We start from the raw sequence: 54,494 nt of genomic DNA on the forward strand, positions 1-54,494 counted from the left end.
CAGCGCAGCTTCGGCGCGCAACAGCAGGGCCAGGGCCAGGCGTTGTACGCGGCATTGTCCGGTACAGGTGGTGCGCTCGGTGCGCTGTACGCCGGCTACAGCTGGAATACACTGGGCGCTGGCTGGACATTTACAATCGCAAGCCTTGCAGCGTTGGCTGCTGCCATCCTGGCGGGTACAAAAATGAAAGAGGAGCACTCATGAGCAGCCTGTTTGTGTATCACCAGTCAATCCCCGAGCAACCCTACAAGGTATTGACCCACCTGGAGGACATCGCTTCTACGTTGGCCGAGCAGGGCGTGGGCTTCGAGCGTCTGCGGGCCGCTAGCCCCGTCAACGCCGACGCGAGCGAGGAAGAGCTACTCGACAGTTATCGCGTGCAAATCGATGCGCTCATGACCGAGCGCGGGTATGCGGTCGTCGATGTCGTACGTGCCAATGCTACTGACCCGGCGTTGCGTGAGAGCGCCCTTGCCGAGCACCATTGTTCTGAAGACGAAGTGCGGTTTTTCATTGCGGGCCGTGGGCTTTTTACACTGCATATCGACGAGTATGTTTATACGGTGCTGTGCGAAAAGAATGACGTGATTTCAGTACCCGCCGGTACTCGACGCTGGTTCGATATCGGCGAGAATCCACGTGTTGCAGCCCTGCGTTTTTTCAGGAATGCCCCAGGCGAGGTCATTTCTACCGGCGATACCCTTGCCGCCCGGTTCGCCCAGCTCGATGATTTGTAGGGGCGTGAGCATGCTCCAGGCGTCGGGCACTCTGCTCGTTTGTCGGTATTAACTAAATCCTGAGTGGGCCGTGTCCTCTGGAGAAGTAGGACGTTGCCTCATTGGATGTAAGGAATCACTGTTTGTTTCTTGCCTTGTTTTTAAACACTTTTATTCGTGTAGTTTCCTGAGCTTCCCATTTACGGCGCCGTCCTGAACACGATCTATAAACAGGCGCCGGGTTTGGACACAGGAGCAGACCCTATGGCAAGTACGGAAACCCTTAACCCCACCTCCGACTCCCTCGTGCAGCAAATGGTCAGCAGCATCGATGAGCTGGACAATGATCAAGCCATCGAAAATGCCCTTGGCTGGCTGTGCCGCGAATGCAGCTGCGAACGTGCGATGTTCTATCAGTTCAGAGGATCGATGTTGCTCACCCTGGTGACATTCAATGTCGAGAACAGCTGGGGCTCCGGCTACCGGCGGCTGCGTTTGTTCAGCCAGGACCCCGTCATCAAGTTTTACCGCGGGCAGCTTGGCTTCCTCGAGTGGAGCAAGGCGTTCGAGCTGCATCCGGCACCCGACAGCTATCGCCAGGTAGTGGACAATCATCAGCTCATGCCAGGCTGTTCTTACGGCTACACGAGCCAGGGCCGCAGCTTTCAGGGCGTGACGTCGATTTGTTCACTCAATGGATTACGCAGACCTCTTACCCATGGCGACCAATACTTATTGTCGAGCCTTGTGCCTGTATTGCATCTGGTCGGGCGTGGCACAAGCTTGCGATCCAAGGGCCTGAGCGATAAGGAACTGGAGATACTGGAGTGGGCACGGGACGGCAAAACCGCCTGGGAAATTGCCTCAATCCGCCAGATATCGGAGGCAACGGTCAAATACCACCTCAAGAGCATCTACAACAAGCTCGGTGTGTCCAATCGCGCGCAGGCCGTGGGTGAGGCGTTGTGTCTGGGTATTATCAAATGAACGGGTGGCGTTATTTGGGCCGTTGGACTGACTATTAGATTGGACTATCTTTTCGGCCGGAGTGCGATTGCCCGCGATAGTGAGGGTTCAGTTAAAAATATGCCTGATCCAAAGCTATCGCGGGCAAGCGCGCTCCTGTCGAGCATTTATTTGGCCTCTACATGCAGCGTTACTGAGCATGGGAAACCGCTTGAGTTATGTAGCCAGAAGGTCGTCAACTTGCTGGCGCTGGAGTTTGGTGCGGTTTTTTCGGGCTGATTGATATATAAAAACTACATTAAAAACTTATTTTGGACTGAAAAACGTTCGATTACCGGCGTCAATAATATTTCTCCAGTAAAGTCATGTGGTTACGTGTCCGGTGGGTATGTGTCGACGTAATATCAATAAATTGACACGTCGAGCATTGTTTGAAATTATCTCTTCGGCCTCCCCGCAGATGTTTCTCTCGCACGTGCAAGGTTTTTGCTGAAAGGCCCGTTTCCAAGGCCTCTGGTCCCACGTCATGGCCGTGTGAGACGAACTTCAGCCTTGCACGCTCCAGTCGGGATACGGCGTTTTAGTTAATGATGGGTTAAAAGCCAGATGAGACCGTCTTAAAGCGAACAGGCGGTAGCATTGCCTTTTATTTAGCGCCATACGTGCACGCCGTTTTTTATAAAACATCCCCCCTTATTTGCTCGTTAGTTGCCTGGCCTGTTCCTGGTCTGAGGCCGGTCTGAGCCTGTTTTATTGTTTGAGCTGAGCAGGAATCAACTTGCGTACTGAAAGGTATCCGGTTCCGTACATTAAGTTACGCAGCGCGGCAGAGTGCCTATCAACACCAGAATCATTAAAGGAGATCTGATTATGTTCGGAGACAATCTGGAAACCACTTGTGGGTGCGTTGTGGCCGGGGCAGGGCCTGCAGGTATGGGCTTGCTGTTCAACGCATTGAAGAGCGGCACGCTGCCTGACCTGGCGCGCGATGGGTTGATCATCGTCGATGCCAGCGCGAGCCCTGGCGTCGGTTGTCTGGGGGATTATCGGATAACCGCCAATTCGGTGGGGGACGTGTTTCTCGATTGCTTGCGAGATCCGGCACTGCGTGACGTTTTTCAGCCGCTGGAGCGCTCGCCAGCCTACTGGCGTATTCGCCGTCAGGCGCAAAGCGCGCCGCAGTTGTCTGACGTAGGCGAGCTACTGGCTGAGGCGTCCAGGCTGGTCCTTGAGTTCATCATTCAGCGTTACGGCGTCCAGCTGTGGCATAGCACCACGGTGACTGAGGTGGTCAAGGATGGGGATGAATATTGCGTCTGGGTGGAACACGAAGGGCGGACCCGGCGCATTCGTACTCGTGCGGTTGTGCTTAACCTGGGCGGGCAACAGGATCCCAGGCACTTGCATGAAGGGCTTGCCGAACATGGCTTGATGGTACCTGCGTCGGCGACTATTAGGTCCGCAGATCAATTGCTGCGCATGAACGCCGTACAGTTGCGTGAAACCTTCGCGCCGGCGCTTGCTTCCTCAGGACGGATCACTGTCGTTGGTGGTTCCCACAGCGCGTTCTCGGTACTGGAAAACCTTGCCGACGCCCTGGAGTTCGCCGGGCTGCAGGAGGTGACGTTGTTGCATCGCTCCGCTATCCGGCTGTTTTATGAAAGCGCCGCCCATGCCCATGCCGCTGGCTATGTTTTCGACCCCGTGAAGGATGTTTGCCCAGTGTCCGGCCGAATCAACCGTTCGGGGGGGCTACGTTACCGAGCTTTGGAAGTCGGGCGAGAAGTGTTGTCCTGTGGCTGGGTCGGAAAAACCGGGGTTAGGGCTCGCACATTTCGGATCCAGGGTGGATCGCAGCAGGATTATGAGCTGGCGGCCCAAGCGTTGCTCGAATCCAGCGTGGTGGTGCAGTGCACCGGTTATCAACCACGCTTGCCGATACTGAGCTTTCGGGATGGCAGCCCGATTGTGCTGCGTGAGGCCAAGGGTGGCCTGGACTCCGACGCTTCTGGTTGTCCGCTCGATAACGCTGGCCAGCGTTTGCATGGTCTGCACTTGTTTGGCATTGGCGCAGGGCTGGCTGCAGATACCAGCCTGGGCAGCGAGCCTTCATTTGATGGACGTATTTACGGGGTCTGGCAATTTCACAATGACGCCAGTCGAACGGTGATCGATGCGGTGGTGTTGCGTCTGCAACAACCAGTTCCGGAGATCGCTGTGCCCAGCCGCAGCCTGGTGCAAAGGCTGGAGCAAGGTATGCCGTATCTGTTTCCCGGTCTGGCGGGTGCTGCGGGTGCTGAAGGTTGATCAGTATCACGTCGGTCATGGAGACGGAGTCGGAGGTTATGACCGCGGCGAAAGCGGTATGCCTGACACACCGCCTTCGCGACCGTCGTAACCTCCGGTTGCTCCTACAGGTCCTGCGTTTTCAGAGACATCCGTGGCCACTTACCACTTGTAGCTGATGGAGCTGACTACGCTGCGTTCGTCTCCGTAGCGGCAAGAGTTGGCGCAGTAGATATAGCGTTCGTTAGTCAGGTTTTGTGCCCTGACAGCGACTTGCCAGTTCGCGTCCAGCTCGTAGGTCGCCCGTGCATCGAACAGCGTATAGGCTGGCATTTTTCGGTCACTGACGCTGGGCACCGTGTGCGTGGTGCCGTTATAGCGTGCGCCAGAGCCAATGGTCAGCTTGGGTAGACCCAGCAACGCCATTCGGTAATCCAGCCATATCGAGGCGCTGTGATAAGGCGTCCCTTCAATACGCGAGCCTTCGAGGACCTGATCGTTGTCGGCGACGATGTGGGCATCGGTGTAGGCGTAAGCTGCGTTGAGGGCCAGCATCGGAGTCAGCTGTGCTTTGGCTTCCAGCTCAAAGCCTTTGCTGCGCTCCTTACCAGTCTGTTCATCGAAGTCCGAGCCTGCGATGGAAGTGATGACGTTTTTCTGAGTGAGCTGGTAGACCGCTGCGCTAAGCATCAATTCCTGACCTTCGGGCTGGTAACGAATGCCCAGTTCATATTGCTCGCCTTCGGTGGGCAAGAATGCCTTGCCGTTAATGTCTGTACCCGCCGAAGGCAGAAACGACTGGCTGTAGCTGATGTAAGGAGCCAGGCCGTTGGCCGCCAGGTAAACAAAACCGATGCGTGTGGTGGTTTTGTTATCGCTGACTTTTGCGCGGCTTTGGTTGCTGTAAGTCAGCGTGTTGTTTTTGGCCCAGTCCTGGCGCACGCCGAACAGCGCGACCCAGTGATCGTCCAACTTGGCTTGCTCCTGTAGATAAAGCCCCAACTGTTCGCTGTGCAGATCCGAGCCGCGGTCGACGGCCTTATTGACCTGCGGCAGGTTGCCGTAGACAGGGTTTGCCAGATCCAGAGCCGGCGCACTCCCACTGAACCGGTGGCTGTCGTAAGTCTTGCGGTACAGATCGACCCCGCCCAGCAACGTGTGCTGCCAGCGGTCGCTATCGATATTCCATTGCACACTGGTGTCGCTGGTCCAGCCGGTCGAGAGGTCTTCGCGAGAGTTGTAAGTACGCGACAGACTGGACAGATTTGGCCCGCTGATACGGCTGCTGTTCAGCGCGATGTAGTCATAGTCAGCCCGGGATTCGTAGTAGCGCAGGGCATGGCGTAGCTGCATTCCGTCATTGATACGGCGCTCCAGCAGATAGCCAAAGGTTTGCAGCGTGCCGTCGTAGTCATCGTAGTCCGGTTCGCCAGCGAAGAGTCCGTAAGGGATTTTATAGCCAGGGGTCGCACTGAACGTCGTCAGGTTGTACTGCATCGGCGGGGTGAGGGTGGTTCGGGTTCGTTGATGGGTTGCGAGCAGCGTCAGACGGGTATCGTCGTCCATTTGCCAGGTCAGGGCAGGGGCGATGAATTGCTTGTCGTCGTCGATTTCATCGAATTGAGTGCCGCTGTCGCGTACCAGCCCTGTCAGGCGATAGCTGAAGCGTCCTTCGTCATCGAGCCGACCGCTGTGATCAGTGGAAATTTGCTTGCGGTTGTTATTGCCGTACTCCACGTTGATTTTGTGCAAAGGCTCAACGGTCGGCCGTTTGCTGGTGGTATTGATCATGCCGCCAGGCGCGAGCTGGCCGTAAAGCACCGAGGCCGCACCCTTGAGAACTTCCACGCGTTCAAGCCCGTAAGGTTCCTGGCCGCCCTCGAATTGCGTGCTCTGCATCTTCATGCCGTCGCGCAGCACGCTGCCCGTGCGCGGGCCTATGTCGAAACCCCGCAGCCGGTAATCGTCGGCCACTCTGCTGTATCCGTTGGGTTGACTGACCAGCCCGGCGGTGTAGTTCAGCACATCGGCGAGGCTGTCACTGGGCCGGGAGGTCAGCTCTTCCCGGGTGATGACCGATATCGACTGAGGGATCTCCCGAAGCGGCGTATCGGTTTTGCTCATGGTGGCGCTGCTGCTGGCGACTTTACTATTGGCTGGTCCCCAGGCGTCCTGACCGTGGCGCTGCCCACTGACATTGATGTCTGACAGTTCCAGCGCTCCGCCAGCGGTGATGGGCTCGATGCTCAACGTGCCGCTGGTCGTGGTGCTGAGACGTAGCGGCAAACCTTGCAGTACGTGGCTGAGCGCCTGTTCAGTACTGAATTGCCCATTGAGTGCCTGTGCGCTCAAGTCGCGGGTGAGCTGAGCGTTGAAAGCAATGCCCCGCCCGCTTTGCCGGGCAATGGCTGTCAGCGTTACGTCCAGAGGACCGGCCGGCAGCGAGAAGTCGATCAGTTGCTGGGCTGCCTGGTTTTGTGCCGCTTGGGCAACGCTCTGCCATCCGGATAACGTCAGGGGCAGAATAAGCGGCAGGATAAAAGCGTGGGGCGTCAAAGCGAAGCGTAGTGGGCGGTGCATGACAGCAATTTCCCCTGTGGGATAGTCGATGTCAGCTATGTGACGCGAGTGGGGTGGATATTAAGGGCTGAGCGCATTATTTTTTCAGCGCAGCTCCAGTTGCGTCCACCAGCCGAAGTATTGATCGATCTTCAGCGGCAATACTTCCTGAAGCGACCTTAACGCCTGATCGGTGTCGTCCATCGGGAACACGCCTGAAATCCGCAATCGCGAAGCCTCGGGACTGATGCGCAGCAGTCCGCGGCGGTAAGGGCGCAATGCCTCGATGATCTGCCCGAGCGGTTGATCATGAACCTCCAGCAGCCCGTCCTCCCACGTACCTTCACCCGCCTGACGCGGATCCAGCCGTCGCGAGCCAGTCCGGCCGAGCAGCGCGCCCTGGCCTGGCCCCAGCTCCAGGGTCGAACCGTCTGTGGCAGTGGCGATTACTCGCGACTCCTGAACCCAGACATGGGCACCTTCCTCACGCAGCGTAACGGTGAAGCGAGTACCCAGCGCACGAGCTTCGCCGAAGGTAGTGCGGACCACCAGTGCGCGTAGCGGGTCCGCTTTCACCTTGACGCTGATGGCACCCGCGTGCAGGAGCAGCGTGCGTTGCCTTGAATCCATAAGCAGATCGACCTGGCTCCGGGCGTTGAGCACCACCTCGCTACCGTCTTCCAGAATAAAAGGGCTGCGTTGTGCGAAACCGCTGTGCAGGTCGCTGTTGATTCGTGGCAGCGAGCCGGTGCTCTCCAGCCACCATCCCCCCAGACCCAGGCCTGTAAGACCCAGAGCTCCGCGCAGCAGGTGTCGGCGGCTTGTCCCTGCTTTGTTCAACACCTGGCGTGACACTGCAGGCACATCGACGAACACTCTGCCCAGCCGCAGCTGCAATCGTTGCCAGGCATCGCGATTGTCTTCACTGGTCTGCAACCATTGCTGGAAACGTTGACGATCTGTATCGCTCAATGTTCCTGACCGGTGCCGCGCGAGCCATTCGATGGCCTCTGCAACCTTCTCGGGCACGTCAATCCTGCTCATTCGTTTTCCAGTGCCAGATAACAGAGGCTCATTGCCTTGACGATGTATTGATGGACCCGAGGTGCAGATATGCCGAGGCGCTGACCGATTTCCACATAAGTCAGGTTGTCCAGTTGGCTGTACAGGAAAGCGCTGCGGCCTATCGGCGACAGGCCATCGAGCAGGGTGTCCAGCGCGGTAAGGGCTTGCAGCGCCAGTGCTTGCTCCTCAGCAGAGGGCTCATACGCAAAAGGTTGCTGCGCCAGCGTTTCCAGATAGGCCCGCTCCAGGTCGCGCCGCCGCCAACTGGCAAAGATCAGCCGTTTGGCAATGGTTGTCAGCAGCGCCCGCGGCTCATTGATGCGTTGCGGATCTTTAAGCGCTACCACCTGCGCGAAGGTTTCCGCTGCCATATCGGCAGCATCATGCTGGCAACCCAGACGCGCACGAAGCCGCGTCAGCAACCAGCCATGATGCTCGCCGAACAATTGATGGAGCACGCGGTTGCGAGCCTTGGGGCTTTGTGAGTCGAAGAAAACGGAAGGCATGGCAGCAGCAATAGTAATGACAATTATTATCAAATGATGACGATTCGCGAACCCTATTGCAACTGGCTCTGCTACTGGGGAGGGTGTAGTAGTGGAGGCCAGTTTTGAATTGTTGAGGCGTCGGGCAGCGTCTTCTACTCTGAAATACACATGAAAGCTGGCGAACCCATGGGAGATCGATATCAATGCGCATCTTGATCGTTGGTGCTGGAGCGATTGGTGGTTATTTCGGCGGACGCCTGCTGGAGGCCGGTCGCGATGTGACTTTTCTGGTGCGTCCTGGCCGGGCCGCTGAACTGCAGCGCGATGGGCTGATCGTGCGCAGCGCGCAGGGCAACATCCTTTATCCCTCGCCACCTGTGGTCATGTCCGAAATGCTGGGCGAGCCTTACGATCTGATTATCCTCAGTTGCAAAGCCTACGACCTGGACTCCGCCATGGACGCCTTTGCCCCGGCAGTGGGTCCGGACACCGCAATATTGCCCCTGCTCAATGGCATGGCCCATCTTGATCGGCTCGGTGCTCGTTTCGACATGGCCAATGTATTGGGCGGGCAATGCCTGATTTCACTGGACCGTGATGCGTCCGGTGCCATCCTGCACTTGGGCGAGGCCAATCAACTGACCTTTGGTGAATTGAGTGGGGCGTCTACCCGACGCATTCTGCGGGTGGCAGAAGCGCTCGCTGATGCCGGGTTCGAGGCCAGTTTCAGTCAGCACATCCTGCAGGATATGTGGGACAAATGGTGCTTTATCGCTACCGCTGCGGGCATCACCTGTTGCATGCGCGCCAGTCTGGGTGACGTGCTGAGCGCCGGAGGGCAGGCGCTACTGGTCAAGTTGTTCACCGAGTGCGCGAATATCGCCACGGCGGCGGGTTATCCGTTGGCTGAAGGGGGGCGCCAAAGGTTCTTGAAAGTTCTCACGACGCCTGGCTCGCCGATGACCGCATCGATGTTGCGTGATATCGAGCGAGGTGCGCCCATCGAAGCCGATCATGTATTGGGGGATCTTTTGCTGCGCCGCGATGCGGTAGGGGTGTCGGCTCCTGATATGACTGTTTTGGGATTTGCCTACACGCACCTGAAGGCGTATCAGCTCCGGCGGTTACGTGAGTCCCGTTAATGTGCTGTGAAAACCGCGAACCCTTGGGAGCGTCTATCCTCATACATTAAGTAACCATCACAGTCATGAAGAGAGGTGTCCCATGCCGGTCAAGCACGATTTGTACAAGGATCTGGGTCTGACAAAAGATCAGGTAAGTGAGCGTAGTCAAAAGGACAAGAAGCTCAATCAGTTGCTCAATGACTACGGTCAGATCGATACGGATGTGCTGGATGCAGAGTCTGGGGCGGCGGGCAGTATCAGTGATGATGAGCTGAAGAAGCTCAAGGAAAAAAGGTTGTTGATCAAAGACAAGATTGTTCAGCGACTTGAACAGCCCTGAAATAGGAATATGTGCAGGGCCCCGGGATATCGCGGGATCGTAAGAGCACGCTTGCCCGCGATGCGATTTTGAAGCCAGGCTATTAATTGCCTGTGCTGACGTCGTCGCGTGCAAGCGCGCTCCTACAGGGGATTAACGTCACTCAACCAAGGCCGGGCGTTGCATGTGGATTGAAAGCCGGCTGCGGGTTGCTGTTCGAAGGCTGGGCAGTGGTTTTCGCGTCGTCGACCAGCTCCTTGCCCATCTGCGAGACCTTCTCGTAGCCTTCACTCGCCAGGTTTTTCGCCTTGCTGGTCAGCTCATCGCTGGCTGGGCCCATCATTCGGTTTTCCCGTTCAGTGACCGGCAGTGCCGCACCCAGCGCGGCACCGAGGGCGATGCCAATGGCTGCCAAGGCCAGCGGTTGCTCCTTCAGCAAGTAGTCCAGCCCGGACTGGGCCTTGCGTGCCTGCTGATGCAAGGTGTCATTCATATCATGACTGCCCTGATGCAGATGCTGACCGGTCTCCGACAGTCGCGCGCTGACGTTTTCCTTCATTGCTCCCATCTTGTCGGTCATCTGCCCCGCCTGGTCTTTCATGCGCCTGGCGGTTTCTTCGATGCGGGTTTTAGCGTCGCTGAAACTGTCGGTGACGCTGTGCGCCATATCGCTGGCCCGCTCGCCGAGGTGGCCCAGGCTGGACGACCCCGAGGCTGTTGAAGGGCTGCGATTCTGGCCCATCATCAGCCATAACAACCCCACGGAGGTCAGGACAGTCGGCAGCGGATTATTTTTGATGGTGGTGCCCAGATTGTTGAGAAACTCACCGCCATTGCCTTTGGTATAGCTCAGCGCCTGATCGAGTAACTGGCCCGCCGAGAACTTGCTCTCGAGGGCATCGACGATGTTGCCGATACTGTTCCGTTGGGCGTCGATTTCGCGTTCCAGGGTTTCCGGGCTTTTTTCGGAATCGCTGGCAAAGCTTTCTTCGCTTTCGAAGCTGCTGTCAATGCTCATGAGACTTTCCTCTGGATAGCATCCTTGTCTTTTTGCAGGGAGTTGACGGTGCGTTCTGGCGTCAGGTTGGAGGCGTCGAATTGCTTCTTGCCCGACTGAATCATGATGAAACCCACGACCATGGCCACGACGCCCACGATCAAGGCTGCCAGCCAGGGCTGCATGATCGTGGCCAGCGCATACACAGCAGACAGCAGCACGATGATCAGCCCTGCCAGCATGACGATTGCGCCAACGCCGACCGCTGCGATACCTGCCTTAGCGGTTTCCACGGTCTGCTTGATTTCCGCTTTGGCCAAGGCCAGCTCTTTGCTCAATAGTGCTGGGACTTCGTGGGCCAGCTGGCGAATCAGGCCCAGTGCAGAGGTTTCGTTCTCCGGCGTTGGGTTAGAGGGAGTAGCCATCACACACCTCCTTTCGTCACGCGATCTTGTGCTTGCCTGTCCGATACGGACTGTCCAGAGCTATCCGGCTGGCTGCTGTCATCCTTGCTGTCGGGGTAAGTTGCCTCGGCCCCTGGCGGGTCAGTCGGGACAAAAGCACCTGCCGGACCTTGCCCCGGTGGTGCGTCCGGGATCCCGGGTCTGCCGCTGTGACGAACATCACCCACGTGCGGATGACTGATGGGAAACTCCTGATCGGCCTCCACAACGGCGCTCATTCCTGCTGGGGGACGGGTTGGGTATTGACCGGCCGGGTTGTCAGCGGAGGGGGACATGTCCGGGCTCGATGTCGACGCCGTGGTTGAACCTGAGTCGTGCGCAGAACCTGACGCCCGCAGGAAACGCGATAAACCAAACCCCAGCGCAACACTACCGGTGATAAACAGCGCGGGATTGTCCCGCGCCAGTTTGCCGGCTTGCTGAAGGAGTTCGTCAACGCTTTTGCCGCGCAGGTTACTCGCCAGGCTGGTCATATTTTCGGCGATGTCAGTGACGTAGTGCGAAAGCCCGAGAGTGTCGCTTCCCTGCATCTGTTCTGCGGCGGATTGAGCGCTTTGCGCCAGAGTCTCGATCTGCTCTGCGGCAGTGTCTCTGTACTGCTCGAATTGCGCAGAACCGTGTTGCCTGGCACTGGCAATTGCCGCTTGTGCGTCGTCTTGCAGGGTGTGCAGGTGATCTTCGGCTGCATTGGGCTGGTGTTCGGCATTGCTGCCAGGGCTTTGGGGCGTTGTGTTCATTGTCATTCACCTTGTTGCTACTCATCGAAATGAAGAGCGTGCTCGGCTCACAACTGACTACGGGCTTGGCATCGGTCCATGTGTTCACATGAGGTGGAGTGACAATTTTCGCGAGGAGTTCGAGGCGGCAGACAAATGGTCTTGGGGGGGGCTCGACCACGCTGCTAAAACGTGGAAGCGCTGCCTTGGGCTTGGGAGGAAAAACCAGGCATAAAAAACGGCGTCAAGTGACGCCGTACGACCTGGTTGCCGGAGCTTGCGGCAATCGGGTTTGAATGAGGGGTGTTCGTTATTTCATTGTGGGTCTTGGTTGGGAGCCAGCTCCGCCTGAATACGTTTGTAGATTTCTTCACGGTGCACAGAAACATTTTTCGGCGCGTTGATGCCCAGGCGTACCTGAAGGCCCTGAACGCCCAGAATCGTGACGGTAATTTCGTCACCAATGTTTATGCTTTCGCCAACTTTACGGGTGAGTATCAACATAATCTTTTCCTTGATGGCCTCTTGAAGCGCCTCTAGCAGGAGGCTGGCATTTGCCTTTGCGTGGTGATTGTTGCCGAGTACATCCAAATGCGTCCATCAATATGACGTTACAGGAGTGAATTTAATTCCCTCGGTACATTTTTCTGTCATCAAGCGCGGTTGCCAGCTCGATGAGCGCGCCAATTCTGCCTGTTTTTATTGGTAAAAGCCCGTATTTAGCGGAGCAGCCCACAAGGTTTTGTCCCAAGGCCCGAGCTGTATTGAAATTTCGTGACGTATTTCTACACGGTAAGGGTTAACCCATGCAGGCATGCCTTATCGAATATCAGCGTAGGCGCTACTTTGAATGTGCGCAGGACCGTTCTGAAAATATTCGTCGTGGACTCGACACGGTACGTAGGAAGGTGGCTTCAAGGGTTGTGGTGCACTACCGCGACGGCGCCAGGACAATCGCCGTAATGGGTATTTACGCTGGCAATGATTCTGGCGCAGGAGGGGGCAAGCGCTGGCCAGGTTGCTCTTGATGGGTGTTAAGGGCGAGAGGTGTTTAAGTTTTGTTCTCTGAATGCCGATAGCATTTCAATATCACCCCATCGAGTCGATCTATCATGATCCTGCGTAATCTTGGAATTGCCCCTCGGGCCGCGATTTGCTTCACCATAATGGCACTGCTCGTGCTGTTTCTGGGGATGATGAGCCTGAATAAGATGGCCGATCTCAATCAGATGACCGATTCTTTGGCGAGTGATGAATTGGCCTCTACTCGGCTGCTGGGCGAGCTGGCTGATACCACAACTCGGTTACGTACCGTGTCTTACCTGATTCTGGTAAACCGCGCGCCGGCAGATTTTGCCAGAGGAGAAGCAAGGCTTGATGTACTCATCAAGAAGGCCAATAGGTTAGTCGAGGCCTATGCTCCGCTGGTCGGGGGCGAAGAAGAAGCAGGCAAGTACAAGCAGTTCAAGGAAACGCTGGCCGTTTATGCGGTTGCTCAGGACAAGCTACTGGAGATTGCCCGGGCCGGGCGCGACGCTGAAATCCTGCCGCTTATCAATGGCGACCTCAAGCGTTATTCGGATCAAATGGCGCCTTTGCTCGAGTGGATGATGGAGCTCAACCGAAAGGATTCAGAGGTCGCTGTTGCTGATTCCGCCAGCGGGTACATCGCGGCGCGTAATGTCATCATTACCGTGCTCGTGCTGGCAGCGATGATGACGGGTCTGCTGGCAGTCATTCTCACGCGTAGCATTGTTCGTCCGCTAAGTGACGCAGTGCGGGCGGCGGAAGACGTAGCGCGGGGAGACCTGACCCAACCGGTTCTGATACAGGGGCGTGATGAAGTGACACGTCTGCAGCAAGCCTTGCAGGCGATGCAGACCAACCTGCGCGAGACTTTGCAGCAGATTTCTGGTTCTGCCACTCAGGTCGCGTCGGCAGCAGAAGAACTCAATACCGTCACCGAAGAAGGTTCTCGTTCCCTGCAGCAGCAGAATGATGAAATCGAACAGGCCGCAACGGCAGTCAATGAAATGACCGCTGCTGTCGAGGAAGTTGCCAGCAATGCCGTCAGCACCTCGACCGCTTCGCAGCAATCCAGTTCTTCGGCAATCCAGGGCAGTCAGCGGGTGCAGGAGACGGTGAGTGCTATTCAGCAGATGACCAACGACGTTGAGACAACTGCCGAGCAGGTCCGCAGTCTGGCAGGCCAGACTCGTGACATCGGCAAAGTGCTGGATGTGATTCGCGCCATTGCTGAACAAACCAACCTGTTGGCTCTCAACGCAGCTATCGAGGCGGCACGAGCAGGGGAGGCCGGTCGCGGCTTCGCAGTGGTTGCCGACGAAGTTCGGGCGCTTGCCCACCGCACTCAGCAATCGACCCAGGAAATCGAGGTCATGGTCAGCGGCATTCAGCAAGGCAGCAGTCAGGCCGTGGCCTCGATGCAGAACAGCAGTGCTCGCGCCCAGACCACCCTGGAAGTCGCCCGCAGCGCTGGTGTTGCGCTAGAGGAGATCACCCGTAGCGTGGGCGAGATTTCTGACCGTAACCTGGTGATCGCCAGCGCCGCCGAAGAACAGGCGCAGGTGTCCCGGGAAGTCGACCGCAACCTAGTGAATATTCGCGATTTGTCATTGCAATCGTCGGCGGGCGCCAATCAGACCAACTCGGCCAGCCATGAGCTGTCGCGTCTGGCTGTCGAGCTGAATCAGATGGTGGGGCGGTTCAAGATCTAAGTTTTCAGGCGGTGCATCAGACACACCGCCATCGCGCAACAAAGAGGGTCCCCGTAGGAGCGCGCTTGCCCGCGATAGCGTTGGGTCAGTCGACAAAATCTCGCCTGATGCAACGCTATCGCGGGCAAGCGCGCTCCTACAGAAAAAGCATCTTCGGCAAACCCGGGTTTATCAGACCACCATCGACAGCAGCAGGATGAAGATCAGGCCAACCACCGAAAGGATGGTTTCCATCACGGTCCAGGTCTTGAAGGTTTCGGTGACGGTCATGTTGAAGTACTGCTTGACCAGCCAGAAACCGGCATCGTTTACGTGAGACAGAATCAGCGAGCCAGCGCCGGTCGCCAGGACCAGCAACTCACGGTTGACGCCCGGAATCAGGCCCACTACCGGAGCTACGATGCCGGCACCGGTAATGGTCGCGACGGTGGCTGAACCTGTTGCCACGCGAATAACCGCCGCTACCAGCCAGGCCAGCATGATCGGGTTGATCTGTGCCTGTACCGCCATGTGACCGATCAGATCGCCCACACCGCTGGCCACCAGCATTTGTTTGAAACCACCACCGGCACCGACGATCAGCACAATGGCGGCTACCGGCGTCAGGCTCTGGTCCAGCAGCTTCATGATCTTGTTGCGATCAAAGCCACGTGCCGAACCGAAGGTATAAAACGCCAACAGCAAGGCCGCGAGCAGCGCGGTGATCGGATGGCCAATGAAGTCCATCCAGATACGGAAGGTGTTGCCTTCAGGCAGCGCAATATCGGCGAAGGTTTTCAGCAGCATCAGGAATACGGGCAGCAGGATCGTCACCAGGGTGATGCCGAAACCAGGCAGGTTGTCAGTGCTGGACTCCTTGCCAATCTGTTCCATCAACTCCTGGGATGGAGTGCCCGGCACGTATTTGGAAATCCACTTGCCGTAGATCGGGCCTGCAATGATAGCGGTGGGCAGGGCGATCAGCAGGCCGTAGAAAATGGTCTTGCCGATGTCTGCGCCGAAGATGCCGATGGCGAGCAGTGGACCCGGATGGGGTGGCACCAGACCGTGCACGGCCGACAGGCCAGCCAGCAGCGGGATACCAATCTTGACGATGGAGACACCGGTGCGGCGCGCGACGATGTACACCAGCGGGATCAGCAATACAAAGCCGATCTCGAAGAACAGCGGAATGCCCACCAGAAAAGCGGCGAACATCATAGCCCAGTGCACACGCTGCTTGCCGAAGGCACGGATCAGCGTCTGCGCGATCTGATCTGCGCCGCCAGAATCCGCCATCAACTTGCCGAGCATGGTGCCCAGCCCAAGGATGATGCCGACAAAACCCAACACGCCGCCGAAGCCGTCCTGGAATGCCTTCATGACTTTGTCCACCGGCATGCCGGAGGTAAGGCCTAGAAAGCCGGCGGCAATGGTCAGTGCAACAAAGGGGTGAACCTTGAATTTGGTGATCAACAGGATCAGGCCGACGATGGTCACCACCGCGTCGACTAACAGGTACGTTTCGTGTGTCATACCGAACATTGGATGTCTCTCCAGTTATCTTTATTGTTAAAGGAGCAGCTGTATTGCACCCGTCGCAAACCACGACGGATCAGGTAATTTTCAGCAGGCCCCGGCGCAAGACAGCGCTGTCTTTGGCGCTCACGGCTTTAGCGGCCTCAGGACGCCTTCCACCAGGCCGCAGCTTGTTTGCCAATCTCTGCCACCGGTTGAGTTGCATCAACCACAAGCGTCAATGGCTCGCCATAAGGCGGCTCAAGGGTCGCGAACTGGCTCTCCACCAGGCTGGCGGGCATGAAATGGCCCGGGCGATGGGCGCAACGTTCGGTTGCCACTTCTGGAGTCAGTTCAAGGAAAACAAACCCTAGCCCAGGCACGGCCTGGCGCAAGCGTTCGCGGTATATGAGCTTGAGGGACGAGCAAGTGAGGATCGGGTGCTCACCGTTGCGCAGGGCTTGGGCCATCTCTTCACCCAAACGGGTGAGCCAGCCGGCACGGTCTTCGTCGTTGAGGGGGTGACCAGCGCTCATCTTTTCGATATTGGCCGGTGGGTGGAAAGCATCGCCTTCAATAAGGCGGCCTCCGCTGTTCAGGGCGATTTCAGCGCCGACGACACTTTTGCCGCAGCCCGAAACTCCCATCACGACGAGGGCAGAAATAGCAGAATTCGCAATTGTCACAGTAGACCACCTTGACTGGAGACAGCGCTGTCTTTGTCGCCCTTGGCAAAGAAACTGCAACAGGTGCTTCCAGGTATTGTCATTGTTTTAAGAACATCATCCATCAGCGGACGCCCCTAGAGTCAAATGTGACTGAAGAAAGCATTGTCAGGGTCCGTGAGACAGCGCTACCTTAGAGCCCATTCGCTGTCTTTGGCAACCCCTCTGCTCATCCTTATGTAGTTGGCAACAGATGACTCGCATTGGTTCCCGCTCCACCGGCCGCCCGACACTCAATGAAGTGGCGCGACTGGCTGCTGTTTCTCCTATCACTGCATCACGCGCATTACGCGGGGTGATCACTGTTGCCCCAGAGCTGGTGGAAAAGGTCCGGGCCGCGGCCCAGAGCCTTGGTTACGTGGCCAACCCGGCTGCGCGGGCGCTGGCTTCGTCACAAAGTCAGACCGTGGTGGTGCTGGTACCGTCATTATCCAACCAGTTGTTCATCGAGACCCTCGAAGCGATTCAACATGTATTGCGCCCTCGTAATCTCGAAGTGGTGATCGGCAACTATCACTATTCCCCTGTCGAAGAAGAAAGCCTGTTGCGCAGTCATCTGGCCAACCGCCCGCGGGGACTTTTGCTCACCGGTTTTGACCACACCCCGGCGCTGCGTGAATTGTTGGCTGCCAGCGGGGTGCCCTGCGTCCACATGATGGAGCTGGACGAAACCCGCGGAGCCTACTGTGTCGGGTTTTCCCAGGTTCAGGCCGGGGCAGAGGCGGCGCGCCACTTGCTCGGGCGCGGACGCAAGCGGCTGGCCTACATCGCCGCACAGCTTGATCCGCGAGTGTTGCAGCGCGGCGAAGGATTTCGCCAGGTGCTGCAGGAACAGGGTTTGTACGATCCGGCGCTTGAATTGCACAAACCGCAGCCATCTTCCATCGGGCTGGGTGGCGAGTTGTTCATGCAATTGATGACGCAGCATCCGGATGTGGATGGTGTTTTCTTCTGTAATGATGACTTGGCGCAGGGGGCGGCCCTTGAGGCATTGCGGCACGGGATCGCCATCCCTGAGCGGGTGTCATTGGTGGGTTTCAACGATCTGCCGGGCTCGGCCTACATGGTGCCGCGCCTGACTTCGATCCGCACGCCTCGTGAACAGGTCGGGCAACGCGCCGCGCAATTGCTGCTGGGGCTTCTGGATGGTGTGGTGCAAACACCCCAGGTTGACCTGGGGTTCGAGCTGGTGGTTCGCGAGAGTTCGTGAGCCATTCGTAGCTTTGCGGTGGGAGATTTTATGCGTGTGCGCAAGCGGGTGTGATGACGTGGGAACGGCTTCAGCCGGGAGGGCGGCATTTCAGACAATAAATCTGGCGTGGATGTACTGGCCTCTTCCCGGCTAAAGCCGTTCCCACGTCGTCACACCCGGGTGCCAGCCCAGGCTTTGCGCCGGGCGGTCGAAGCATACTTGTTGGCAAGGCGGTGTGTCAGGTGCTTCGCCTCGCCAACAAGTTGGCTCCTACCGGGACGGCGATCTGCGTTTATCAGCAGCGATCAGTAGCCGTGATGCTTGAGGATTGCATCCATGCTTTCTTTCGCCGGACGACCGTAGAACTTCAGCAGTTCAGAGGTGCGGTTGGTAAAGAATCCGTCGGCGCCATCTGCGGCGATCTGCTTGAAATCCACCTCGTCATCGACGGTGTAGGGATGCACCACCATGCCTCTTTCATGGGTCGCGTTGTTCATCCATTTCTTGACCAGATCCATATAGCTCTGATCCCCGCCATGGGTGAGTCTGGCTGAGGGGCCTGTGCCTATTGCGCCATGGGCCTTGGCCCAATCGATCCAGGCGATGAACTCTTCCTGAGATTTGGCTTCCTGCGCGCCGTAGTAGGCAGCCTTGTCTGTAAAGCCCGAATCCTTGAACGCAACATTCGACTTCGGCTCGATTGAACCTTCGCCGATCCACAGCAGAAGCACCTTGGGCACCTTCGGCATTTCTTTTTGCAGCAACACCAGGCTTGTTTTCTCAAAGGTCTGCAGCACCACGCGCCCGGGCATGTGCGCGACATTCACATGGCCTGCCTCGGCGGCTGGCCTTGAACTGAGCCAGCCGCGCTTTTCCAGGGCCTTTTTGAGGTCCGCTTCAATGCCGGGGAATTGGTTCGGGGCTTTGGTTTCGATGTACAACCCTGGTTTGTTGTCGCCGCCTTCCGCGATATCGATCACTTCATCCAGGGTCAATATCTGCAAACCGGCAAAACTGGCGCGCGCCCGATCAGGATGGGCCTTGTTGAACCAACTGCCGGCATCCAGCTGCTTGATTTCCGCGAGGGTAAAGGTGTTCAGCGGGTCTTTGCTGCGCTTGGGAAAAACTTCGGCGACGTTGGTCGTGCGTTCCAGCGTGTCATCGTGCAAGGCGATCAATACGCCGTCTTTGGTGCGCTGAATATCCATCTCCAGATAATCCGCGCCCAGGTCCCGCGCCACGGTGTACGCCGGAATGGTCTCTTCAGGAGCATCAAACGATGCACCTCGATGGGCGATCACTGCAGGCCAGGGCAGGCCGATCTTTGCGCTCAGCATCTTGCCCGGTGCGTCGGCCGCCAGAACCGTACCTGAAGCCAGTAGTATCGTGCTCAACACGCTACCTGCCAGCACGCTGGCCAGGGGAGTCTTGCGCAACAGCGCTTTTGCAATTCCTTTGAGCATGGTCTCGATAATCCTTCTTTCGTGGTAATTGACGATCAACACGATCATTACAAATGAAGCCCGGGCAAACCTTTAGCAGCATCGAACCTGACCGGCAAGCCATCTGCCGCTCTGCGACTGCTTATGTCGCAACCGCGATGGGGCGGGATGCAGGTGTTTGTGGCTGTTTACCATCCAGTTAGGCACTATGTCGTACGGCTTGCGGCGTGCTAAGTGGAGCACTCTGTTAGTCATGATGCGAAGCGATGCGCTGGCAACGGACCTGCTTCATTCCCGGTAGTCTGACCGGCGAATGATACGAACGCGTGAATGTTAATTTTCCAGGCAGTTCTGATATGGAAACAAATAATTACGCGGCGCTGGCGGGTATCGTCGACATGTTGCTGGATGCGATCTGCGTGGTTGACCCGCAGGGGCGATATGTCTATGTCAGCGCGGCGTGCGAGCGCGTGTTCGGCTACACCCAGCAAGAACTGATCGGTACGCAGATGCTTGATCTGGTCCACCCGTTGGATCGCGAGCGCACGCTGGCGGCTGCCCGGGAAGTCATGGACGGCCAGCCCAAGCTGCACTTCGAGAATCGCTACATCCGCAAGGATGGGCGCGTCGTGCATATCATGTGGTCGGCGCGCTGGTCGGCAGATAACCAGATGCGTATTGCAGTGGCCCGTGACGTGACCGAACGCAAACGCTCGGAATTGTTGCGCACGGCATTGTTCGAAATTTCCGAAGCGGCCCACAGCGCTGAAAACCTGCCTGGGCTGTTCAGGCGGCTGCATCCGATTATTGGCACGCTGTTGCCCGCGCAAAATTTCTCCGTGGTGCTTTTTGATCCGCTGCTTGAACAGCTGAGTTTCGCCTGGCACGGCGACGAAAAGGATGCTGGGCGAGAAAGCCCGGTTGCAGAAGCCCTGGCCTGGGAAATCGTCAAAACCGGCAAGGCGGTTATCTGCGCGACGAACAGCGAACGTTTACCTGAACATCTTCGACACTGGTTAGGCGAGGCACAGCCCAGCTGGCTTGGCGTACCGCTGGATGCCCAGGGCCAGACCATCGGCGCCATGCTGGTCATGGCTCCTGCTCAGGGCGCGCATTACAGCGCCAGCGATGAGGAACTGCTGCAGTTCGTTGCCGTTCAGGCCGCAGCGGCCATCTATCGTCAGCAGATGCACGAGCGCTTGAAACATATGGCTCAGTTTGATCAATTGACGGGTTTACCCAATCGCCTGTTGCTGCAAGACCGGTTACTGATCGCACTGGAGCAGGCCCGGATCAGCAACGGTCGTCTGGCGGTGCTGTACCTGGATCTGGACAAGTTCAAACAGGTCAACGACACGTTCGGACACGCGGCGGGTGACCAGTTGCTTCAGGAGGTGGCGCAGCGTCTGAGTCGGTGTGTGCGGGAAGCGGATACCGTGGCGCGGATCGGCGGTGACGAATTCATCGTCCTGCTGAACCGAATCATGAGGGACGAGGATGCAGCGACCGTTGCGAAGAAGATCCTGTTGGCGCTCAACGAGCCCATGTATTTGGGCGATGTCGATTGGCCCATCAAACCGAGCATTGGCATTGCTTACTACCCCGAAGACGCAACTGACCTGGGGCAATTGTTTCGGCGTGCGGACGAATCTATGTATGAGGCAAAGAAGCAGGGAGGTAATCGTTACTCCCCATGAGGCTGACTCCAGAACACCCGCGTTCCTCGCCGCTCGGTCAGACCGGTTCCGGTCACTGTGTCGCGCTTTTGATGCCTGCGTCTGCGCATTGCGCAATCTGACCTGCACAAGTTGCTCAACTCGCGTTACTGTCGGTTTTTTCGCGAATTTCTGGAGCCCTGCATGACAACCACAGTCCTGGTGCTGGTCGAGAGTGTTAATGAGTACCTGCCCATTCTTGAACACAGCGGTTTCCGACTGATTCTTGCCCCCACGCCGGCGCTGCGGGCTGAGGCCGTGGCCACATGTGGCGAGGAGATCACTGCGGTACTGACCCGCGGACCGTTGGGCTTTTATGCTGAGGAAATGGCCGCGCTGCCGCACCTGCAGATCATCTGCGTGCTGGGTGCCGGTTATGAGCATGTAGACCTGCCTGCCGCCGAGGCGCGTGGCATTACCGTCACCAACGGGGCCGGCGTGAACTCGCCAACGGTGGCTGATCATGCGATGTCACTGCTTTTGTCCATCGTGCGTGACATCCCTCAGGCCGACGCTTCGGTACGACGTGGCGAATGGCGCAAGCTGATCCGACCTTCTCTGGCAGGCAAACGCCTGGGCATTCTCGGCCTTGGCGCCGTGGGCATGGCTATTGCCAGGCGCGCGGCAGGGTTCGATATGTCTGTGAGCTATCACAGCCGCAAACCCCGCACTGACGTGGCGTTCGACTATCACTCGACAGCACTCGAGCTGGCCAGGGCCTCGGATTTCTTGATTGTCGCCACGCCTGGCGGTGCCGGGACCCGCCATTTGATAGACCGCCAGGCCCTTGATGCTCTGGGCCCTGAAGGCTTCGTCATCAATATCGCCCGGGCGACCGTGATTGATACCGCGGCATTGGTCGAGGCGCTGCAAATGCAAACAATCGCCGGCGCGGCGCTGGATGTCTTCGATGACGAGCCGCAAGTCCCGGATGCCCTCAAGCGCCTCAACAATGTGATCCTTACGCCGCATGTCGGTGGCTTGTCACCAGAAGCGTCCGAGGCCACGGTGCAAATGGTTGCGGATAATCTGCTGGCGTTTTTTGCGGGCAAGCCGGTGCTCACCCCGGTGCATAGTTGATCAGGTTCCGTCCGTAGGAGCTCACGAGCAGCGCGAGGCAGCGTTATCGGTGTGTCTGATCCACCGCTTCGCGGGCCTCGTAACCTCGGTGCGCTCCTACAGGGATTTCATTTCAATCCAGTGCGCCAAGGCTGGATCAACCGAGGATCGTCAGAATGCTGAGACGTCTGTTGGGGCGCGTGCTACGCGGTCGCAGTGCCACCGAGAACAAACTGATCTGGAATCACAAGAGCATCGCTTTCGCGCCAGTGGTGATTGAACTACGTAGCCCGGCGTTCGCGTCGATGCAGCAAATCCCGGCTTCCCACGTAGGCTCGGCTACTGGCGGTAATCTTTCCCCGGCGCTGGAGTGGACAGGTTTACCCGCTCAGACCCAAGAGCTTGTGCTGATTGTCGAGGATGCCGATGCGCCATTGCCGTTCGCGTTTGTCCACGCTATTGCGGTGGGCATCAGCCCGCAACGAACCGGTTTGCCGATAGGTGCGCTGAGCAGTGCTTCTCACGGTCTGCTTTCACTGGGTCGCAACACCTTCGGTGGGAAAACATACATAGGGCCGCAGCCTCTAACCGGGCATGGTCCTCACCGCTACAGCTTTCAACTGATCGCGCTAGACCGGCAACTTCACTTTGATACGCCGCCAAACCGCAGCCAGTTACTCAAGGCGCTGGACGGCGCGGTTATCGGACGGGGCAGGCTCGACGGTATTCACGAAAGGCCGTGAGCGATAGACGGGGCAAAGGGTCGCTGTCGCAAAATGCGGGGATATGCCAGCATTGCCGGATTGACCTATACCAGCGGGACCCCTTATGAGCCACAGCCTGACGTCACTGGCTGAACTGCACATCCAGTTGAAAATCTCCCAACTGCAGATCCCTGATAGCTTGCGGGTAGCGCCGAAAGTGCTGTGCCATGCCACCAGTCTGCGCAAGGCCACCCGGCGTATTTCCCAGTTGTACGATGCGGTGCTTGCGCCGTGCGGACTGCGCTGTACCCAACGTTCGATCCTGATTCAGGTCGCACGCCATCAGGCCCCGGCGTTGACTGAGCTGGCGACGATTCTGGTGATTGATCGCTCGGCACTGGCGCAGAACCTCAAGCCTCTGGAGCGCGAAGGTTTGATTGCGGTATCGGTGGACCCGGACGACAAGCGCAGTCGTCGGGTCAATCTCACCCAGGCAGGGCTGGATAAACTGCTGGAATCCCAGGCCCTGTGGGAGCAGGCCCAGCAATGTTTCGAAAAGTCCCTTGGTGCGCAGCAGGCAAGCGAACTTCGTGAATTACTGGCCAGAGTCGCTGCGCTGGATTATGGCGACCATCCAGCCTCAAACATGTAGGAGCGCGCTTGCCCGCGATGCGGTGCCTCAGCAAAAAATGTGTCGCCTGACATGACCCTATCGCGGGCAAGCGCGCTCCTACAGGGCACATGAGCTAAGGATGAAGTGGCGGTATATACGCCAGCGTCGTGCCCAGCGCCCACAGCAGGAACAGCACCAGCGGTGTGTGCACCAGCAACTGCACGAACGAGAAGCCGATCAGGTCCCGCGCCTTCAGCCCCAGAACACCGAGCAGCGGCAGCATATAGAAAGGGTTGATCAGGTTCGGCAAGGCTTCTGCGGCGTTGTAGATCTGCACTGCCCAGCCCAAGTGATATTGCAGGTCGTTGGCAACCTGCATGACATAGGGCGCTTCGATGATCCATTTGCCCCCACCCGAGGGGATGAAGAAACCCAGCACTGCCGAGTAAATGCCCATCAGCAGGGCGTAGGTGTCGTGGGAAGCGATGCTGGTGAAGAAGGTCGAAATATGATGCGCCAGGGTTTGTGCATCGGTGCCTTTGACCGTGGTCATCAGCGCCGCGATCGAGCCGTAAAGCGGAAACTGAATCAGCACGCCCGTGGTGGTCGGCACTGCCCGGGCGACTGCATCGAGAAAGCTCCGGGGCCGCCAGTGCAGCAATGCGCCGACCATGATGAACAGGAAGTTGTAGGTGTTGAGGCCGGAAATCGCCGTGATCGCAGGCTTGGTCGAGAACTCGTTGAAGATCCAGCCGGACGCCAGAATGACCATCAGGATGATCAGCAGCGGACTGTATTCCAGCCATTCACCAGGACGGGTGCGCGGCGGCAGGGCAGGCATGCTGAAGGCTGGATCGACCCCGCAGGCATTGGCGTCCTTGGCGCTGTTCGGGCCAGGCGCTGTGGCATAGGCGACGATGATGGAGATCACCATTAGCACCCCCAGCATCACTCCGGACTGCCAGAGGAAGATGGTTTCGGTGAAGGGGATAACGCCGGTGATGGCCAGAATTGACGGCGGCAGGCTGCCGGGGTTGGCTTGCAGTTGTGCGGCCGAGGACGAAAGCCCGAGCGCCCAGACTGCGCCGAGCCCTAGATAGGCGGCAGCGCCCGCAGCCCGGTAGTCCATGCGCAGATCAGTGCGGCGGGCGAGGGCGCGAACCAGCAATCCCCCGAACACCAGCGACAAACCCCAGTTGAGCAGCGACGCAACCATGGAGATCAATGCGACCCAGGCCACGGCGGAGCGGCCGTTTTTCGGGATGCGTGCCAGACGGTCAATCAGTTTGACGGCGGGCGGCGAGCTGGCCACCACGTAGCCGCCGATCACCACGAAAGCCATCTGCATGGTGAATGGGATCAGGCTCCAGAAGCCATCGCCGAAGGCCTTGGCGGCATCGTTCGGTTTGGCGCCCATGGCCAGAGTGGCGACGGTGACAATCACCACCGCCAATGCGGCGAACACCCAGGAATCAGGGAACCAGCGTTCCGCCCATTTGGCGCAACGCAGGGCAAAGCGGGCGGAGCGGCTTTCTTCGATAGAGTCGACGGCCACGGGGTGAACCTCTTGTATTTATTGTTGGGATTTCTGGCTGCACATGACCTGTGGGAGCGACCGGGGTGGCGCTCCACCTTGCTCGTGAAGGGGCCCGTACATCCGATTAATATCCGGAGTATGGAAAACCGCATTCGCGAGCAAGCTCGCTCCCACAGGTGAAAGAGTGAACCTGCTTAAAAACTCATCTCGATCACATCATCCGGCACGATCAGTTTGCCAGCGGTCTTGGCGACGATTTCTTCGATGCTGACCCCCGGCGCACGTTCGCGAAGGATGAACGCGCCGTTTTCGATCTCCAGGTAAGCCAGGTCTGTCAGCACCTTGCGAATACAACCCGCGCCAGTCAGAGGCAGGCTGCAGCGCGGCAGAAGTTTGGATTCGCCATCCTTGGATGCATGAGTCATGGTTACGATGATGTTGTCTGCGCCCGCCACCAGATCCATGGCGCCGCCCATGCCTTTGACCAGCTTGCCGGGGATCATCCATGAGGCAATATTGCCTTCCACGTCGACTTCAAAAGCTCCCAGAACGGTAAGGTCTACATGACCGCCACGAATCATGGCGAACGATTGTGATGAATCGAAAATCGACGCACCAATGCGGGCAGTCACCGTCTGTTTGCCAGCATTGATCATGTCGGCGTCGATGGTTTCTTCGGTAGGGAATTCACCCATGCCCAGCAGCCCGTTTTCGGATTGCAGCATGACGTCGATGTTGTCTGGAACGAAATTGGCCACCAGGGTCGGAATGCCGATGCCCAGATTGACGTAGTAGCCGTCCCTGAGTTCCCGTGCGACGCGCTGAGCCATTTGTTCGCGAGAAAGTGCCATGTTCTAAGCCTCTTATTGTTTTTGCCGCTTCCTGCTGGAGGAAGCGCCCGCAAGACGTGAAGTTTTCTCAGGATTTTTTCAGGGTGCGCTGTTCGATCCGCTTCTCGAACGTGCCCTGAATGACCCGGTCCACGTAGATGCCTGGGGTATGGATTTGCGAGGGCAGGAGGACGCCGGGCTCGACGATTTCCTCAACTTCGACCACGGTGATCATTCCGGCAGTCGCCACCACCGGATTGAAGTTCTGCGCGGTATGACGATAGATCACATTGCCAAAGTGATCAGCCTTCCAGCCCTTGATCAGGGCGAAGTCGCCGGTGATGGCTTCTTCTAGGATCACGTTACGACCATTGAACTGGCGGGTTTCCTTGCCCTCTGCCACGGGGGTGCCGTAGCCGGTGGCGGTGTAGAACGCGGGAATGCCGGCACCGCCTGCGCGCAGTTTTTCCGCGAGGGTGCCTTGGGGGGTGAGTTCGACTTCCAGTTCGCCGCTGAGCAGCTGACGTTCGAAAAGGGCGTTTTCGCCCACATAGGAGGAAATCATCTTACGGATCTGGCGGTCTTCGAGCAGTATGCCCAGGCCAAAGCCATCGACGCCGCAGTTATTGGACACCACCGTCAGGCCCTTGACCCCCATGCGTTTCATTTCAGCAATGAGGTTTTCGGGGATGCCGCACAGGCCAAAGCCGCCGCACAGCACGGTCATGTTGTCGGTCAGCCCGGCGAGGGCCTCCTGATAAGTTGCTACTCGCTTGTCGAGTCCAGCCATGGTGATCCGCCTTTTATAGTTGTGGTTGACGGTCTGGCCGTCAGGGAAGCGTTGCGCCATCTTCTCTCGGGGGCAGTGATTTGTTAATTTTGTTTTTCTGATTGATTGATAAAGAAAACAAATATATGAACGTCAAACAATTGCGAGCGTTTCTGGCCGTGGCGCAGTACTTGAGCTTCGCCCAGGCAGGGGAGCGGCTGCATCTCTCGCAGCCTGCCCTGAGCCTGACCATCAAGAGTCTAGAAGAGGATCTGGGCGGGCAACTGCTCAGCCGCACGACCCGAGCCGTCAGCCTGACGCCCGAGGGTGAAACCCTGCTGCCCTTGGCGCGTCAGTTGCTGGCTGACTGGGATAACGCCGAGGAGCTGCTGCGCCAGCGCTTCACCTTGCAGTTGGGCAAAGTCTCGGTGGCGGCCATGCCGTCGTTTGCCGGCAACATGTTGCCCGGGGCGCTCAAGGTATTTCGCGGCCGCTATCCACGGGTCAATGTGGCGGTACATGACCTGATCAACGAAGAAGTGCTGGAAATGGTTCGTCATCGACGAGTCGAGCTGGGAGTCGGCTTTGAGCCTGAGTCGAGCAATTCGCTGGTGTTTACGCCGTTCTACACCGACCGCTTCGTCGCCGTGGTGCCGCTGGACTCACCCTTGGCGCAACGCCAGCAGGTGAGCTGGCAGGAACTGCTGCAGGAGGATTTCATTGCCTTGCAGCGTCCGTCCGCCGTGCGTTTATTGCTGGAACAGCATCTCCTCGCCCAGCACGGCAAGCTGTCCGTTGCGTTCGAAAGCCACCAGTTGTCGACGGTCGGACGCATGGTTGCCAGCGGCCTGGGTGTCAGCGCCGTGCCGTCGTTGTGTATCCAGCAGATGCACGAATTGGGCGCACACTGCATCGCGCTGGTTGCGCCGGTCATCGAACGGCCCATCGGCTTGATGATGTTGGCCGACCATAAGCTTTCGGCGGCTGCCCAAGCCCTTCGTGATGTGCTGATCGACTATGCGCAATCGCAGAATCCACGGCTGCCCAGCGTCTAAGTCGGGCCTCAGGCGGCGAAACTGTCACAAATTTCACATTCCTCGGCTCTCTCCTCCCGTATCGTCTTGCAGAATTACAACTAAATGTTTCTGTCAGCGCTTGCGTGCAGAGACCGATGAAAAGGAAGAGTGCCTTGGATGTATCTTCTGCTGCCTGGCTTGTGCATGACACGCGTCTGATCATTTGTTGCCTGATCGCCATTGCCACCATCATCGTGCTGATCAGCGCGACAAAGCTCCCGCCCTTTCTGTCGATTCTGATTGGTACTTTCATCGCCGGTATCGGCGCGGGTCTGCCCGCCGAAGACGTTGCCAAGGCGTTCAGCAAAGGTGCTGGCGGTATTCTCGGCGAAGCGGGTTTGATTATTGCCCTGGGCGCGATGCTCGGTGCGCTGATGGCTGAATCCGGGGCGGCTGACCGGATTGCCACAACCCTGCTGGGCTTCGGCAAGGGCCGCTCGCTGCCCTGGGTGATGGCGTTGGTGGCGATGGTTATTGGCTTGCCGCTGTTTTTCGAAGTAGGTCTGGTGCTCATGGTGCCGATCATTTTCGTCATGGCGCGACGCTCCGATCAGCCGTTGTTGAAGATTGCCATCCCGGCACTTGCGGGCATGACCACTCTGCATGCATTGATGCCGCCGCACCCCGGGCCTTTGATTGCGGTCAGTGCGTTGCACGCCGATCTGGGCCTGACGATGCTGTTGGGCTTCTGCATTGCGGTGCCGGCGGTGATCCTGGCCGGCCCGCTGTATGGCAACTGGCTGTCGAAACGGATGGTGATCGAGCAGCCCGCGGAGTTGGGCGAGCTGTTTTCGGCCAAGCGTGAAGTCACGCGCCAGCCAAGCTTCGGCATCTCTTTGCTGATCATTCTTTTGCCGGTGATTCTCATGCTGGGCAGCACCTTTGCCAAGGTATTGATGGACCCGCGCAGCAACGTGGCGCTGACTCTCAAATTCCTCGGTGAACCGCTGGTGGCGCTGAGTATTGCGGTGATTGCGGCAGTGATCTGCCTGGGCTGGGCCAACGGTCTGAGCCGTGAGCATGTGAGTGGCACTCTGCGTAAAAGCATCGCGCCGATTGCCGTGTTGCTGCTGACCATCGGGGCGGGCGGCGGGCTCAAGCAGACCTTGCTGGATGCCGGTGTCAGCCAGACCATCAGCAAAGTGGCTGAAGGTGCGCACATGCCGTACCTGCTGTTGGCCTGGTTGATCGCCGTGGCGCTGCGTCAGGCAACAGGATCGGCGACGGTGGCGACCACTACCACTGCTGGCATTCTGGCGCCGATGATGGCCGGGTTGGCAGCAACGCAAAGTTCGCTGGTGGCGTTGGCCATTGGTGCCGGCTCGGTGTTCTTCTGCCACGTCAACGATGCAGGTTTCTGGATGGTCCGCGAATATTTCGGCCTGCAACTCAAGCAAACCCTATGGGTCTGGTCGGTGCTGCAGACCATTGTCTCGGTGGTGGGGCTGTTGGGGACTTTGTTGTTGTGGCATTGGCTGGCGTTATGAAAAAACCTTCACCCGCCAATACCCACTATCAAGAGCAGTGATTTCTGCGAAAACCGCTCCAGGCGTAGCCTTGTTTCATTCCCGAAATGAAGCCGAGTCTGGAGGCTGCCATGAACCGTATTTACGCCGTTGCCCTGTTATTGACTGTTGCCGTTGTGTCCGGCTGCTCCACCCATTACGCCGTTGAACTTCGCCCCTACAGCGCTGAAGAAACCCGCCAGTTGGCGCTGGAGGACTTGAACCGTCGCGGCTTGTCATTCGATGAATATCAGATCGCCAAAGCAAAGTTGCTGGCCGAACCGCAGATGCAGGCCGTTCGCTCTTTTGATAGTTACGGTGAAATCAGCGTTGATAACGGCGTGGCGACTCAGGATCGTCAGGGTTAATCGATTAGTACAGTGCGGCGGAAAAACACCTATCGCCTGAACTGTACGGTTGGTATTTTTGCTTAACTGTCAGTGTGTTTTCCGACAACGGTTGGATAGGGTGGACGCCTGCCCTTTAATGCACGGACTGCTTCATGTCGCTTACTCTAGATTTACTGCTGGCATTCGCTTTATTTGCTTTCGTCACCTCAGTTACGCCCGGTCCGAACAATATGATGTTGCTGGCCTCTGGGGTGAACTTCGGTTTCAACCGGACTGTGCCGCATATCTTCGGTATCAGTTGTGGGTTTTTCAGCCTGGTACTGGCTGTCGGACTTGGGTTGGGAGCTGTGTTCAAGGCCTATCCGCTTCTCTATACGGTTCTGCGCTACGCGGGCGCCGCATATCTGTTGTACCTGGCTTGGAAAATTGCCACCTCGGGCCCGGCCTCCGACGCATCAGGGCAGGAAGGCAAACCGCAGACGTTCATGCAGGCTGCGCTCTTTCAATGGGTCAACCCGAAGGCTTGGGTCATGGCAGTCGGTGCCATCAGTACTTACACGCCCTTGCAGGGTTACTTCACTAATGTGCTGATCATCTCGGCCGTCTTCGCCCTGATCAACGCCCCCAGTGTCTGCGTCTGGGCGGGCTTCGGCAGCCTGCTGCGCAATGCCTTGCGTGATCCGTTCTGGTTGCGGGTATTCAACGGTGTGATGGCGGCGTTGTTGGTGGTGTCGTTGTATCCGATGCTCAAAGGTTGATCTCAATATTGTCGCGACGACGTGGGACCGGCTTTAGCCGGGAAGAGGCCAGTACACTCTCTAAAAATTTATCGACTGGAATGCTGCCTTCCCGGCTAAAGCGGAACGCCGCCCGGCCGGTCCCACGTCGTCACCTCCGATTGCGAGTAAACATAGAATCTGCCACGGGGCATCCGTCGAGATCACAGCGCCAACCGCAAATGCCCACCCGCCAGCTTCTGCCGCGCCTGCACTCGATGCTGCAGGCCCAGGTAGAAATGCTCCAGACCCTCCTGCAAGCGCTCGGCCAGAATCTCGTCCAGATCGCCGCCTTGTTCGTTGTCTCCATAGCTGATCTGACTATCGATGGCGAAAATTCCGTGCAGGACTTCCTGGCATTTAAGCGCCGACAAGACTGGCTTGAGTGCGTAATCCACGGCCAGCATGTGGGCGATGCTGCCGCCGGTGGCCAGGGGCAATACAACCTTGCCATGCAGTGAGCGCTCCGGAAGCAGGTCCAACAGCGTTTTCAATGCACCGGAGAACGAGGCTTTGTATACCGGAGTGCCGATCAACAAGCCGTCGGCCTGCTTCACCGTTTCGATAAAGTCCAGTACCTGGAGGCTATCGAAGCGCGCGAAGATTAGATCTTCGGCATCAAAGTCGCGGATTCGCAGGGCTTTCACGTCGACCCCTTTTGCCCGCAACCAACGACCCGCGTGTTCCAGTACGACCCCTGAACGGGATTTCAGGGCAGGGCTGCCCGACAGTGAAACTACCAGCATGCTTTATTCCTTTTGAGAGCGTGCCCTCTACCAAAGCAGCATGCATGCCAGCGCCTGCTTTTATTTCAACTCATTGAAATTGATAAATTTTTAATTCAGGGATGAAGTCTCCTGGCCGTGGCGTCTGTTGAACGATTCACTAACTGTTGTTTCGCTGTTGCTGAGGCAACACTTGAGCAGCGAATTTCGGACAAAAAAAATCCCCACAGTCGGCAAATGCGGGGATGTTTTGAAGCGGGGTGAAGCTGAGTGATCAGCTTCGCGACTATCAGTTCCTGAACATGGCGCCCGTGGAAACCACGTTGGCCGAGCCCAGCAGCTGGCTGACGAAGCGGCTCCAGCGAGTAATGTTGGCGGGACCCACGAAGATCACATCCTGGGCCTGGAGTTCGAATTCCTTGGCCAGCAGGTACGCGGTGGGTTTCTTGGCTTTGAGGTTATAGACAGTCGCAGGCGCATTGGCGAAGTTTTCGGCGCCGCGGATCACATACACTGCGTCACCATCGGCGCTTTCCGGGCTCAGGCCACCGGAATCACCCAGTGCTTCGAGCAGCGTCACACTGGTGGTGCCGAAGGAAATCACCTGCGGACGCTGAACTTCGCCCAGTACATAGATCTTGTTTTTCGAGTTGCTGTTCAGGTGCAGGTAATCGCCGTTCTTGAGAAACACTTTGCTCAGCTGCGAATCCTTGCGGTTGAGCGAGTCGACGTCAATCACGTAATCCCGACCGTCCCGGCGCAAGGTCAACCCTGCGAGGTTGGCGTCGGAGAGGTCGAGACCCGCGACACTGATCGCCTGTACCAGACTCAACGGGATGTTGGTGATCGACTGTGGTCCGGGGCTTTTGAACGAGCCGGACAGCAGGATGCGCTGGCTGTTGTAGCGCAGTACTTTGACGTCGACCTTGACCTCGGTGTACTGCGGCGACAAGCCCATGCGCAATTGCTCGCGGATTTGGCCAACGGTTTTGCCACCCGCCTGGATCCTGCCAACGTAAGGGAAGTAAAGCGTGCCGTCGCTCAATACTTCCCGGCTGTTGGCATCGAGTTGGTCCTGTGAACCTGGTGCGGTCAACTCGGGGTGTTCGAATACGATCACCAGCAAGGTGTCGCCGGGTCCGACCACGTATTCCGGGGTTTTATAATTCAGCAGCTCAGCCGGCAGTGGTTTAGCCGAATCCGTTGCTTTCTGTTTTTGCAGTTTCAAGGTGTGCGGGGTGATATCGACCAATCTGACATCCGGACCATCCGGGTCTTTGGCTTCAATATCACCAGGGGTCATGTGCTGCCCGGGTGCGAATACACAGCCTTGCAAAATCAGACTGGAGAGCAGCACAACAGCTAGGGTTAGCTTCATATATTGTTCCTTCCTAAAGGTGCGCTTGGCACCACAGTGATTTCATTGCATCCCTTACCAACACCGAGCGTTACTTCAGTTTGTTTTTGATTGATGCGCGCACCTCCTCCAGCGCCGAATGGCCTGGGATAGTCAGGTTTGAAAGGGGGTTATTTTCAGCAGGTTTTAGAAGGCATTCTTGTTCAAGAAACCTTTGAACAGCGTCAGCAGAATGATTTTCAGATCCAGCCACAGCGACCAGTGCTCGATGTACTCCAGGTCGTACTCGACCCGTTTCTGCATCTTGTCCAGCGTGTCGGTCTCACCTCGCCAGCCATTGATCTGCGCCCAGCCGGTGATGCCGGGCTTGACCTTGTGGCGCAGCATGTAGCCGCTGACCTGCTTGCGGTATTGCTCGTTGTGCGCCACCGCATGGGGGCGCGGGCCGACGATGGACATGTCGCCACGCAACACGTTGAAAAACTGCGGCAGTTCGTCCAGTGAGGTGCGCCGCAGGAACGCCCCAAGCGGTGTGACGCGAGCGTCGTTGCGGGTGGCCTGAGTGATGACGTCGCCGTTTTCCTGGACGCTCATGCTGCGAAATTTCCAGACCATGATCGGCCGACCATCCAGCCCGTACCGGCGCTGACGAAACAGTACCGGGCCTGGCGACGTCAGCTTGATGGCGATGGCAATCAACATCAGAGGCAGGGCGATCATGGCCAGGATCAAGCTGGACAGCAAAATGTCTTCGCAGCGCTTGACCAGGCTCCAGGCGCCATCCATGGGCGAGTCGAAGATGCTGATGCTGGCCAGCCCGTTGATGCTCTCGCTGCGTGCATGTAGCAATTCGAACATGAATACGTCGGGGATCAGGTACACCGAGGCGGTGGTATCGCTCAAACCTTTGACCAGATCCTGTAAATGCGGCTGCGCGGTCAGGGCCAGGGTGATGTACACCTTGTCGATGCGGCCCTGGCGTGCATCCTCGGTCAATTGTTCCAGATCGCCCAACAGCGGCATCGGCAGATGGTCCGGACTGGCGGGTTGCGGCGCGATGTCGTAGAAACCGAGCAATCTCAGGCCCATCCACGGCGCGCTGGAGATTGACCCGGCCAGGCGCTGAGCCACCTGACCGCTGCCCACGATCGCCACCCGACGGGTATTGAAACCGTGGCTTCGCAGACCATGCAGCGCGCTGCGAATCAGCAGTCTATAGCCGCATAACACCAACAGTACCGAGGCGAACCAGGTCATCTGGCTATCGTCAGGCAGGTTGGCGTGATTGAGCAGCAGATAGTCCACCGACAACAGAATGACAAAGGTCAGCGCCCAGTAATTGAACACCTTGACCAGCTCGCGCAGGATGCGCTCGCCGCGCCATGAGCCGTACATTTGATGGAACTCACTGAGCCAGTGGAAGACCAGCACCGCCAGCAGGATCTGGATCCATGCCTCTGCGCTGGAGGTGTTCGGGCCCAGCTGGCTTTGCCAATACCCGCCCAGCACGATGACGGTGAGGTCCAACAGGCGATGAGCAACCGATAGCACTGATTGATGCGCATGAAGAATGCCGCGAACGGGAGTACGCATGGAGAGTGCTCACTCAGACGGATTTGATCGGGACAACACGGGCAGTCAGGTCGCTGCTGACCAGAATGGGCGACGCCTGGGGCATCTTGTATTGAGAGGGCTGGCGGGCCAGACGTGCTGCTGCCAGACGGCTCTCGACGAAGTTTTTCATTTCTTGCTCGAAGCGCTCGCTGCTGAACCGCTCAGCGTTGGCACGACAGGCGTGAGACGTGATGCGATGCTGCGCCGCTTCGAACTCGCCGACGGCCGCTACCAGTGATGAGACGGTCTGAGCGTCATAAAACACCCCGGTCGGTTGCGGGTGGTCCAGGCCACAAACGGTCTCCAGAACACCGCCTTTGCCGAAGGCGATGACGGGGGTGCCGCACGCCTGGGCTTCCACCGGGCTGATCCCGAAATCTTCTTCGGCTGCGAACACGAACGCCTTGGCATTGCGCATGTGCTCCAGCAAAACCGCGAAGGGCTGGAAGCCCAGCAAGGTGACGTTGGGCGCATTGATCGATTTAGCCTTGGCCATTTCCGGGCCATCGCCAATGACGATGAGGCGCTTGTCCGGCATCGCCGCGAAGGCTTCGATGATCATTGGCATGCGCTTGTAGGGCACCATCCGGGAGGCGGTGAAGTAATAGTCCTGTTTATTGTCCAGCTGGGTGAAGTGAAAGGTGTCTACCGGCGGATAAATTACGGTGGACTCCCGACGGTAGGCCTTGGAAATCCGCCCGCCAATGAAATAGGAGTTGGCGATGAAATCGTCCACGCCTGCCGAGGTGCGCTGATCCCACATGCGGATGTAGTGCAGGACCATGCGCGCGACTTTGCTTTTTAAACCGGTACTCATGCCGGATTCCAGCAGGTACTGATGCTGCAAGTCCCAGGCGTAGCGGATCGGCGAGTGCACGTAACTGATGTGCAATTGATCCGGGCCGCTGAGCACGCCCTTGGCCACTGCGTGGCTGCTGCTGATGATCAGGTCATAGCCGGACAGATCCAGTTGCTCGATAGCCAGGGGCATCAAAGGCAGATAGCGCTGGTAGTGTGTTTTGGCTTTTGGCAGACGCTGGATAAAGGTGGTTTTGGCGACTTTGCCATGCAAGTGCGCCCGATCCTGGTCGCTGAGAAAGTCGATCACCGAAAACAGATCGGCCTGCGGCCAGATATTGATCAGTGAAGCCAGCACACGTTCGGCACCGGCATACGTCACCAGCCAGTCGTGGACAATTGCAATTCTCATTGGAGTTCCCTTCTGTCTTGCACAAGCTCTACATCAGGCGCGGGCAGGCTGCGTCTTGGCGTGGCGATTGTTGAGGCGTTTGCCCAATTGGATAAAAGGCGTTTCGATGAAGCGAAAGGACAGGTGAGCAATCCCTAGCGTCAGTACTGTTGCCAGGACTGCGTTGTAAAGGGGCGCAACCCGTAAATCCTTGAGCAGAAAGTCACTGAGCATCAGCATTGAGGGATGCAACAGGTACAGCGAGTAACTGACGCCGCCGAGCCACACCAGCGCCGGGTGTTTGAGCTGAACGATTCGGGTCAGCACGACGAAACTGATGATCGCCGTGGCGTAAGTGAACAGGTAACGTCCTGGAGCCTCGCCGACGCCCATGTCCTGGCTGTAAGCGAGTATCAGTGTCGGTGGTAGCAAGAGCAGATAGGCGCCCAGCACCAGCACCAGGCAGCGAGTCAATTGGCGGCTGTGTTCGGCCAATAACCATTGCCGCCAGATGGAGCCGAAGAACATCAGTGACAATGCCAGCGGCAATGCGACGGGTAATTTGCGTTCGGTCTGTTCTCGCAGCACCGCCAGCGCCAGGCCCAGTAGCAGTGCGCCCAGGGCACAGCGAGTGCGAGTAATCAGGTCATAAAGTTTGCCGCTTAAAAAAAGCAGCAGGCACAGGCCGTAGAACACCAGCTCGATGAACAGCGTCCAGTACAGACCGATGACATCGCCGAAACCCAGTAGCGTCTGCAGCATGGTCAGATTGGCCAGGATCTGTATCCAGGGAGGCATGATCCCGCCGCCCACTTGCAGTACCGTCAGGTAGACCAGCAACGACAGCCAGTAGGCCGGATATAGCCGCATGAACCGCGAGATGACAAAACGGCGGGCACCGTCGGGCACTGGTCGCAGGCTGAACGGGATCACCACACCGCTGATCATGAAAAACCACAGCACACCGAGCTTGCCCACATCCAGCAGCTCTCGGAACAGCCAGACATCGCCCAGCAGTGGTCCGTACAGATGGGTAAACACCACCATCAAAGCTGCGATGCCGCGCAGGGCGTCCAGATAAGCCAAGCGTTTCATGATCGAGCCTCAGACCTTATCGGTGGACGATTCGGCGATGGTGCGGGGTTGCCCATGCGTGGTTTTCATTGCCAGGACTGCATCGATGCGTTGCGAGACACGCAGCGCGGAGTCGTCCCAGGAGAAGCGCTCGACGTTATTCAAGCCGCGACGTCGCAGGGCTTTGCGCAACGGCATATCGATGAGAATACGTTCCATGGCTGCGGCGATATGGCTGACATCCAGAGGGTCAAAGTACAACGCGCTGGCTTGCAGTACTTCCGGTATAGAGGCTGCATTGGCAGCAAGCACCGGGCATCCGCAGGCCTGAGCTTCGAGTGGTGGAATACCAAAGCCTTCATACAACGAAGGGAACACGAACGCAGTGGCACCCTGGTACTGCTCGATCAGCTCCGCATCGTTCAGGCGACCGAGAAAGCGGATCCGCGGGTCGCGGCAAGCCAGGTGTTGCAACTCTGGATCGGCAAAGATCTCGCTGGCGGCGCCGACGATGTGCAGCTGCAGGTTTTCATGACCGCGCAGGGTCAGGAAGGCCTGGATCATGCGATTGAAATTCTTGTGTGCACTGGGCGATGAAACGGCCAGCAGGTAGGGCGTAGCGTGTTCGTTGGGCGCGGGTTTGAAAGCTCCACTCACGGCATTGGGTACGACAAAGATGCGGTTGCTGGGGAAACCATAAAAGGTCGAGATTTCCCCTTTGGAAAAGCTGCTGACCGTCAACAACGCCTTCACCCGCCGCAACAGGATCGGTGTGATGGTTCGATACACTGCGCGAAAGCTGCGCGAGTAGCTTTGCGGGTAGCGCACGTAGTTGATGTCATGATGGGTAGCGATCTGATTGCCGTAGAACATCGGTGCCGTGCTGCTCAATGACACCAGAAGCGGACGGCCCTGGCGCAGCAGATACAGGGGTAAATCCACCTGCTCCCACAGATGCCCCGTATTGCGGCCTATGATCTGCACATCCAGCGCCTTGGCGCTTTCATGCAGTTTGATGTTGTGCGGCGCGACGAAAATCACATCGCTGCGCAAGCGCTTGATTGCCAGGCAGACCTGCTCCGCAAAGCGCTGCACTCCGCGTATTTCCTGGGTCAGAAAGCGGGCGTTGATCACGATCATTTGGACGGCGTCCTTGCGCAGGGTTCAGGTGGTAGTTCGGGTTCAGCAATGTTTGTGGGAGCGAGCTTGCTCGCGAATCGGGCACCTGGGTTTCAGCAGATACACCGCGTCATCGTTCTTCGCGAGCAAGCTCGGCTCCCACAGGGGTAAGCGATCTATGTTGGCGAGTGGGAGTGGGCGGCATTCCGGCTTGCCCGCGAATCAGGCGCTGCGGGCTGGCAGATACACCGCGTCATCGTTCTTCACGCCTCGGTCTAACAGGCATATCGCGTCATCGTTCTTCGCGAGCAAGCTCGGTTCCTACAGGGTCACGCGATCTTCTGTGGGAGCGGTGCTTGCCCGCGATTCAGGCGGCTCGGTTTCTAAGGCCGCCCGCATCACCACTACTGGGCAAACAGCGGCGGCTTGCTGCCCAGGCGGATGATTCTGGGGAATTCGTTGACTGACACTTGCGCCGAACAACGACTGTCATTGCAGTTCCAGGCGATCCCGGTGTCGATTTGTCCACGTTGCGGCTGGCCGCTGTCGATCATCAAGACATTGCCGGCCTGTACGCTGCTGGCATCCACCTGAATCGTGCGCGGCAGGCCAGTGGTCCAGGCCACCAGGATCTGTTCCGATCCTTTGGCGAAGCGCAGCAGATAGGTGGTATCCAGCTCGCGGCTTTTTTCTGCGTCGTAGCGATATTCGTGCAGGATCGGGCTGATGGCTTTCAGGGTCAGATAGGCCGGTTTGACTGAAAAATCCTGATTCAGCAGCCCGAAGTTCTGTTCCGGGTCTTCAAGGTCGCCGCCATCGTTGAGCAAGTCGTACCACCACAGGCCTTTGATGTCCGGCACGGTCTGCGCCAGAAAATAACTACGGGCCAGATAGGCGGCCTGGGTCTGCTCGCTGATACCGCACTTACCGTGGCTGCTCGGCCAGCCCATCTCCGTCAGGTACAACGGAACCGGTCGTGCGGCCAGCGCCCTGAGGTCGGCGTCGACCCAGCGTAACCAGGAAATCCAGCGTTCCGGTGTATGTCGTTCTTCGTGGCGACAGTGCACATAGGGGTGCAACGACAAGCCATCCACATGGTTGAGCAATCCGGCTTCAATCAGCTTGTCTGCAAAGCCCAGATCCATGCCTTGGCTAGTCACGGCACCGGCGAGAATCGTGGGTGGTTTTTTCCGCTGGCGTAATTTTTGTGCGGTTTCTTCGATCAGGTTGCTGTAGTCGCGGGCAAACAGCGGGTCCACTGGATTTTCTTTGTCCCACTCATTCCATATCTCATAGAAATCCACACCATCGGCCAACTCCTGGCTGACGAAATTGACGTAATTGCCAAAGGCTTCCTTGATCGGCGGGGATCGGGGTTTGGCGTAGTTTCCGTAATGAGGATTGCCGTAGCCCAGCACCAGCAGGGGTCGCAATCGATGTTTCCGGGCCTTGCTCAAATACGCATGCCATGCCGGGTCTATCCGCAGTTGACCACGTCGTTGCTCGGCGGTTGACCAGTACGCATCGTCGCGTACCGAGTCCACACCCGCGTCTTCCAGCAGCTGCAAAGCCTGGGCGGAGGAGCTGCTTCTATTCATCAAGTGAGTGTCGACGCCAATGATGAATCGTTCATCGGCCAGTGCCATGCAGCTCAGTAGAAGGTTAAACAGCAGTAACATCAGCGGTTTGCGCAACAGTGTCTGGGGCGGCTTTGACATGTCTTGTCTCAATGAAGAGGCACGGTCCGGGATTCCGGGGAGCAGACCCTAGGCAGGTCGTGACAGCGAAAACTCTTGCTGGGGCACCACCCTGTCCAGCAACGTCTGTACGAAAATGACTTCATAGCTGTCGAGCATCAGATCCAGATCCATCAGCGACGCGACACTGACTCTGGCCTGAGCACTCAGACGAGCCAGCAGCGCGGGTTGCTGATGCAATTTGAGCATCGCAACGCCCAGAGAGTCCGGGTCGTCAGGGCAGCAGAGCAGACCGTTGAGCTGGTCCTGAATAATTTCTGGAAGCCCGCCCATGCGGCTGGCGATCACTGGTTTTGCATAGGCACAGGCTTCCACGGCAACCATGCCAAAGGGTTCATTCCAGATGGACGGCACGATGGCAACATCGATCTGTTTGTAAAACTGCTCGGGTGAGCGATAGCCGACAAAACTCACTCTGGGCGAAGTGACCATCGCCTTGAAGCGCGCTTCATCGTCGATCTGACCGCGACCGGCAATCTGCAAGGTGGCGTCAATCGGCAGTCGTTGGAACTGCTCAATCAGCCAGCGCAGCCCCTTGGGTTCTGACAAGGTGCCCATGTAACCGAAACGCAGCGGCGCATTTTTCGCCGCCGGATCGGTGCTTCTGTGGGTGACCGTTTGCGCAGGCGTGGGGCTCGCGTTGTGTACCACGTAGCTGCGGGCGCCCTTGAAGAAGCCTTCGCGTTGCAAGGTGTCGAGCATGAAACGACTGACGCCCACCACGGTTTTGACCTGCGCCGAGCGTTGATCATGACCTCGACGAAAGCGCTCGCATCGACCACATTGCTGCTGGCAGCTGTGGCCTTTGTTGAACATCGTGCTGGCGGGACACAGCAGATAAAGGTCATGCAGCACCTGAACGATCGGCAGACCGGCAGCAGTGATTTCGTCCCAGGCCGATACCGACCAGCCGCTGAGGTTGTGGCATACCACCAGGTCCGGTTTCTCCAGCGCGATCACCCGCTTCACATAGGCGCGCATGCCGTTGTTGTAGCGGTCCCTGAGGTGCCAGCCGAGACGGGCCAGACGACCTGGGCGCTGGGCGGTGAAGTGCCAATAGAAATTGCGCAACCCGGCGCGATAGACCTTCACCTGGTTGACGTTCTCAACGTGCAGGCCTGGCTTTGCGCCGGTGGCCAGCACCGCCACTTGATAGCCGCGATTTTTCAGACCTTCGACGGTGCGCTGAAGGATGATTTCTGCTCCGCCGCCGATGTTTGGCGCGTACAGGCTGTTGATGAACAGGGCCCTCATAGCGGATACGACTTGTGCAGGCCCAGGACGCCGGATTCACCGTCCGCGATGGCTTGTTCGATGAGCCCCAGACGCTGTTCGGCCCCACGCCGTTTGGCAATCAGCCGTAAGACGCGGAAGAAAACCCAACGGTTGAAGCTGTAGAGCAGGGCGGATGACGCCCAGATGTTTTTGTCGAACCAGGCCTGATTGCGTGCGCCGTAATAGGCACGAAGGTCGGAGCCGCCGAGCAGAAAGCTTTCATAAATGTTGCTGGTGCGGGCCTTGATGTTCCACGAGTCCTCCAGATCATCGAGCAGTGCGTCCGGGATCAGGAAAATCCGCCCGCCACCCGCGGTGATACGCCAGGTGTATTCACTGTCATCGGCGTACAGCATCAGGGCGTCGAGGGGCAGACCGATCCGCTTATAGAGGCTTCGATGTGCCAGCAGGCCGCCGTAAGTGGCGAAAGGCAGCTGCACGGTCGCAATGGGTTTGTATTTGCCCTGAGGTTGACCCCACGGCAAGCGCCGCCAGATTTTGTAGGGCAACTGGGCGACGTGAAAACCGAAAAAACTGGAGCGTCGTGGTATGGCGAAACGCTGGGGTACACCGGCGGCAATATCAGCCTGGTGTGTCGGGCGGAAACCCAGCACTGCCGCTTTGTCCTGGCCATCGATGACCTGGCGTTCGCGCAGGTTTTCATGCAGCGTCGCGATGGCATTGATAGTCGGTGCGTTGTCGTCGTCCATCAGCCAGATGTACTCTGCGCCAGCATCCAGTGCCGCCTGGATACCCACCGAATACCCTCTGGCCGATCCGGTATTGCTGTCCAGGTAAATGACCTCGACCTGACCGGGCCAGGTCGTGCGCAACACTTCCAGCGGTGCGGTGGAGGCATTGCTGACAATGATGACCCGGTCAATCAGCGGGCTTTCCAGCGAACGACTGACCAAGGTGTGCAAATAATTGAAACGATCACCATAGGTGAGCGTCACCAGCGTTGTGAGTTGCGTCATGGTGAGGTTCCGGGCAGAGGTGGGTGGGGCTGGGAATGGGATGGATGGGAGATTCTATGTTTGCACGCGAGCTGATGTGACGACGTGGGACCGGCTTCAGCCGGGAAGAGGCCAGTACAGCCATACCGTATCTACCGACCGAAATGCCGCCTTCCCGGCTGAAGCCGGTCCCACGGCGCTAGCCCAGGCGTTGCGCGGAATTCGCTCCCACAGAAGGTCAAACCACCCCAGTTCGAGCGCAGATGTACAACTAAGCCCTGGCTTCGACCCGTGACAGACTGCTGATCGGCAGCACCACCTTCTGCTCCCGTTGCAGCAGGTTGAGCAGAATCACCGCGCGTTCAGTGCCATCAGGGGAGAGGAAAATCGCCTCGATGTCGCACAGGTCACCCGCCCTGATCCGCACGTGTTCACCTTGCCTGAACGGCTCTTTGGGCGGCGCTGTATTCAGGCGTTGGCGAATCTGCTCGATCAGTTCGTCCTGGACCGGCACCGGAGTGCCGCCGAAGGTCACGATCCTGGCCACGCCCCGGGTGGAGCGGATCGGGTACCAGTTGTCGTGCACCTGATCCATGCGGATGAACAGATACCCCGGAAACAACTCTTCTTCGTTCGCGGCCCGGGCGCTGCGTTTTCTCGTGTCACTGGCCTTCAACGGCCGATAGCACTCGAAATGCTGGCGTTGCAGGTGTTCCTGAGCGCGAGCTTCCTGACGCGGTTTGGTCTGAATCAGATACCAGCGGGCGGGGCTGTCAGTCATGGGCATGGTGTTACTCCACTGCCAGGCATGTGGGGAGAACAGGGCTGACTTCAAGCTGACGGGTGAGGGGTGCCAGAATGTCTGACTCCCTGGCTCCGTCGCAGAGGCTGTAGCACTCAAGCATTGCCTGTATCTGCTCTACACAATTGAACATCAGCACATCAATGATCGACAGGTTGGGCACGAACGGCTGGCCGAATTGGCGGTAGACAACCTCTTCCATTCTGAAAAAACGCACCAGCAAGCCGTTACGGGCGAAATGTTCACGGTCGTACAGTTCCGCGCCGCCCACTGGGTTGATGAACGTGGTGGCGGCGAAGGTGTGCGACACATTGATCACCCGGTCCTGCTTGTCCAGGCATGACTTCAATTCAAGATCCGAGCCGCGCAGGATAGGCGTGACGATGTGCAAATACGCACACAGTTCGCGGATTGCGTGTTCGGTATACATCGCCAGATTGGTCTGCGGGAAGCGGATCAGGCGCTCCAGCAACGGCATGACCTGGGCGTAGTACGGGGCCTTGCGATAGCTTTGACAGATCACATTGATCAGTCGGTCCGCTTCTTCGGAGAAAGTATCGGACAGCTGACGCTGATTGATGGGGAGTTCGAAGTGATCCCTTTTGAGGGGGAAGGTGATCAGTTTGGCTTCACCATTTTGCAGGATGCGATTGCGGTTGACCCATCCTGAGCGGATGTATTGCAGGTCGTCGCCGAGGACAAAGACATCTGCTGCCGCGATCAGTTGGAAGTACCCCAGATAGGGGAAGAGATAAGGCTGCATCATTGCAATGGTCCTGGCCATACGTAACTCCTTGAGGGTGGTGGGGGTGAAGCTTGTCTTGCCGGTTAATGCGTTATTTGCGTGTCGGGCTGTAGTTGTAGCCATAAGCCGCACAGTCGTAATCTGCGGTCGAGGCCTTGCGCAGCACGCCGTTGAAGATTGCGCCCTTGATGACCACGCCGTTCTGGCCGAGCCGGCGTTTGCAGGCTTCGATTTCCTTGACGGTGGTCAGGCCGAACCGGGTGACCAGCAGGCAGGTCCCTGCCTGGCGTCCGACCAGGGTGGCGTCGGTGACTGCCAGAATCGGCGGGGTGTCTACCAGAATCAGGTCATACAGCGGCGAAAGCTCGGTGAGCATTTTGTTGAAGTTGTCATGCATCAACAGCTCCGACGGGTTGGGCGCTATGAAGCCGCAGGACATCATGTCCAGATTGCGCACTTCGGTGTGGTTGATGACTTCAGTACTGGTCAGCCGCGCAGCCAGGGTGTCGGAAAGCCCGTGCTTGGGTTGCAGGCCGAAGATCTTGTGCAGATAGCCTTTGCGCATGTCCGCATCGATCAGCAGCACGCGCTTGCCGGTCTGGGCGATGATCACCGCCAGGTTGCTGGAGACGAATGACTTGCCAGCGCCTGGTGACGGGCTGGAAATCATCAGCACGTTGTTGCGCGCTTCGAGCATGGCGAAATGCAGGCTGGTGCGCAGGCTGCGCAGCGACTCCACGGCCAATTCAGTCGGCGCAGACACGCTGAGCAGCTTGGATTCTTTTGCCCGGCCCTGGCTGTTCTTCTCCAGGCGCTCTTGCTGACGCGAATACGGCAGCGAGGCATAGACCGGCATGCCGATGTTTTCAATGACTTCGGGATTGTCGACTCCGCGATAGAACGCCTGACGAATAAACACGATGGCCACTGCCACCAGCACGCCCAGCAGCACGGCAATCAGCACGATGAGTTTTTTCATCGGTTTGACCGGCGCTTCAACGTTGGCGTCGGCGTTGTCGATGATCCGCACGTTACCGATGCTGCCCGCCCGCAGAATGTCTTGCTCCTGGCTTTTGTTCAGCATCAGGGTGTAGGTCTGGCTGGTGACCTGCATGTCACGGGTCAGGCGCAGCAGTTCCTGTTGGGTGACGGGCAGGGCTTCGATTTTCTTCAGCAAGCCTTGTTTCTGCGCTTCGAGCTGACTCATCTGGTTCATCAGACCGCGGTAGGTCGGATGCTCGTGGGTGTACAGACGCTCGATCTCCACACGCTTGAGCTTGAGCTCCGAGAGTTTTGAATCAAGGCTGACGACCTGATCGAGCACACCTTTGGTTTCAATGCTCAGATCCACCGACTTGGCGCTGGTCTGGAAGGCGTTGAGGGCGATTTCCGAGTCTTCCAGTTGGCGGCGTACGGTTGGCAACTGCGAGCGCAGAAACTCCAGGCGCTGGGCGGCCTCAGCCGAGCTGCGCTCTACGTTCTGGCGCACGTAAAGGCGGCTGACTTCGTTGAGCACCATGTTGGCTTTGGCCGGATCCGGATCTTCGATGGACAGGTAGATGATCCCTGAGTCCTTGCCCGCTTCGGTGATCTTCAAGCGGTTCTGATAGATAAGGGCGCCGGTCAGGGTGCGCAGTTTTGCGACATTGAATTCAGTACCGGGCCGGGCGTTCAGGGTCGCGACCTGGATTTTTGTGCCGTGGCCTTCCACCGTCTGATTGACACCGCCGCTTAGCAACAGACTGCGATCCTTGTCATACAGGGAGAACGTACCGGGTTTGCCGGCCACCAGAATCAGGTTCTCACCCAGTAGGCTGTCAGGGACTTCCAGCTGGAACACGTCGATTTTCTCGCCACCCCAGGCGTAGCTGGTCAACCCGAACATTGGCTCGGCCAGGGCATTCTCACGTTCCGGCTTGAAGGTGCGGCTCAGGTAAGCACCAATCATCGGGAAGTATTTCGGGCCTTCTACGATATTGAGCTTGAGGTCTTCCACCACTTTGCCCAGCACCGCACGGGACTTGATCAGTTCGATTTCGGTGGTGGCCTGGGAGACCGACATGGGTTTGCTGGACACTTCCGGGGTGCCCTCGATACCGATTTTTTTCGGCTCGATCTGAATCATCGCGTTAGCCTGATAGATCGGCGTCGAAAGCACCGCGTAGGCTACCCCTACCAGCGCGAAAAGGCCGACGACCGCTATGATCAAGCGCTTGTGGTCGAACAATGTGCGCAAGATAGTTGCCAAATCGATCCGGGAGTCCTGGTAGTAATCCAGGGAAGAACGGTTCATAGCGGTCATTTATCTTGTTTCTCCTGACTGAAGATAAGGTAGCCAGTCGTCGACGCATCTCGAGAGCTGCTCGTAGGTCTGTTCAAAGGCTAATTGTGGTTGCCGATAGGGGTCGGCTATTTCCATATGGTGTTGCCATTTGCCAATCAGAAAAGTCTTGCCGCGGACCTCCGGAGCGAGCTTCAACACGCTTTTGAGCTGAGAGCGTTCCATCAACAGAATCAGCTCGGCCTGGTGCAACATGTGCCGGTCGACCTGGCGTGCGATGTGCCGCGAGCTCTGCACCTGATGCGTTTGCAATACCGCTTGTGCCAATGGGTCTATGGAGTGCCCTCGCAGCGCATGGGTGCCAGCCGAGGCAATCTGCACATGCGGTGCGTTCGCGCGCTGGCGTAACAGTGCTTCAGCCATGGGGCTGCGACAGATGTTGCCAACGCAGACCACCAGCACGTTACTGAACATGGCCTTTACTGATCGGGGGCAGCAGGCGCTTGCCGAGGTTGATGCTCATGTTTCGCAACGCCATCATCATTGCCCGTAACTTGTGGGGCGGGCCGAGCGCCGAAAGCGACAGGCAGAACACCTGCGTAACGAAGTGCTCGTACAGCTCCTGATTGCCCAGTCGATGGTAGTAATTAGCCAGGCTGCTATTGGTTTGCAGGCTCATGTGCAGCTTGCGTTGATGGCTGCGCATGGAAAAAATCCCGCCCGGATGCACGCGATAGGCTGCCGGCCTGATGTCGGCGAGAAACTTGCCCTTGCCGAACGCACCGAGCAATGACCACCAGCACATGTCATTGAGGGGCGCGACCTGCATCAGCAGTTCCGGTGGCATGCTGGTCAGGACGTTGCGGAAACACACGGTCAGGGTCGAAATAGGACGGGCTTTCTGCAATTCCAGAGCGCTGGCGTCGGCGCGTAATTTGCCCTGCAACTGGATGCCTTTTTCGCCCTCGGTGTCGAAAGCCATGGCGTCGTGATAGGTGATCACGTAGTCAGGATGGCTCTCGAGAAAATCCACCTGAATCTGTAATTTGCGTGGGTCGGTCCAGTAATCATCGGCTTCGCAATATGCGATATAGCGACCGCGCGCCTTGGCGAACAGCCCTGGTACACAGGGGCGCCCGTACTGGTATTGATTCACGGATTCATAGAACGGCCGGATGATGGTCGGATAGCGCCGGGTGTAATCAGCAATGATCCGCGCGGTGCCGTCGGTCGAGGCGTCATCGTTGATCAGGATTTCGAAACTGAAACTGGTCTGTTGCGCCAGAAAGCTGTCCAGGGTTTGCGCGATGAACGCCTCCTGGTTGTAGGCCGGGCAGACAATGCTCACCAAGGGAGCGCCGGCTGTCGCGGACGTTGCGGTTTTCATGATCTCATCCATGGCTCATGTACTCGGTTTGCTGAACAGGACAAAAACTCTCAGAGCCAGAGGCTTGTAGCTCGCAGCCACCACCACCAGGGTGATCAGACCACTGACCGCCAGACCCAGGAACACGCTGAGCCGGTCCTGCCCGGCAATCAGCAGGAACAATGGCTCGCTGATTGCCAGACCCACTGCGCTCATCACGCTGATGCGGATAATGTCTCGCAGCCATTGCCTATGAAGGCCGGGGGCCAGGCGCTGGTGGACGATCATTGGCCAGAGGGCAAACGACACGACGCGTAGGAAAAACCAGGCCAGTGCAGCACCGTAGACACCGTGATAGTGAATGGCGAGGAGCATCACCGGCACGGTCACCAGCGCGGAGATCACGCTGTACCAGACATGCAACTGCATCTGCCCATGGGCATATTGCAGATAAAACTGAAAGGCGCTCATGGCCATGATTGCGCTGCCCAGCGCGTACCAACCGAGGATTTGCTGGCTCCAGAGCGCAGCGTTCCAGTCACCGGTCCAGGCGTAAATCAGAAACTTGCCGTGCAGGGCGATCAGCGCCGCCAGCGGGAAAAGAAAGGTGCAGACAAAACGGTTCGCTGCCAGAAACAAAGCGTGCATATCCGCTTCGCGACCCTCGGCCATTAGCACCGTCAGGCGCGGCAGCAGGGTCTGCGCAAGCGGGTTGCTGAGCGTCATGATCCCGGTGGTGATCAACGCTACCAGGGAGAAATAGCCGTATTGATCCAGAGGCAGCAGTTCGGACAGCAACACTTTGTCGATCTGCGTCAGGACGATCCACAGCACGGCGGTCAGCGACATGCTCGCGGCGAACGGCAGGATCGGTTTGACCAAGGCCCAGTTGAAACCGGTCAGCCACTGAGGCGTTGGCATTTGTTGCCAGGCTCTGCCGGCGAAAATCAGGGTTTCGACAAGACCCACCAGCACCTGAAAGGCGAAAAAATCCACCGGGTCCTGGGAATAATGGCTGACCAGCAACAAGCCGCCGAAATAACGCAGGGTCGCGATGATGATGTTGGCAACGTTGAGCCAGGCGTGTTGTTCCAGTCCCTGGATGCCGCTCTTGTACAGAGTGGAATACAGCCGCAATGCAATCACCAGCCCCATCAGGCTGATGCAATGGGTGAGCGTCTCTGGCTTTAGTTCTTGGGCGTTTAGCCACTGCACGGCAATCCATGAGCTGCCCGAATAAATCGCGACGCACGACAGCACTGCCAGAGGTAGAAAAATGATCTCGAAGGAGCGCAGTAATTGCCCTGAGTTGCGTTCGCTGGCAAGCGTGCCCTGCTGGTGGGCGACCGCGCGCACCAGGCTGGGGGACATGCCCGCGTCAAGCAACTGCAGCCAGGCCTGCATCACCGCGAAGAAACCAATCAGACCATACGCCTCGGCACCCAGATGGCCGAGGTAAAACGGCATGATCAGGATCCCCACCAGCAGAACGTAAGCCTGACCGGCATAGCTCAACGCGGTGTTGCGAATCACTGAGCTGTTCTTGTGCATAGCCTTAAACAGCCTGAGCGATGACAGGACTGATGTAGTGCACATCACTCACGCTGCATTCTTCAATCAGGGTGCTGATCACTTTATCCTGGTCATGCTTTTGCAAGCCCGGGTAGATCGGAAGGCACAGCACCCGCTCGCTCAGGGCGCGTGATTGCTCCTGCGCAACTTGGGGCTGCAGGTATTCCAGGGTGTCCAGTGACGGGTAAAAGTAGCGCCGAGGATTGATGTCCCGGTGGTTCAGCGCGGTGCGCACGCTTAGCAATTGTTGCTCGTCACGCAGCGCAATCGGGTAGTAGCTGTTATTGAGTTCGCTGTTGGCCTCGGCCTGCTGCAGGTCCAGATAGTTTTCCAGTCGCGAGGTATAGCGGTAGGCGATTTCAGCACGCTCTTCGAGAATGTTCTCGATGTCGTCGAGAATGCACAGGCCCATGGCCGCGGAAAACTCGTTGAGCTTGGCGTTGATGCCAATGCCGTCGATTTTGTCGATATCCGCGATGCCGAAGTTACAGAGCAGAAAGGCGCGCTTGGCGATCTCTTCATCATTGGTGATGATCGCACCGCCTTCGATAGTGTGGAACAGCTTGGTCGCATGGAAGCTCAGGGTGCTGACATCGCCCCAGTTGAGAACCGACTGGCCAGCATGGCGCACGGCGAACGCATGGGCGCCGTCGTAGACCACTTTCAGTTTGTGTTGGAGGGCGATCTGTTCGATGCGCTCAACCGCGCAAGGATTGCCGAACACATGGGTGCCGACGATCGCTGTGGTATCGGCCTGGATGCGACTTTCAATGTGTTCCGGCGAAATGTTCCAGGTATGGGGATCAATATCGGCAAACACCGGCCGAATACCTTCCCATTGCAGCGTGCTGCTGGTGGCGACAAAGCTGAACGGTGTGGTCACGGCGCTGCCGCTCAGGTTCAGTGCGCGATAGGCCACTTGCAGGGCCAGCGTGCCATTGTTGGTCAGAATGATGTGTTTGACGCCCAGATAATCCTTCAGGCGTTCTTCCAGTTCTGTCACCAGGGGCCCGTGATTGGTCAACCAGCCGCGGGCATAAATGCCTTCCACGTACTTTTTGAACCTGTCGATATCACCCAGGTAAGATTTGGTTACGTTGATCATCGAAGCCTCCATGTTTGACGTTGAACGTTGTTCTCTGGGTTTAAAGCGCGGTGGGCTGCGAAGGTTTGGCTCCGGCTCTCTGGCTGGCGCGCCGTGCCCGACGCTGGTTCAGCCGCAGAATCAGTCGGGTGCTCAAGCTCCCCGCGTGGGGATCGCCAAAGTGAAAGATGGCCGTGGCCCGGGTTACTTCAGGGCTGCAGGGCTCATTGGCATGCAAGGTGCGATAACCCCAGAACAGGTAAATATCGCCGGGGGCAAGAGTCAGGGTTTTGGGTTTGAGCCAGCCTCTTCTGATCCCCATGACCATCAACTTGCGAATGAAGCTGTTCTGCACGAAAGCCTTTTGCAGGACATTGAACAGCACGTTGCGGTGAGTCTTGCGCAGGTTGGGAAACAGCATCAGGTCGCCGCGCTGCTCGCCTTCCGAGGGAATGAAGATCGGCACCAGGACTGTCACCAGGCTGGCATCAAAGTGGAAGCTGTTGGATTCGCGCAGGCCTTGATTGCCTTGAACACAACGCAAGACAGGGAAAATCTGCGGGCTGGCCGGCTCGGCGCCAAAGCCCTGCCGATAGAGGCTGGCGAGCATCTGCTTGAAGTGAGTGTCTTCCCAGATGGCCGATAACGGGCAACCGTTGAGTGCTTTCTCGCCGTGATGGGCGAAATATTCGCCCCGATGTAATTCTGCCTGGGCCTGGGTGTAGGTCCGTAACTGTTGCAGCTCGACCGGGCTGAGCACGCCGCGCAGTTGGGTGAAGCCTGACGTGTTGATGTCGTCGGCCATTTGCTTGATCTGCTCGGATGTCATGGCAAATGAGGCAGGCATGGATTTCATCCTTGTTGGCTTAAGGGCAAGCCCCGGAGCAGGTGATTGGGCCTGACTCCCTGGGGCTCAACTTGTTTAGCCACGCTACCGCCCGAATCCACAGATCCAGATGCGCAGACAACTTCAATACTTTTACCGTTGCTCGATTAACCGTCTGCCTCGTCTTGAGGATCTCAGGCCACGCTACCGCCACACCGAGCACACTCAGTAATAAGCTGGTTTATAAGGACAAAAGACGTTGATCGGCGCTAATAGCACACCGTACAGGCAACTAACGTCTTGGGCAGAACAAGAAAGTAGATTGAAAAACAATTCCTGCGCATTGCTCTGTGGCAGTGCTGCACGGGCTAGAAAATGTCTGACACGCATATATATCGTTGGGGGCGAGCTTTCTGTCAAATTATTTCGTCAACATTCTGTTAAGTTTTTGATAAGCGGTTTTAGTTTTTATGTAACCTATTGATTTAATTAAGAGTCAAAAAAACATCGCGTGCACTGCTTCGGTGCGGTGACGGTTTTTGGACGGTTTTACAACAGCTTGGATACGAGGTGAATGGCTGCATGAGTCGTTTTTTTAACGCCAGAAGTTAGTCGGGCTTACGGAGTTAGCAAGTTGTCTTTTGAATGTGCGTCCTCTCTAAAGTTTAAATGGCAGCGATCATTAGTTTGTCATCAAGGCGGTGTGAAAATCGCCTGGATGTGATGTGTCGAATCGGCGGGACTCTGGTTAGTCCGTTTGGCCTAACGTGACATTTTCAATCCGGTAGGAAGCGATTTTTTCGAAGTTAGCTGCTTGCGAATGAATCAGGACGAGTGCGTAGGAGAGGCTGTCCCCCTGCCAGGAAGGGAGGTTGTTGAGGTGATCCGCTTTCGGTTTGGCCTGATCTTTTTGAGTCAGGGTGCTTTACCCGCGAGGGTGATATCGGCCAAGGCCCTGGGCTGATCGAGGTAACCCAAGTGCAGCCGGCGTTCTGGGCGGTTGCTCAGTCCTTACAGGTGCTCCATTATCTGCCCCGTCACAGGTCAATTTTTCGGGTCAGCAGGAGAACCAATGAGCAAGCAATCGGATACCAGCGCTGCAGTCGCGCAACGCCTTGCACAGACGCGGGCTTTGATGAGTCGGGAGGGAATCGATGCTTACCTGGTGCCCTCTGCCGACCCGCATCTTTCAGAGTACTTGCCTGGGTATTGGCAAGGGCGGCAATGGTTGTCAGGTTTCCATGGTTCCGTCGGCACGCTGATCATTACTCAGAGCTTCGCCGGCGTCTGGGCGGATAGCCGCTATTGGGAACAGGCAACCAAAGAGCTGGCCGGAAGCGGGATTGAATTGGTCAAGCTTTTGCCGGGTCAACAAGGACCGCTGGAATGGCTCGCCGAACAGGCCAAGGCTGACAGCGTAGTGGCCGTTGATGGGGCGGTGCTGGCGGTCGCTTCATCCCGGACATTGGCGAGCAAACTCTACGAATGCGGCGCACGCCTGCGTACTGATCTGGATTTGCTCACCGAGCTTTGGCAGGACCGGCCGGCGTTGCCGACCAATCTGATCTATGAGCATCTACCTCCACAAGCTTCTATTGGAAGAGTTGAGAAGCTCGCGCGTCTGCGTCAAGTCATCACCGAGCGCGGTGCAGACTGGCATTTCATTGCGACCCTGGATGACATCGCCTGGCTGTTCAATCTGCGCGGTGCTGATGTTTCCTACAATCCGGTGTTCATTTCCTTTGCCTTGATCGGGCCCAATAGCGTCAGTCTGTTTGTTGACTCGAAAAAGATTGATGCCCGCGTTCGCCAAAGCCTTGAGCAGGATGGCATCACGTTGCTGGAGTACACCCAGATCGGCGCGGCCCTGCGCGAAGTGCCGAAGGATGCTCGGCTGCTGATTGATCCGGCTCGGGTGACGTGTGGCCTGCTCGACTACCTTGACGCTGAAGTCTCGCTAATTGAAGGGCTGAACCCGACCACACTGTTCAAGTCCCAGAAAAGTGAGACTGACACTGGGCACATCCGCCAGGCAATGGAGCAAGACGGCGCTGCGCTGTGTGAGTTCTTCTGCTGGCTCGACTCGGCTTTGGGCAGCGAGCCTGTGAGCGAATTGACCATTGATGAGAAGTTGGGGCAGGCCCGGCAGCGGCGACCTGGCTACATTTCAGCCAGCTTTGCCACTATCGCTGGCTTTAATGGTAACGGCGCTATGCCTCATTACCGGGCGACGGAGCAGGAATACGCGCAGATCGAGGGTGATGGCCTGTTGCTGATCGATTCCGGTGGCCAGTATCTGGGAGGTACTACGGACATCACTCGCATGGTGCCGATCGGCACGCCAAGTGCTGAGCAGAAGGGCGATTGTACGAGGGTCCTGAAGGGAGTCATTGCGCTGTCACGTGCCCGCTTTCCAAAGGGGATACTTTCCCCGTTGCTGGATTCCATTGCTCGTGCGCCAATTTGGGCTGACGGCGTCAATTACGGGCACGGCACCGGTCATGGCGTTGGGTACTTCCTGAATGTCCATGAAGGGCCGCAGGTGATTGCCTATCAAGCACCCGCTACCCCGCAGACGGCAATGCAGCCGGGTATGATCACCTCCATCGAGCCGGGAACGTATCGGCCGGGACGTTGGGGTGTTCGAATCGAGAACCTGGTGATCAATCGTGAGGCAGGTAAAACCGAGTTCGGGGAGTTCCTGGAGTTCGAAACCCTGACCCTGTGCCCGATCGATACTCGATGCCTTAATGTAGACGCGTTGACTGCCGAGGAGCGTGATTGGCTGAACAACTACCACGCGCAAGTCAATCAGCGTCTCAGCCCTCTTTTGCAAGGTGCCGCATTGCTTTGGCTGCGCACCCGGACCGTTGCCATCTGACGTAGGCATCCCGCGGGCGGGCGACAACGCCACGTCCCGCCGGGGTGGCATCAAGGTTTAGCAGGTTTCTTGCAAATGATGATCATGCTGCGACTGGTATAGCCCGCCGGATTCAATCCGAACGGGTAGTCGCCAGGATCTTCGACGGTATCACCCGACTTGGCGATGACCCTGTAGTTTTTTGAAACGCAGGAATCAGTTGCCATTCGATAGCATTGGTCCCACGACGAGGACAATCCGGAGCAGTTGATGTGAATCCCGCGCTTGCCTTGTTTGATCGGTTTCGATGTGGCTGCACAGCCCGCAACAATCAGGGCCATCAGCGCTATAAAAATATACTTCATTCCCTTCCTTACCCTGGCAATTATCCAAAGCCAGATGCTCGCTTGAATGTATTGCTCAGCAACCTGACTCGACACTCGTGCCTGATTCGAAAATCCGTTTCAAGCGTCGCCAAGCCCTAAACATGGCTCAACGACGTTACAAATGCTAGTGACATCTCACTTCTCAATGAAACAGTCTTCAATCAGCAGGTATCAATTGCGCGGTGTCGCGCCGTGCTGTAAGGGTCGCGCCTGCCGAAGCCATGATGATTGCGCTGATGGCCAGCCATTGCGTCAGACTCAAGTGCTCGCTGAGGAACAATATCCCTGACAAGGCGCCGAAGGCGGGTTCGATACTGGCCAGGGTGCCAAATGTGCGGGCCGGCATTCGGGTCAAAGCGACCATCTCCAGGCTGTAGGGGAGGGCGGTAGACAGGATTGCAACAGCAATGGCTGTGGGTACCAGGCTTATATCCCAGAGCGCCGGGCCAGCGTGGACCACTCCAATTGGCGCAATGAAGATCGCCGCTATGAGCACGCCTAGAGCTGCAGTCTGAATCCCGTTATCTTCGCCCGCCTTCTGACCAAACAAGATGTAGGCTGCCCAGCAAATGCCGGCACCCAAGGCATAAGCCACGCCAGTCATATCCAGGTTGGCGGTTTCCTGGCCGATGGGTATGAGCAAGAGCAGTCCGGTGGCTGCCAGGCCAATCCATACAAAATCCAATGGCTTGCGGGAGGCGAATAACGCTACGGCGAGTGGCCCGGTAAACTCCAGCGCAACGGCTATCCCCAGAGGTACGCTGCGTAGCGACATGTAGAACAGGAAATTCATGCCTCCCAAGGCGATGCCATAGATAAACACCGTACGTAGCGACCTGGCGGTGAAGCGTGCACGCCAGGGCCTGAGCACTAGAAGCAAAATGATGCTGGCAAAAATCAGCCTTAAAGACGTCGTGCCTTGTGCGCCTACCAGAGGAAACAGGGTTTTCGCCAGTGAGGCGCCTGTCTGTATCGACGCCATGGCAATCAGCAGTAACCCGATGGGAAACATAATGGTTGTAATGGGGCGCGGGTTGTTAATCATTGGGTGTCAGGTCCACTGTCGGCGGGTAAGTCGGGTAAGGCCGCTATGATGCTTAAGATTGGTCGGGTGGGCAATATATTGCTCATCCCGTGTTTCCCTTCTATATAGGTAATAAGGGTAATTCAGCCGCTTAGAACACTTTTTGTGAAAAGTTCAAATTAACGGTTGACGTGGTTCTGAATCTCTCTATAATTCGCACCTCTTCTGGCGCAGACAGAACGAAAAACTCCTTG

The 54,494-nt window shown here is 57.5% G+C and carries 48 protein-coding genes and 2 pseudogenes (1 of these 50 cut by a window edge); 18 read left to right on the forward strand and 32 right to left on the reverse strand.

The genetic code is table 11. The annotated features are described in order from the left end of the window. The 4 genes from IV01_RS00230 to IV01_RS00215 form a co-directional block, all read left to right on the forward strand. Positions 1 to 204: the end of an MFS transporter gene (locus IV01_RS00230; RefSeq protein WP_050508118.1), read on the forward strand. The gene continues 990 nt to the left of window position 1, outside the view; only the last 204 of its 1,194 coding nucleotides appear in the window; the start codon falls outside the window, past its left edge; it ends in the stop codon at positions 202 to 204. Further along, positions 201 to 737, forward strand: a complete 537-nt coding sequence (locus tag IV01_RS00225; RefSeq protein ID WP_032632012.1) for a 1,2-dihydroxy-3-keto-5-methylthiopentene dioxygenase — start codon at positions 201 to 203, stop codon at positions 735 to 737. The genes IV01_RS00230 and IV01_RS00225 overlap by 4 nt, the downstream gene beginning before the upstream one ends. Positions 738 to 980: 243 nt before the next feature. After that, the gene (locus tag IV01_RS00220; RefSeq protein WP_032632014.1) at positions 981 to 1,703 is read left to right on the forward strand and encodes a helix-turn-helix transcriptional regulator; all 723 of its coding nucleotides are present in this window, start codon (positions 981 to 983) and stop codon (positions 1,701 to 1,703) included. 849 nt (positions 1,704 to 2,552) lie between these two features. Next, the gene (locus IV01_RS00215) at positions 2,553 to 3,989 is read left to right on the forward strand and encodes a pyridine nucleotide-disulfide oxidoreductase (RefSeq protein ID WP_032632015.1); all 1,437 of its coding nucleotides are present in this window, start codon (positions 2,553 to 2,555) and stop codon (positions 3,987 to 3,989) included. A gap of 141 nt (positions 3,990 to 4,130) precedes the next feature. Here the strand turns inward: IV01_RS00215 and IV01_RS00210 are convergent, their stop codons facing one another. From IV01_RS00210 to IV01_RS00200, 3 genes are all read right to left on the reverse strand, one after another. Then, the gene (locus IV01_RS00210; protein WP_032632016.1) at positions 4,131 to 6,548 is read right to left on the reverse strand and encodes a TonB-dependent siderophore receptor; all 2,418 of its coding nucleotides are present in this window, start codon (positions 6,546 to 6,548) and stop codon (positions 4,131 to 4,133) included. Positions 6,549 to 6,632: 84 nt separating this feature from the next. Continuing rightward, entirely contained in the window at positions 6,633 to 7,571 is a 939-nt protein-coding gene (locus tag IV01_RS00205; protein ID WP_032632017.1) for a FecR domain-containing protein, read from the reverse strand. Further along, a complete protein-coding gene (locus IV01_RS00200; RefSeq protein WP_032632018.1) occupies positions 7,568 to 8,098 on the reverse strand; it encodes a sigma-70 family RNA polymerase sigma factor in 531 nt (176 codons plus the stop codon). Before IV01_RS00200 ends, IV01_RS00205 begins: the two co-directional genes overlap by 4 nt. Positions 8,099 to 8,283: 185 nt before the next feature. Here IV01_RS00200 and panE point away from each other — a divergent pair, with 185 nt between their 5' ends. After that, positions 8,284 to 9,222, forward strand: coding sequence for a 2-dehydropantoate 2-reductase (gene panE / locus IV01_RS00195; RefSeq protein ID WP_032632019.1), 939 nt, complete (start codon positions 8,284 to 8,286; stop codon positions 9,220 to 9,222). Between the two features lie 82 nt (positions 9,223 to 9,304). After that, positions 9,305 to 9,544 (forward strand): DUF465 domain-containing protein, encoded by a 240-nt coding sequence (locus IV01_RS00190; protein WP_032632020.1) that lies wholly within the window; start codon positions 9,305 to 9,307, stop codon positions 9,542 to 9,544. Between the two features lie 142 nt (positions 9,545 to 9,686). Here IV01_RS00190 and IV01_RS0125780 read toward each other — a convergent pair whose 3' ends face one another. The 4 genes from IV01_RS0125780 to csrA all read right to left on the reverse strand — a co-directional run bounded on the left by IV01_RS0125780 (position 9,687) and on the right by csrA (position 12,204). After that, positions 9,687 to 10,541 carry a DUF3618 domain-containing protein gene (locus IV01_RS0125780; protein ID WP_050508121.1) on the reverse strand — a complete coding sequence of 285 codons (855 nt, stop codon included), beginning with the start codon at positions 10,539 to 10,541 and terminating at the stop codon, positions 9,687 to 9,689. Further along, positions 10,538 to 10,945: a phage holin family protein gene (locus tag IV01_RS00185; protein WP_195758835.1), complete on the reverse strand. Its 408-nt coding sequence runs from the start codon at positions 10,943 to 10,945 to the stop codon at positions 10,538 to 10,540. Before IV01_RS00185 ends, IV01_RS0125780 begins: the two co-directional genes overlap by 4 nt. Continuing rightward, positions 10,945 to 11,721 carry a hypothetical protein gene (locus tag IV01_RS0125785; protein WP_050508123.1) on the reverse strand — a complete coding sequence of 259 codons (777 nt, stop codon included), beginning with the start codon at positions 11,719 to 11,721 and terminating at the stop codon, positions 10,945 to 10,947. The genes IV01_RS00185 and IV01_RS0125785 overlap by 1 nt, the downstream gene beginning before the upstream one ends. 294 nt (positions 11,722 to 12,015) lie before the next feature. Beyond that, positions 12,016 to 12,204 carry a carbon storage regulator CsrA gene (csrA, locus tag IV01_RS00180; protein ID WP_002554157.1) on the reverse strand — a complete coding sequence of 63 codons (189 nt, stop codon included), beginning with the start codon at positions 12,202 to 12,204 and terminating at the stop codon, positions 12,016 to 12,018. A 608-nt stretch (positions 12,205 to 12,812) separates the two neighbouring features. Here csrA and IV01_RS27650 point away from each other — a divergent pair. Both IV01_RS27650 and IV01_RS27655 read left to right on the forward strand, forming a co-directional pair. After that, a pseudogene (locus IV01_RS27650) lies at positions 12,813 to 13,583 on the forward strand (MCP four helix bundle domain-containing protein); the annotation flags it as partial. Between the two features lie 210 nt (positions 13,584 to 13,793). Beyond that, positions 13,794 to 14,438: pseudogene (locus IV01_RS27655) on the forward strand (methyl-accepting chemotaxis protein); the annotation flags it as partial. 171 nt (positions 14,439 to 14,609) lie between these two features. Here the strand turns inward: IV01_RS27655 and IV01_RS00170 are convergent. After that, entirely contained in the window at positions 14,610 to 15,962 is a 1,353-nt protein-coding gene (locus IV01_RS00170; protein WP_032632026.1) for a GntP family permease, read from the reverse strand. Between the two features lie 137 nt (positions 15,963 to 16,099). Next, positions 16,100 to 16,582 (reverse strand): gluconokinase, encoded by a 483-nt coding sequence (locus tag IV01_RS00165; protein ID WP_032632028.1) that lies wholly within the window; start codon positions 16,580 to 16,582, stop codon positions 16,100 to 16,102. A gap of 271 nt (positions 16,583 to 16,853) precedes the next feature. Here IV01_RS00165 and IV01_RS00160 point away from each other — a divergent pair, with 271 nt between their 5' ends. Further along, positions 16,854 to 17,870 (forward strand): LacI family DNA-binding transcriptional regulator, encoded by a 1,017-nt coding sequence (locus tag IV01_RS00160; protein WP_032632029.1) that lies wholly within the window; start codon positions 16,854 to 16,856, stop codon positions 17,868 to 17,870. A 287-nt stretch (positions 17,871 to 18,157) separates the two neighbouring features. On the opposite strand, the gene IV01_RS00155 is transcribed toward IV01_RS00160, so the two are convergent. Further along, a complete protein-coding gene (locus IV01_RS00155) occupies positions 18,158 to 19,315 on the reverse strand; it encodes a glycerophosphodiester phosphodiesterase (RefSeq protein WP_032632031.1) in 1,158 nt (385 codons plus the stop codon). A 335-nt stretch (positions 19,316 to 19,650) separates the two neighbouring features. On the opposite strand from IV01_RS00155, the gene IV01_RS00150 reads away from it, so the two are divergent. The 4 genes from IV01_RS00150 (at position 19,651) to IV01_RS00135 (ending at position 23,424) form a co-directional block, all read left to right on the forward strand. After that, positions 19,651 to 20,991 carry a GGDEF domain-containing protein gene (locus IV01_RS00150; RefSeq protein WP_032632032.1) on the forward strand — a complete coding sequence of 447 codons (1,341 nt, stop codon included), beginning with the start codon at positions 19,651 to 19,653 and terminating at the stop codon, positions 20,989 to 20,991. A gap of 162 nt (positions 20,992 to 21,153) precedes the next feature. Further along, positions 21,154 to 22,089 carry a 2-hydroxyacid dehydrogenase gene (locus IV01_RS00145; RefSeq protein ID WP_032632033.1) on the forward strand — a complete coding sequence of 312 codons (936 nt, stop codon included), beginning with the start codon at positions 21,154 to 21,156 and terminating at the stop codon, positions 22,087 to 22,089. A gap of 155 nt (positions 22,090 to 22,244) precedes the next feature. Further along, positions 22,245 to 22,811 (forward strand): YbhB/YbcL family Raf kinase inhibitor-like protein, encoded by a 567-nt coding sequence (locus IV01_RS00140; protein ID WP_032632034.1) that lies wholly within the window; start codon positions 22,245 to 22,247, stop codon positions 22,809 to 22,811. Between the two features lie 85 nt (positions 22,812 to 22,896). After that, positions 22,897 to 23,424: a MarR family winged helix-turn-helix transcriptional regulator gene (locus IV01_RS00135; RefSeq protein ID WP_080290437.1), complete on the forward strand. Its 528-nt coding sequence runs from the start codon at positions 22,897 to 22,899 to the stop codon at positions 23,422 to 23,424. A gap of 94 nt (positions 23,425 to 23,518) precedes the next feature. Here the strand turns inward: IV01_RS00135 and IV01_RS00130 are convergent, their stop codons facing one another. From IV01_RS00130 to IV01_RS00120, 3 genes are all read right to left on the reverse strand, one after another. Then, positions 23,519 to 24,940 (reverse strand): short-chain fatty acid transporter, encoded by a 1,422-nt coding sequence (locus IV01_RS00130; RefSeq protein ID WP_032632035.1) that lies wholly within the window; start codon positions 24,938 to 24,940, stop codon positions 23,519 to 23,521. Between the two features lie 176 nt (positions 24,941 to 25,116). Then, positions 25,117 to 25,773 carry a CoA transferase subunit B gene (locus IV01_RS00125; RefSeq protein WP_032632036.1) on the reverse strand — a complete coding sequence of 219 codons (657 nt, stop codon included), beginning with the start codon at positions 25,771 to 25,773 and terminating at the stop codon, positions 25,117 to 25,119. A gap of 67 nt (positions 25,774 to 25,840) precedes the next feature. Continuing rightward, positions 25,841 to 26,542 carry a CoA transferase subunit A gene (locus tag IV01_RS00120; protein WP_032632085.1) on the reverse strand — a complete coding sequence of 234 codons (702 nt, stop codon included), beginning with the start codon at positions 26,540 to 26,542 and terminating at the stop codon, positions 25,841 to 25,843. A gap of 125 nt (positions 26,543 to 26,667) precedes the next feature. Between IV01_RS00120 and IV01_RS00115 the strand changes: the two genes are divergently transcribed. From IV01_RS00115 to IV01_RS00100, 4 genes are all read left to right on the forward strand, one after another. Then, a complete protein-coding gene (locus IV01_RS00115) occupies positions 26,668 to 27,576 on the forward strand; it encodes a LysR family transcriptional regulator (protein WP_032632037.1) in 909 nt (302 codons plus the stop codon). A 134-nt stretch (positions 27,577 to 27,710) separates the two neighbouring features. Continuing rightward, a complete protein-coding gene (locus IV01_RS00110; protein WP_032632038.1) occupies positions 27,711 to 29,084 on the forward strand; it encodes a gluconate:H+ symporter in 1,374 nt (457 codons plus the stop codon). Between the two features lie 110 nt (positions 29,085 to 29,194). Beyond that, positions 29,195 to 29,470, forward strand: a complete 276-nt coding sequence (locus IV01_RS00105; protein WP_032632039.1) for a hypothetical protein — start codon at positions 29,195 to 29,197, stop codon at positions 29,468 to 29,470. Between the two features lie 134 nt (positions 29,471 to 29,604). Further along, positions 29,605 to 30,210, forward strand: coding sequence for a LysE family translocator (locus IV01_RS00100; RefSeq protein ID WP_032632041.1), 606 nt, complete (start codon positions 29,605 to 29,607; stop codon positions 30,208 to 30,210). Between the two features lie 182 nt (positions 30,211 to 30,392). Here IV01_RS00100 and ssuE read toward each other — a convergent pair whose 3' ends face one another. The 17 genes from ssuE to IV01_RS00020 form a co-directional block, all read right to left on the reverse strand. After that, on the reverse strand, positions 30,393 to 30,974 hold the full coding sequence (gene ssuE / locus IV01_RS00095; RefSeq protein WP_032632042.1) for an NADPH-dependent FMN reductase: 582 nt from the start codon (positions 30,972 to 30,974) through the stop codon (positions 30,393 to 30,395). 268 nt (positions 30,975 to 31,242) lie between these two features. Next, positions 31,243 to 32,331 (reverse strand): polysaccharide biosynthesis/export family protein, encoded by a 1,089-nt coding sequence (locus IV01_RS00090; RefSeq protein WP_032632043.1) that lies wholly within the window; start codon positions 32,329 to 32,331, stop codon positions 31,243 to 31,245. Between the two features lie 165 nt (positions 32,332 to 32,496). Then, positions 32,497 to 33,903 carry an undecaprenyl-phosphate glucose phosphotransferase gene (locus tag IV01_RS00085; protein ID WP_032632045.1) on the reverse strand — a complete coding sequence of 469 codons (1,407 nt, stop codon included), beginning with the start codon at positions 33,901 to 33,903 and terminating at the stop codon, positions 32,497 to 32,499. 13 nt (positions 33,904 to 33,916) lie between these two features. Next, on the reverse strand, positions 33,917 to 35,134 hold the full coding sequence (locus tag IV01_RS00080; protein WP_032632046.1) for a glycosyltransferase family 4 protein: 1,218 nt from the start codon (positions 35,132 to 35,134) through the stop codon (positions 33,917 to 33,919). A gap of 33 nt (positions 35,135 to 35,167) precedes the next feature. Beyond that, positions 35,168 to 36,208, reverse strand: coding sequence for an acyltransferase family protein (locus tag IV01_RS00075; protein WP_032632048.1), 1,041 nt, complete (start codon positions 36,206 to 36,208; stop codon positions 35,168 to 35,170). Positions 36,209 to 36,217: 9 nt separating this feature from the next. Then, positions 36,218 to 37,327 (reverse strand): glycosyltransferase family 4 protein, encoded by a 1,110-nt coding sequence (locus IV01_RS00070; protein WP_032632049.1) that lies wholly within the window; start codon positions 37,325 to 37,327, stop codon positions 36,218 to 36,220. Positions 37,328 to 37,710: 383 nt separating this feature from the next. Then, complete coding sequence (locus IV01_RS00065) at positions 37,711 to 39,024, reverse strand: hypothetical protein (protein WP_032632050.1); 1,314 nt, start codon at positions 39,022 to 39,024, stop codon at positions 37,711 to 37,713. A gap of 48 nt (positions 39,025 to 39,072) precedes the next feature. After that, positions 39,073 to 40,317 carry a glycosyltransferase family 4 protein gene (locus IV01_RS00060; protein WP_032632052.1) on the reverse strand — a complete coding sequence of 415 codons (1,245 nt, stop codon included), beginning with the start codon at positions 40,315 to 40,317 and terminating at the stop codon, positions 39,073 to 39,075. Next, complete coding sequence (locus tag IV01_RS00055; RefSeq protein WP_032632053.1) at positions 40,314 to 41,315, reverse strand: glycosyltransferase; 1,002 nt, start codon at positions 41,313 to 41,315, stop codon at positions 40,314 to 40,316. Before IV01_RS00055 ends, IV01_RS00060 begins: the two co-directional genes overlap by 4 nt. Positions 41,316 to 41,565: 250 nt before the next feature. Further along, entirely contained in the window at positions 41,566 to 42,081 is a 516-nt protein-coding gene (rfaH, locus tag IV01_RS00050; RefSeq protein WP_032632054.1) for a transcription/translation regulatory transformer protein RfaH, read from the reverse strand. Positions 42,082 to 42,085: 4 nt separating this feature from the next. Further along, positions 42,086 to 42,880, reverse strand: a complete 795-nt coding sequence (locus IV01_RS0125790) for a WbqC family protein (protein WP_050508127.1) — start codon at positions 42,878 to 42,880, stop codon at positions 42,086 to 42,088. Positions 42,881 to 42,932: 52 nt separating this feature from the next. After that, on the reverse strand, positions 42,933 to 45,143 hold the full coding sequence (locus IV01_RS00045) for a polysaccharide biosynthesis tyrosine autokinase (protein WP_032632055.1): 2,211 nt from the start codon (positions 45,141 to 45,143) through the stop codon (positions 42,933 to 42,935). Next, entirely contained in the window at positions 45,144 to 45,596 is a 453-nt protein-coding gene (locus IV01_RS00040) for a low molecular weight protein-tyrosine-phosphatase (RefSeq protein WP_032632056.1), read from the reverse strand. Continuing rightward, positions 45,586 to 46,521: a glycosyltransferase family A protein gene (locus tag IV01_RS00035; RefSeq protein ID WP_050508129.1), complete on the reverse strand. Its 936-nt coding sequence runs from the start codon at positions 46,519 to 46,521 to the stop codon at positions 45,586 to 45,588. Before IV01_RS00035 ends, IV01_RS00040 begins: the two co-directional genes overlap by 11 nt. A 3-nt stretch (positions 46,522 to 46,524) precedes the next feature. Next, a complete protein-coding gene (locus IV01_RS00030) occupies positions 46,525 to 48,039 on the reverse strand; it encodes a lipopolysaccharide biosynthesis protein (RefSeq protein ID WP_032632057.1) in 1,515 nt (504 codons plus the stop codon). A gap of 4 nt (positions 48,040 to 48,043) precedes the next feature. Beyond that, positions 48,044 to 49,165: a DegT/DnrJ/EryC1/StrS family aminotransferase gene (locus tag IV01_RS00025; RefSeq protein WP_032632059.1), complete on the reverse strand. Its 1,122-nt coding sequence runs from the start codon at positions 49,163 to 49,165 to the stop codon at positions 48,044 to 48,046. A 40-nt stretch (positions 49,166 to 49,205) separates the two neighbouring features. Beyond that, positions 49,206 to 49,991: a hypothetical protein gene (locus IV01_RS00020; RefSeq protein ID WP_154232303.1), complete on the reverse strand. Its 786-nt coding sequence runs from the start codon at positions 49,989 to 49,991 to the stop codon at positions 49,206 to 49,208. A gap of 1,051 nt (positions 49,992 to 51,042) precedes the next feature. On the opposite strand from IV01_RS00020, the gene IV01_RS00015 reads away from it, so the two are divergent. Next, a complete protein-coding gene (locus tag IV01_RS00015) occupies positions 51,043 to 52,851 on the forward strand; it encodes an aminopeptidase P family protein (RefSeq protein WP_032632062.1) in 1,809 nt (602 codons plus the stop codon). A 50-nt stretch (positions 52,852 to 52,901) separates the two neighbouring features. Here IV01_RS00015 and IV01_RS00010 read toward each other — a convergent pair whose 3' ends face one another. Together IV01_RS00010 and rhtA are read right to left on the reverse strand one after the other, a co-directional pair. Then, positions 52,902 to 53,195 carry a hypothetical protein gene (locus IV01_RS00010; protein WP_032632063.1) on the reverse strand — a complete coding sequence of 98 codons (294 nt, stop codon included), beginning with the start codon at positions 53,193 to 53,195 and terminating at the stop codon, positions 52,902 to 52,904. Between the two features lie 178 nt (positions 53,196 to 53,373). Continuing rightward, positions 53,374 to 54,261: a threonine/homoserine exporter RhtA gene (gene rhtA / locus IV01_RS00005; RefSeq protein WP_032632065.1), complete on the reverse strand. Its 888-nt coding sequence runs from the start codon at positions 54,259 to 54,261 to the stop codon at positions 53,374 to 53,376. Positions 54,262 to 54,494: the final 233 nt, after the last annotated feature.

It is taken from the genome of Pseudomonas syringae (assembly GCF_000737245.1).
Classification (GTDB): Bacteria; Pseudomonadota; Gammaproteobacteria; order Pseudomonadales; family Pseudomonadaceae; genus Aquipseudomonas; species Aquipseudomonas syringae_J.

What these genes read in the sequence shown, in the direction of transcription:
- IV01_RS00225 (WP_032632012.1), top strand. Translation starts at nt 201, where the DNA reads ATGAGCAGCCTGTTTGTGTATCACCAGTCAATCCCCGAGCAACCCTAC.
- IV01_RS00220 (WP_032632014.1), top strand. Translation starts at nt 981, where the DNA reads ATGGCAAGTACGGAAACCCTTAACCCCACCTCCGACTCCCTCGTGCAG.
- IV01_RS00215 (WP_032632015.1), top strand. Translation starts at nt 2,553, where the DNA reads ATGTTCGGAGACAATCTGGAAACCACTTGTGGGTGCGTTGTGGCCGGG.
- IV01_RS00210 (WP_032632016.1), bottom strand. Translation starts at nt 6,548, where the DNA reads ATGCACCGCCCACTACGCTTCGCTTTGACGCCCCACGCTTTTATCCTG.
- IV01_RS00205 (WP_032632017.1), bottom strand. Translation starts at nt 7,571, where the DNA reads ATGAGCAGGATTGACGTGCCCGAGAAGGTTGCAGAGGCCATCGAATGG.
- IV01_RS00200 (WP_032632018.1), bottom strand. Translation starts at nt 8,098, where the DNA reads ATGCCTTCCGTTTTCTTCGACTCACAAAGCCCCAAGGCTCGCAACCGC.
- panE (WP_032632019.1), top strand. Translation starts at nt 8,284, where the DNA reads ATGCGCATCTTGATCGTTGGTGCTGGAGCGATTGGTGGTTATTTCGGC.
- IV01_RS00190 (WP_032632020.1), top strand. Translation starts at nt 9,305, where the DNA reads ATGCCGGTCAAGCACGATTTGTACAAGGATCTGGGTCTGACAAAAGAT.
- IV01_RS0125780 (WP_050508121.1), bottom strand. Translation starts at nt 10,541, where the DNA reads ATGAGCATTGACAGCAGCTTCGAAAGCGAAGAAAGCTTTGCCAGCGAT.
- IV01_RS00185 (WP_195758835.1), bottom strand. Translation starts at nt 10,945, where the DNA reads ATGGCTACTCCCTCTAACCCAACGCCGGAGAACGAAACCTCTGCACTG.
- IV01_RS0125785 (WP_050508123.1), bottom strand. Translation starts at nt 11,721, where the DNA reads ATGAACACAACGCCCCAAAGCCCTGGCAGCAATGCCGAACACCAGCCC.
- csrA (WP_002554157.1), bottom strand. Translation starts at nt 12,204, where the DNA reads ATGTTGATACTCACCCGTAAAGTTGGCGAAAGCATAAACATTGGTGAC.
- IV01_RS00170 (WP_032632026.1), bottom strand. Translation starts at nt 15,962, where the DNA reads ATGTTCGGTATGACACACGAAACGTACCTGTTAGTCGACGCGGTGGTG.
- IV01_RS00165 (WP_032632028.1), bottom strand. Translation starts at nt 16,582, where the DNA reads ATGGGAGTTTCGGGCTGCGGCAAAAGTGTCGTCGGCGCTGAAATCGCC.
- IV01_RS00160 (WP_032632029.1), top strand. Translation starts at nt 16,854, where the DNA reads ATGACTCGCATTGGTTCCCGCTCCACCGGCCGCCCGACACTCAATGAA.
- IV01_RS00155 (WP_032632031.1), bottom strand. Translation starts at nt 19,315, where the DNA reads ATGCTCAAAGGAATTGCAAAAGCGCTGTTGCGCAAGACTCCCCTGGCC.
- IV01_RS00150 (WP_032632032.1), top strand. Translation starts at nt 19,651, where the DNA reads ATGGAAACAAATAATTACGCGGCGCTGGCGGGTATCGTCGACATGTTG.
- IV01_RS00145 (WP_032632033.1), top strand. Translation starts at nt 21,154, where the DNA reads ATGACAACCACAGTCCTGGTGCTGGTCGAGAGTGTTAATGAGTACCTG.
- IV01_RS00140 (WP_032632034.1), top strand. Translation starts at nt 22,245, where the DNA reads ATGCTGAGACGTCTGTTGGGGCGCGTGCTACGCGGTCGCAGTGCCACC.
- IV01_RS00135 (WP_080290437.1), top strand. Translation starts at nt 22,897, where the DNA reads ATGAGCCACAGCCTGACGTCACTGGCTGAACTGCACATCCAGTTGAAA.
- IV01_RS00125 (WP_032632036.1), bottom strand. Translation starts at nt 25,773, where the DNA reads ATGGCACTTTCTCGCGAACAAATGGCTCAGCGCGTCGCACGGGAACTC.
- IV01_RS00120 (WP_032632085.1), bottom strand. Translation starts at nt 26,542, where the DNA reads ATGGCTGGACTCGACAAGCGAGTAGCAACTTATCAGGAGGCCCTCGCC.
- IV01_RS00115 (WP_032632037.1), top strand. Translation starts at nt 26,668, where the DNA reads ATGAACGTCAAACAATTGCGAGCGTTTCTGGCCGTGGCGCAGTACTTG.
- IV01_RS00105 (WP_032632039.1), top strand. Translation starts at nt 29,195, where the DNA reads ATGAACCGTATTTACGCCGTTGCCCTGTTATTGACTGTTGCCGTTGTG.
- IV01_RS00100 (WP_032632041.1), top strand. Translation starts at nt 29,605, where the DNA reads ATGTCGCTTACTCTAGATTTACTGCTGGCATTCGCTTTATTTGCTTTC.
- ssuE (WP_032632042.1), bottom strand. Translation starts at nt 30,974, where the DNA reads ATGCTGGTAGTTTCACTGTCGGGCAGCCCTGCCCTGAAATCCCGTTCA.
- IV01_RS00090 (WP_032632043.1), bottom strand. Translation starts at nt 32,331, where the DNA reads ATGAAGCTAACCCTAGCTGTTGTGCTGCTCTCCAGTCTGATTTTGCAA.
- IV01_RS00085 (WP_032632045.1), bottom strand. Translation starts at nt 33,903, where the DNA reads ATGCGTACTCCCGTTCGCGGCATTCTTCATGCGCATCAATCAGTGCTA.
- IV01_RS00080 (WP_032632046.1), bottom strand. Translation starts at nt 35,134, where the DNA reads ATGAGAATTGCAATTGTCCACGACTGGCTGGTGACGTATGCCGGTGCC.
- IV01_RS00075 (WP_032632048.1), bottom strand. Translation starts at nt 36,208, where the DNA reads ATGAAACGCTTGGCTTATCTGGACGCCCTGCGCGGCATCGCAGCTTTG.
- IV01_RS00070 (WP_032632049.1), bottom strand. Translation starts at nt 37,327, where the DNA reads ATGATCGTGATCAACGCCCGCTTTCTGACCCAGGAAATACGCGGAGTG.
- IV01_RS00065 (WP_032632050.1), bottom strand. Translation starts at nt 39,024, where the DNA reads ATGTCAAAGCCGCCCCAGACACTGTTGCGCAAACCGCTGATGTTACTG.
- IV01_RS00060 (WP_032632052.1), bottom strand. Translation starts at nt 40,317, where the DNA reads ATGAGGGCCCTGTTCATCAACAGCCTGTACGCGCCAAACATCGGCGGC.
- IV01_RS00055 (WP_032632053.1), bottom strand. Translation starts at nt 41,315, where the DNA reads ATGACGCAACTCACAACGCTGGTGACGCTCACCTATGGTGATCGTTTC.
- rfaH (WP_032632054.1), bottom strand. Translation starts at nt 42,081, where the DNA reads ATGCCCATGACTGACAGCCCCGCCCGCTGGTATCTGATTCAGACCAAA.
- IV01_RS0125790 (WP_050508127.1), bottom strand. Translation starts at nt 42,880, where the DNA reads ATGGCCAGGACCATTGCAATGATGCAGCCTTATCTCTTCCCCTATCTG.
- IV01_RS00045 (WP_032632055.1), bottom strand. Translation starts at nt 45,143, where the DNA reads ATGACCGCTATGAACCGTTCTTCCCTGGATTACTACCAGGACTCCCGG.
- IV01_RS00040 (WP_032632056.1), bottom strand. Translation starts at nt 45,596, where the DNA reads ATGTTCAGTAACGTGCTGGTGGTCTGCGTTGGCAACATCTGTCGCAGC.
- IV01_RS00035 (WP_050508129.1), bottom strand. Translation starts at nt 46,521, where the DNA reads ATGGATGAGATCATGAAAACCGCAACGTCCGCGACAGCCGGCGCTCCC.
- IV01_RS00030 (WP_032632057.1), bottom strand. Translation starts at nt 48,039, where the DNA reads ATGCACAAGAACAGCTCAGTGATTCGCAACACCGCGTTGAGCTATGCC.
- IV01_RS00025 (WP_032632059.1), bottom strand. Translation starts at nt 49,165, where the DNA reads ATGATCAACGTAACCAAATCTTACCTGGGTGATATCGACAGGTTCAAA.
- IV01_RS00020 (WP_154232303.1), bottom strand. Translation starts at nt 49,991, where the DNA reads ATGCCTGCCTCATTTGCCATGACATCCGAGCAGATCAAGCAAATGGCC.
- IV01_RS00015 (WP_032632062.1), top strand. Translation starts at nt 51,043, where the DNA reads ATGAGCAAGCAATCGGATACCAGCGCTGCAGTCGCGCAACGCCTTGCA.
- IV01_RS00010 (WP_032632063.1), bottom strand. Translation starts at nt 53,195, where the DNA reads ATGAAGTATATTTTTATAGCGCTGATGGCCCTGATTGTTGCGGGCTGT.
- rhtA (WP_032632065.1), bottom strand. Translation starts at nt 54,261, where the DNA reads ATGATTAACAACCCGCGCCCCATTACAACCATTATGTTTCCCATCGGG.